The 57,671-nt window shown below is 54.2% G+C and carries 44 protein-coding genes; 34 read left to right on the top strand and 10 right to left on the bottom strand.

Going from position 1 to position 57,671, the window contains the following annotated elements:
• Positions 1-81: 81 nt before the first annotated feature.
• On the bottom strand, positions 82-1,308 hold the full coding sequence (locus tag SV7mr_RS16200) for a 3-hydroxyacyl-CoA dehydrogenase family protein (RefSeq protein WP_145274378.1): 1,227 nt from the start codon (positions 1,306-1,308) through the stop codon (positions 82-84).
• 336 nt (positions 1,309-1,644) lie between these two features.
• Between SV7mr_RS16200 and SV7mr_RS16195 the strand changes: the two genes are divergently transcribed.
• Complete coding sequence (locus SV7mr_RS16195; RefSeq protein WP_145274375.1) at positions 1,645-2,130, top strand: hypothetical protein; 486 nt, start codon at positions 1,645-1,647, stop codon at positions 2,128-2,130.
• 388 nt (positions 2,131-2,518) lie between these two features.
• Here SV7mr_RS16195 and zwf read toward each other — a convergent pair whose 3' ends face one another.
• Entirely contained in the window at positions 2,519-3,973 is a 1,455-nt protein-coding gene (gene zwf, locus SV7mr_RS16190) for a glucose-6-phosphate dehydrogenase (RefSeq protein ID WP_145274372.1), read from the bottom strand.
• A gap of 462 nt (positions 3,974-4,435) precedes the next feature.
• Positions 4,436-4,912: a thioredoxin-dependent thiol peroxidase gene (bcp, locus tag SV7mr_RS16185; protein ID WP_145274369.1), complete on the bottom strand. Its 477-nt coding sequence runs from the start codon at positions 4,910-4,912 to the stop codon at positions 4,436-4,438.
• A gap of 553 nt (positions 4,913-5,465) precedes the next feature.
• Between bcp and SV7mr_RS16180 the strand changes: the two genes are divergently transcribed.
• The 4 genes from SV7mr_RS16180 (at position 5,466) to SV7mr_RS16160 (ending at position 11,775) form a co-directional block, all read left to right on the top strand.
• On the top strand, positions 5,466-6,755 hold the full coding sequence (locus SV7mr_RS16180) for a hypothetical protein (RefSeq protein WP_145274366.1): 1,290 nt from the start codon (positions 5,466-5,468) through the stop codon (positions 6,753-6,755).
• A 1,457-nt stretch (positions 6,756-8,212) separates the two neighbouring features.
• A complete protein-coding gene (locus SV7mr_RS16170) occupies positions 8,213-9,163 on the top strand; it encodes a hypothetical protein (RefSeq protein ID WP_145274359.1) in 951 nt (316 codons plus the stop codon).
• Positions 9,156-10,685: an NAD(P)/FAD-dependent oxidoreductase gene (locus tag SV7mr_RS16165; RefSeq protein WP_145274356.1), complete on the top strand. Its 1,530-nt coding sequence runs from the start codon at positions 9,156-9,158 to the stop codon at positions 10,683-10,685. Before SV7mr_RS16170 ends, SV7mr_RS16165 begins: the two co-directional genes overlap by 8 nt.
• A 118-nt stretch (positions 10,686-10,803) precedes the next feature.
• Positions 10,804-11,775, top strand: coding sequence for a 2-hydroxyacid dehydrogenase (locus SV7mr_RS16160; protein WP_145274353.1), 972 nt, complete (start codon positions 10,804-10,806; stop codon positions 11,773-11,775).
• Between the two features lie 116 nt (positions 11,776-11,891).
• Here the strand turns inward: SV7mr_RS16160 and SV7mr_RS16155 are convergent, their stop codons facing one another.
• Positions 11,892-12,233: a hypothetical protein gene (locus SV7mr_RS16155; RefSeq protein WP_145274350.1), complete on the bottom strand. Its 342-nt coding sequence runs from the start codon at positions 12,231-12,233 to the stop codon at positions 11,892-11,894.
• On the opposite strand from SV7mr_RS16155, the gene SV7mr_RS16150 reads away from it, so the two are divergent.
• A complete protein-coding gene (locus SV7mr_RS16150; protein ID WP_145274347.1) occupies positions 12,232-15,327 on the top strand; it encodes a serine/threonine-protein kinase in 3,096 nt (1,031 codons plus the stop codon). The two genes, SV7mr_RS16155 and SV7mr_RS16150, sit on opposite strands and share 2 nt — an antisense overlap.
• Positions 15,328-15,342: 15 nt before the next feature.
• Here the strand turns inward: SV7mr_RS16150 and SV7mr_RS16145 are convergent, their stop codons facing one another.
• From SV7mr_RS16145 to SV7mr_RS16125, 5 genes are all read right to left on the bottom strand, one after another.
• Positions 15,343-16,494, bottom strand: a complete 1,152-nt coding sequence (locus SV7mr_RS16145; RefSeq protein WP_145274344.1) for an HlyD family secretion protein — start codon at positions 16,492-16,494, stop codon at positions 15,343-15,345.
• A complete protein-coding gene (locus SV7mr_RS16140) occupies positions 16,491-17,351 on the bottom strand; it encodes an ABC transporter ATP-binding protein (RefSeq protein ID WP_419187472.1) in 861 nt (286 codons plus the stop codon). The genes SV7mr_RS16145 and SV7mr_RS16140 overlap by 4 nt, the downstream gene beginning before the upstream one ends.
• Before the next feature lie 4 nt (positions 17,352-17,355).
• The gene (locus tag SV7mr_RS16135) at positions 17,356-18,483 is read right to left on the bottom strand and encodes an ABC transporter permease (RefSeq protein ID WP_145274340.1); all 1,128 of its coding nucleotides are present in this window, start codon (positions 18,481-18,483) and stop codon (positions 17,356-17,358) included.
• A gap of 197 nt (positions 18,484-18,680) precedes the next feature.
• Positions 18,681-19,199, bottom strand: coding sequence for a hypothetical protein (locus SV7mr_RS16130; RefSeq protein WP_145274337.1), 519 nt, complete (start codon positions 19,197-19,199; stop codon positions 18,681-18,683).
• Positions 19,200-19,349: 150 nt separating this feature from the next.
• Positions 19,350-20,414 carry a FemAB family XrtA/PEP-CTERM system-associated protein gene (locus tag SV7mr_RS16125; protein WP_419187471.1) on the bottom strand — a complete coding sequence of 355 codons (1,065 nt, stop codon included), beginning with the start codon at positions 20,412-20,414 and terminating at the stop codon, positions 19,350-19,352.
• Positions 20,415-21,041: 627 nt separating this feature from the next.
• Between SV7mr_RS16125 and SV7mr_RS16120 the strand changes: the two genes are divergently transcribed.
• Positions 21,042-21,788: an N-acyl amino acid synthase FeeM domain-containing protein gene (locus tag SV7mr_RS16120; RefSeq protein WP_419187470.1), complete on the top strand. Its 747-nt coding sequence runs from the start codon at positions 21,042-21,044 to the stop codon at positions 21,786-21,788.
• Positions 21,789-21,920: 132 nt separating this feature from the next.
• Here the strand turns inward: SV7mr_RS16120 and SV7mr_RS16115 are convergent, their stop codons facing one another.
• A complete protein-coding gene (locus tag SV7mr_RS16115) occupies positions 21,921-23,255 on the bottom strand; it encodes a hypothetical protein (RefSeq protein WP_145274334.1) in 1,335 nt (444 codons plus the stop codon).
• A gap of 667 nt (positions 23,256-23,922) precedes the next feature.
• Here SV7mr_RS16115 and SV7mr_RS16110 point away from each other — a divergent pair.
• The 27 genes from SV7mr_RS16110 to SV7mr_RS15980 all read left to right on the top strand — a co-directional run bounded on the left by SV7mr_RS16110 (position 23,923) and on the right by SV7mr_RS15980 (position 57,613).
• Positions 23,923-24,978 carry an exosortase/archaeosortase family protein gene (locus SV7mr_RS16110; RefSeq protein ID WP_145274331.1) on the top strand — a complete coding sequence of 352 codons (1,056 nt, stop codon included), beginning with the start codon at positions 23,923-23,925 and terminating at the stop codon, positions 24,976-24,978.
• 303 nt (positions 24,979-25,281) lie between these two features.
• Positions 25,282-27,630 (top strand): polysaccharide biosynthesis tyrosine autokinase, encoded by a 2,349-nt coding sequence (locus SV7mr_RS16105; RefSeq protein ID WP_419187469.1) that lies wholly within the window; start codon positions 25,282-25,284, stop codon positions 27,628-27,630.
• A gap of 214 nt (positions 27,631-27,844) precedes the next feature.
• Positions 27,845-32,818: a tetratricopeptide repeat protein gene (locus SV7mr_RS16100; protein ID WP_145274325.1), complete on the top strand. Its 4,974-nt coding sequence runs from the start codon at positions 27,845-27,847 to the stop codon at positions 32,816-32,818.
• 195 nt (positions 32,819-33,013) lie between these two features.
• Positions 33,014-33,709, top strand: coding sequence for an exosortase-associated EpsI family protein (locus tag SV7mr_RS16095; RefSeq protein ID WP_419187468.1), 696 nt, complete (start codon positions 33,014-33,016; stop codon positions 33,707-33,709).
• Between the two features lie 26 nt (positions 33,710-33,735).
• Positions 33,736-34,683 carry a sugar transferase gene (locus SV7mr_RS16090; RefSeq protein ID WP_419187467.1) on the top strand — a complete coding sequence of 316 codons (948 nt, stop codon included), beginning with the start codon at positions 33,736-33,738 and terminating at the stop codon, positions 34,681-34,683.
• A gap of 558 nt (positions 34,684-35,241) precedes the next feature.
• Positions 35,242-36,108, top strand: a complete 867-nt coding sequence (locus SV7mr_RS16085) for an XrtA system polysaccharide deacetylase (RefSeq protein WP_145274316.1) — start codon at positions 35,242-35,244, stop codon at positions 36,106-36,108.
• Between the two features lie 305 nt (positions 36,109-36,413).
• Positions 36,414-37,598 carry a TIGR03087 family PEP-CTERM/XrtA system glycosyltransferase gene (locus SV7mr_RS16080; protein WP_145274313.1) on the top strand — a complete coding sequence of 395 codons (1,185 nt, stop codon included), beginning with the start codon at positions 36,414-36,416 and terminating at the stop codon, positions 37,596-37,598.
• Between the two features lie 116 nt (positions 37,599-37,714).
• A complete protein-coding gene (locus SV7mr_RS16075) occupies positions 37,715-38,947 on the top strand; it encodes a glycosyltransferase (protein WP_145274310.1) in 1,233 nt (410 codons plus the stop codon).
• Positions 38,948-38,992: 45 nt separating this feature from the next.
• Positions 38,993-39,562 (top strand): acyltransferase, encoded by a 570-nt coding sequence (locus SV7mr_RS16070; RefSeq protein ID WP_145274307.1) that lies wholly within the window; start codon positions 38,993-38,995, stop codon positions 39,560-39,562.
• 150 nt (positions 39,563-39,712) lie between these two features.
• A complete protein-coding gene (locus tag SV7mr_RS16065; protein WP_145274304.1) occupies positions 39,713-40,588 on the top strand; it encodes an ABC transporter permease in 876 nt (291 codons plus the stop codon).
• A gap of 82 nt (positions 40,589-40,670) precedes the next feature.
• Complete coding sequence (locus SV7mr_RS16060; protein ID WP_145274301.1) at positions 40,671-41,018, top strand: four helix bundle protein; 348 nt, start codon at positions 40,671-40,673, stop codon at positions 41,016-41,018.
• A gap of 45 nt (positions 41,019-41,063) precedes the next feature.
• Positions 41,064-42,335, top strand: a complete 1,272-nt coding sequence (locus SV7mr_RS16055) for an ABC transporter ATP-binding protein (protein WP_145274297.1) — start codon at positions 41,064-41,066, stop codon at positions 42,333-42,335.
• A gap of 328 nt (positions 42,336-42,663) precedes the next feature.
• Positions 42,664-43,878 (top strand): polysaccharide pyruvyl transferase family protein, encoded by a 1,215-nt coding sequence (locus SV7mr_RS16050; RefSeq protein WP_145274294.1) that lies wholly within the window; start codon positions 42,664-42,666, stop codon positions 43,876-43,878.
• Between the two features lies 1 nt (position 43,879).
• Positions 43,880-44,839, top strand: coding sequence for a glycosyltransferase family 2 protein (locus SV7mr_RS16045; protein ID WP_145274291.1), 960 nt, complete (start codon positions 43,880-43,882; stop codon positions 44,837-44,839).
• 134 nt (positions 44,840-44,973) lie between these two features.
• Positions 44,974-45,288: a transposase gene (locus tag SV7mr_RS16040; protein ID WP_145271091.1), complete on the top strand. Its 315-nt coding sequence runs from the start codon at positions 44,974-44,976 to the stop codon at positions 45,286-45,288.
• Positions 45,289-45,385: 97 nt separating this feature from the next.
• Positions 45,386-46,255, top strand: coding sequence for an IS3 family transposase (locus SV7mr_RS16035; RefSeq protein ID WP_145274272.1), 870 nt, complete (start codon positions 45,386-45,388; stop codon positions 46,253-46,255).
• A 222-nt stretch (positions 46,256-46,477) separates the two neighbouring features.
• On the top strand, positions 46,478-46,867 hold the full coding sequence (locus SV7mr_RS16030) for a hypothetical protein (protein WP_419187466.1): 390 nt from the start codon (positions 46,478-46,480) through the stop codon (positions 46,865-46,867).
• A gap of 97 nt (positions 46,868-46,964) precedes the next feature.
• Positions 46,965-48,272, top strand: a complete 1,308-nt coding sequence (locus SV7mr_RS16025) for an O-antigen ligase family protein (protein WP_145274285.1) — start codon at positions 46,965-46,967, stop codon at positions 48,270-48,272.
• A gap of 4 nt (positions 48,273-48,276) precedes the next feature.
• On the top strand, positions 48,277-49,416 hold the full coding sequence (locus tag SV7mr_RS16020) for a glycosyltransferase family 4 protein (RefSeq protein ID WP_419187465.1): 1,140 nt from the start codon (positions 48,277-48,279) through the stop codon (positions 49,414-49,416).
• 77 nt (positions 49,417-49,493) lie between these two features.
• Positions 49,494-50,393 carry a glycosyltransferase family 2 protein gene (locus SV7mr_RS16015; RefSeq protein WP_145274279.1) on the top strand — a complete coding sequence of 300 codons (900 nt, stop codon included), beginning with the start codon at positions 49,494-49,496 and terminating at the stop codon, positions 50,391-50,393.
• Between the two features lie 266 nt (positions 50,394-50,659).
• Positions 50,660-51,163: a class I SAM-dependent methyltransferase gene (locus SV7mr_RS16010; RefSeq protein ID WP_145274275.1), complete on the top strand. Its 504-nt coding sequence runs from the start codon at positions 50,660-50,662 to the stop codon at positions 51,161-51,163.
• Positions 51,164-51,187: 24 nt separating this feature from the next.
• Positions 51,188-51,502 (top strand): transposase, encoded by a 315-nt coding sequence (locus tag SV7mr_RS16005; protein ID WP_145271091.1) that lies wholly within the window; start codon positions 51,188-51,190, stop codon positions 51,500-51,502.
• A gap of 97 nt (positions 51,503-51,599) precedes the next feature.
• Positions 51,600-52,469, top strand: coding sequence for an IS3 family transposase (locus SV7mr_RS16000; protein ID WP_145274272.1), 870 nt, complete (start codon positions 51,600-51,602; stop codon positions 52,467-52,469).
• Between the two features lie 294 nt (positions 52,470-52,763).
• Complete coding sequence (locus SV7mr_RS15995) at positions 52,764-53,141, top strand: hypothetical protein (protein ID WP_145274269.1); 378 nt, start codon at positions 52,764-52,766, stop codon at positions 53,139-53,141.
• A gap of 158 nt (positions 53,142-53,299) precedes the next feature.
• A complete protein-coding gene (locus SV7mr_RS15990; RefSeq protein WP_145274266.1) occupies positions 53,300-54,970 on the top strand; it encodes an MBOAT family O-acyltransferase in 1,671 nt (556 codons plus the stop codon).
• Between the two features lie 46 nt (positions 54,971-55,016).
• Entirely contained in the window at positions 55,017-55,994 is a 978-nt protein-coding gene (locus tag SV7mr_RS15985) for a hypothetical protein (protein WP_145274262.1), read from the top strand.
• A 182-nt stretch (positions 55,995-56,176) separates the two neighbouring features.
• Positions 56,177-57,613, top strand: coding sequence for a phenylacetate--CoA ligase family protein (locus tag SV7mr_RS15980; protein ID WP_145274258.1), 1,437 nt, complete (start codon positions 56,177-56,179; stop codon positions 57,611-57,613).
• The last annotated feature ends 58 nt before the right edge of the window (positions 57,614-57,671 follow it).

Here is a 57,671-nt window from a genome sequence, read left to right as displayed (position 1 = left end):
AGGAAGGGCGGTTGCGAAACGGTGTGGTCAGGCCACGGTGTGGGGACTGTTTGGGCCAATGCGACGCGATGATGTAGGCGACTATTGAGGCCAACGCATGGAAGCAAACGAGGATTGCCATTGCTCAATTGCCGCCGAAACGGTGTCGCTACCGAGTTCAGTGAAGAGCCCCGACCAGGGCAAGTCCGATTGGAAGCCCAAGCCGCCGACCATGGCATGATCGATGCTGTCCAGAGAATCAATCAGGCCTTCGGCCAGGATGCCCTGGGCTTCGATCCACATGGGAATGGCTAGCAGAAAGAGCACGTCGGCGTCGGTAAAGTCACGATTGTCGGTGCGATAGGTCTCGATCAGTTCAACGGCTTTGGGGGAAAGCTCTGCAGACCGTTTGCCTCTGTCATCGTACTGATAAAGGCCCTGGCCCGTTTGTCGGCCCAGTAAGCCGCGTTTCACCATCCCAGGGACAACGGGTGAAGCGTCCAGTCGTCCGGGGAACGCATTGGTGAACGCGCGGCCGGCTCGAAACATGGTGCGGGAACCAATCCAGTCGATCAGCTCTAACGGGGACAATGGCATGCCATAGGCAATGGAAACACGCTGGATCTGGTCGGCGTTGGATCCACGGCACAGCAGCAGTAACGCTTGATTCAAATAGGTGCACAGCATTCGATTGATCACAAACCCAGGGCCGTCACCGCATTCGATGGGCATTTTGCAAAGCCGGCGAACATGCGTGGAGGCTTGGGAACAGACCGAGTGAGCGCTGTCTTTCGCGCGGACCACTTCGACTCCCAAACGGTTGTAGACCGGCATGAAGAAGTGCATGCCACAGAGCAGCTCCGGATGCTCGGTTCCACTGGCGATCTCTCCGATACGCAACGTCGAGGTGTTGCTGCCAAGCACAATGTCGCGGCCATAGTGCTGAATGATCTGATTGAAGAGCGTTTGCTTGGCGGCCAAGTCTTCAACGATCGATTCGATGAACAGTGTCGGCTGCTGGCCCGCAGCTTGCTCGCTGGCAGCTTGCTCACTGGCAGCTTGCTCACCGCCGGGAGTGACTTGGATGGCGTGCAGTTCGCTCAGTGCAAACCGGTGAGTTTCGATTTGGTGCCCTGCTTGGCTCCAGTGCTGTGCCGCGCGGGCAATGCACTCCGCGGACTGGTCTGCGAGGATGAATCCCTGCTTGGCATTCAGGTGCGCATCGGCGATCGCCGAACCCACGACACCGGCACCGATCAGGACAACTTGTGAGCCATCGATCGGTGGTGGTGTCGACGCATGAGGGGGAGAGCTAGGAGCAGGAAACATCGAATCGTGGGTTTTGGAAACAGCGACTGGAAGCACAGCACACGAGGTTCTCTTGTCGAAGCCGGAGGACCCACTTTGCCATCGGGGTCTGGTTTTACAGCATTCTTGCGAACACGAAAACGCACGTTTGGGCGGGGGGGGCCCGCGTTCAGCCAGGTTTCCCCGCTGAGGGGAGAAACTGACCTTGCGACCAGGGGGAGAAGTTTGCCATAGAACCAGACCCAAGGCCCTCTCGAAGGGCTGGGTATCGAACAAACGAAGCGCTCCGCCTGACAGCTTTTACTGGCCGAGTCGCTTGGATCCGTGTAGAAAAGCGAACCAGCACAGAACGGTACAATGAACAAACTTGCTTACCGAATCATCACCTTAGCAACTCTCTGCCTGGCCTCGGCCTCAGGCGTCCAGGCCCAGGAAATGGGCAGCTCGACTCCTGCCCTGCCAGCAGCTCCACAGAACACCGTGGGAAACTTTTTCCAGAGCATGAACCCCATGAACTGGAAAATGCCCAAAGTCCCCATGCCAAAGTTTTCCAACATGCTTCCTTCCAAGCAAGAGAAGGAACGCGTGATTAAGAAAAAAGATGGCTTGGTTGCAGAGACCACTCAGACGGCCAAGAACACTTGGAATCGAACCAAGAATGCACTGAATCCCATGCAGTTCATGCCAGCAGGATTCAAGTCCAATCAAACCAAGCAGCCCGCTCCATCGACCAAGAAGAAGGAAGGTGGTTTCTTTAACGGCCTGTTCAGTCCTTTTCCGCCAGAGGACAAAGCGGCCAAGCCAACGGTGAACGAGTTTCTGAAGCAACCTCGCATTCAGTAACTCGCGGCTGATCGACCAGTGCTCGGCTGATCGACCAGTGCTCGGCTGAGTGACCAGTGCTCGGCTGAGTGACCAGTGCTCGGCTGAGTGACCAGTGCTCGGCTGAGTGACCAGTGCTCGGCTGAGTGACCAGTGCTCGGTTGACTGACTCGCTAGTCGAAGTCGGTTAGCGGGGAAAGCTTTCGCGACTCGCGGCTGATCAGTGGATTCGCCGCACTGGGTCAATGCGTCTTGAGTCAATGCGCACTGGTTCAATACGTCCTGATCGTTGAACTCCATGGCCTCGCACAGGCGTCACCGAATCGGCGGCGGGCTTGCGCTCCAGCCGCGTTCCACGCAGCATCATCAGCATGGCGTCATCAGCACGGCGTCTCCCTGCAACGTCTTGCTATTGCAAAACGGGACAGACATCGAACCACTCGCGTCCCTGCTGTTGCATCCACGGCGAGGCTTCCGATGGTCCCCAGAATCCTGTTTCATATTGATGCAGCGGCGGTGCGGCGGGACTTTTCCAAGCGGCAATGATGGGGTCAATGATTCCCCACGCCAATTCAACTTCGTCGCTACGTGCGAACAAGCTGGCGTCGCCTAGCATCGAGTCCAGCAGGAGACGTTGGTAGGCATCGGAGTGGCTTTTCCCGCCGGCCTCTCGGTTGAAGCTGAAGTCCAAGGTGCTGGTGCGAGTCTTCATTTCACTCTCAGGCACTTTGGTTTCAAAGTGCAGCTGAATGCCCTCTGCTGGTTGGACTTGGATCACCAGGCGATTGCCCACGGGTTCACGCGTTTTGTGGCCGAACAAGATATGCGGCACTTGGCGGAACTGGATCACGATTTGCGAGGTTCGGCAGGACATGCCCTTTCCACTGCGAAGGTAGAAGGGCACGTTTTTCCAACGCCAGTTATCACAATAAAGCTTCAGTCCGGCATAGGTTTCCGTCTGGCTGTCCGGTGGCACTCCCTCTTCGTTCAAGTAGCCCTTGTACTGGCCTCGCAGGGTGTTGGACGCAAAGTCGGCGCCAACCATTTTGCGAATGCTGTGCAGGACTTTCACCTTTTCGTCACGGACCATCGTCGAGTCATAGCGAGCAGGTGGCTCCATCGCCGTGATGGTTAGTAATTGCAAAATATGGTTCTGGAACATGTCTCGCAGGATGCCGGCATTGTCGTAGTAGCCTGCACGGCGGCCGACGACGACTTCTTCTGCCACGGTGATCTGCACGTGATCAACGTAATGGTGGTTCCAGATCGGTTCAAAGATCGAATTGGCAAACCGGAGTGCAAAGATGTTTTGAACGGTCTCTTTGCCTAAGTAATGATCGATGCGATAGATCTGGTCTTCGCGAAAGACTTGGTGAATGGATTCGTTCAGTGCCTGAGCGGTTTTCAAATCCGTGCCGAAGGGCTTTTCAATGATCACACGGCGGTAGCCATTGGTGTCATCTGCCAGGCCAGCGGCGCCGAGCTGCAGAATCGCCTTCTCGTACAGCTGGGGCATGGTGGAGAGATAATAGACGCGACCGGATGGTTCGCCGCCTTCGACTTCCTCAAGCATCTTCGATAAGGCCTGAAAGTCTTCGGCGTTGTTGATGTCGGCCGGTTGATAGTAGATGTTCCGGCTAAGCGCTTCCCATGTTTCGTTGTCAAACAGGTCGCCAACAAACTTCTTGGTTGATTCTCGAAGTGACTTTCGAAACTCTTCGTGTTCGAACTTGGAACGGGAGACACCCACGATTCGTGTTTCATCATCGCCTCGATCTTTGGTGTAGAGCGAATACAGGGCGGGGACAAGCTTGCGACTGGTTAGGTCGCCAGATGCACCAAAGATCACGATCGTATGAGACATAGCACTGTGTAGGTTAAGTAAGACTGTTGGTGAGTCAGTAGTGAGGTGGTTGGGCTGCCCCGCCAGCGCGGTGGTTGCTGCGTCGTTTGCAGTTGCCTCGCGAGCTCCATGCCAATTGGATGTGAGGGCCCTGTCGGATGTGAAGGCCCTGTCGGATGTGAAGGCCCTGTCGGATGTGAAGGCCCTGTCGGATGTGAAGGTTCCCGCTGAAAGCCGGCGTTTGCCCCGCAAGGGGATCGGCCGTCGATCATCTGTGCTCCGCCTAGCTGGAACCTTTCGCTGCAACCTCTCGCTGGCCGCGTTCTTTGGACATTCGGGAAGCCAAAGCGGTGCGTGCCGCGATTCACGCCGCCCGATCCACGGTCAATAAAGTTAGGCCCCCAGATGCTTTGTCGGTAGGGGCCTCTCTGGGATGGCGGACCGGGAACCGCCATGTCTGCGTTGCCGGTGCCCGGTCAGCGCCTAGCCCTGCAGTTCGATCAGGGCGTCAATCACTTGTTGGTCGTGGCCGTCGACGCGAACGCGCTTCCAAACCTTGACGACCTTGCCGTCGCCATCGATCAGGTAGGTGCTGCGTTGGATCCCCATGGACTTTTTGCCGTACATGTTTTTTTCTCGCCAAGCACCGTACTTTTCTAGCATTGCGTGCTTTTCATCGACCAGCAGCGGGAAGGGCAGGGAGTACTTTTCCTTGAACTTCACGTGGCTTTCGGCTGAATCGGCACTGACACCAAATAGTTGAGCGCTCAGTTCCTGCATCTCATCGTAGCGATCTCGGAAGGCGCAGGCCTCTTTTGTGCAACCGGGCGTGTCGTCGCGAGGATAGAAGAACAGCACGACCGGGTTGCCTTTTAAGTCGCTAAGTTTGACCTTGTTACCTTGATCGTCGCTAAGGGTAAATGCGGGGGCTTTCTTGCCAACTTCAATCCAATCCGCCATCAGTGATTCCTCGTTCAAGACAGTTAAAAAGCAATGGGGGCTGCATGCTCACCGACACGATTGAGCTTCGCGAAAACGGTTAGGATGCTTCCCCGATCATGTTTGCAGGGAAATGTACCACATCGAAAACCCGGGCAGAACCTACGGTGCCGCCGTCCTGGCGGGGGATCCCTGGGGAAGGCTGTTGATTGGAACCCTTGATTGAGGCAATCTTTGGCTGTGGTGAATGGGACTGTGGTGAACGGGACTGTGCCGTGCGGTGAGCGGAGAGACGGCCAAGCATGATCCTGGAGGTTGCGTCGGTGAGTTCGGTGGCTCATCTCTCGATCGCCGGGGAACCGGGGCACCACTGGATGCCCCCCACTGATTGAGAGGCTGCGGTCGATCTGATACGCTGTGTCACGTTAATGATCCGATCGGTTTGTGGCTGCGTTTAGCAACCCCGACGGATGTCTGCAGCGTGGTTTGCCCGCGCACCTGTCGTCGAGACTGCCTGGCTCGCTTACCGAGTCTCGATGGAACCCAATGCCTAGCGAAGGAATAGAACAGAGAAATGAGTCGATCTGCAGCTTGCTGTGTTTTGATTCGTGATGGTCAGCAACATTGTTACGTTGACGTTTGGGCTTGCCTGCGACGCGAATTGATTTGGGGGCCGGATGAGTTTGAGGCTTGGCTCGTCGCTGGAGGCGAAGCCGATGAGGAGCCCGAGGATCTCTGTGGCGTTGCGGTTGTTGATTTTGACACCAAGGTTCTGGCCTGGGGTGAAGTTGACTCCTTGCCGCGACGCCGAGCCTGGTTGTTATACAGTCAGTTGTTGCAGCATGCTTGGCCTGGTTTTTCGCTCAGCGAGATCGCTAGCAGTGATTTGCAGCGAGTCGTCTGCGATCTGCTTGATCTGCCCTTTGATCCAGAAGATGACGAGGAGTGGGATGATCGTCCGGAAGATGTTCAGGCCGCGGCAAGTGATTTTCTTCCCGGCATGTGGGAAGACGACGATGGCGACGAAGACGATGACGACGAAGAGGATGACCAGGATGAACCGCCCTTTAGCGAAGACAATCAGGGCGCGTGGGTGACAATCGTGGACGAGACAGGGGAGGTCAGCCAGCGAGGCATGGTCGAGCTTTCGGAAGATGTGTTGAGCGGAAAGGGATCCGTATTGGCAGAGCTGATCGCCTTGCAACCTGTTGACTTACCGGCGGAGAAATTCGTCACCGAAGGGCTCTTGTTCGACCAGCAACAGCGACGCATGGTGTACTGGGGACAGGGCGGTGAAAAGCTCGTTCGCAAGTTGCAAACTGGTTGGCCGGACTGGACGGTTGAAACGTTGCTTGATGGCTACCTGCAACAGTGTCAGGCAAGCGGTCAGGCGGGGGTGCCAATGAGTGATGCAGAGGTCTTGGGAGGATTCCTTCCAGGGCTGCTTTCGAACAAACGGTTGGACATGGCCAATCTGCTAGGAGCCATGGGCGGTTCGTTGAAGAAGTCAGCGATCAAGGCGACTGGTTGTTTAACCTTCGTGCTGGCCCTGCCAATTTTGTTGGTGGCGGTGTTTACTGGGCTTTGGGAAGAAGCCGGTTATGCCTTGTTGGGTTTGGTCGTCATCGTTGTCATTGGTTTCAAAGTCATCGAAGCCAAAGTGAAGTCCAAGATTCAGAACGTTTTGGGATCCTCCGACGATGCAATGCAAGAGCAGCGTCCACCGGTCGCTGGTCCGATGGACGAAGCGGAGCGTCGCAAGCGGATGGACCAGATGCTTAAGGCGTGTCAACTACCGACACTTGCTGAGGCCGAGCCGTACTTTGATGACGTCCAGCAGATGCTGCTTGGATTGGACGATTGACAGAGAGGTCAGAGATGGGTTTGGCAGCTCAAGATTAGCTTCAGTTGCCGCGAATCAGGTTTTGTGTGTGAACCTCAGCGCATAAAAAATGCTCGACGGTTCATCACCGCCGAGCGAGTGCGAGATTTTCTTAGCCGGAGAATGCTCGCATCATCCCGCGGCCGAAGCCGAGGGAGGATTTTCATTGTAAACTTGGTTGATAGTTGATTGCGGCTATCAGGGCCGCAATCAGGCTACCGAAACTGATTCTCTTATCGAGTGATTCAGTTCAATTCAACTCAGTGAATGCCACAGGTTGGCTCGCAACCGCAAGCTGGCTCGCAGCCACAGGCTGGTTCGCAGCAGCTGCTTTTCTTGCAGCTGAACAGCTTGCCGAACAGGCCACCGCCGAGCTTTTTGCCACAGCAGCTGTCGCAGCCAGCAGGCTCGCAACCGCAGGCTGGTTCGCAACCGCAAGCGGGCTCAGCAACTTCGCAGCCGCAAACTGGCTCAGCGCCACAAGCAGGCTCGCATCCGCATGCTGGTTCGCAGCAGCTGCGGTGCTTTTTGCTGAAGAACTTAGCGAACAATCCGCAGCCACGTTTCTTGCCACAGCAAGGGGCAGCTTCGCAGCCACAGGCTGGTTCGCAACCGCAGGCTGGCTCAGCGACTTCGCAGCCGCAAGCTGGCTCAAGGCCGCATGCTGGTTCTGCGTCACAGCAGGTGTCACAGCCTTTATTACAAAGGCCACTGAATAGACCAAACGCGCTTGCGTTTGCAGAGGTGCTTGCGACCATAACGACGGCCAACAGAGCAGGAACGATTACACGACGCATCGTGATTCTCCATGTGTAAAAATTGGAAGGGTCTTGCCAGCGCTTCCGCTGATGTTGAACCGGTTGTGGTGGTGACTCGTGCCAGTGAGCACTCGCCGGATTGTGTCTAGCAGTATCAATCCAATACTCACCGACACTACCGTCCAAAGCGTTAGCGTCACTCAAATGACAGGATGACGACCTGCATTCTTTGTGCAGAATTGGCTATCGTCCTTTCCTGATGCGTAACCACGACTTTACTGCAACATTTGGATTATTGCGCCCGGATTAACGCGCGAAGAATCTCGTTGTATCGATTGTGCAATCTGGGTAATGTTATTGGCAGGCCTGGAAAGCCCTGTGCATCGGTCAAAACAGCGAGTTTGCTGGTTGCGAAGAGTTTTGCATCCCCCATGCGCGTCTGTGCTTTCTTCGTCAAAACTCCGGTTGGCTCCTCGCTTTGCTTTGATAACTTGGGGCGATCCGACGCCGATTGGCCACTGGATTGCAGGTGGCGGGGCTGCCACCCGCTGGTTTGCAATTGCCAGCCGCTGGCTTGAAGCTGGCGTTGTGATTGCAATGAAGTGGCAGGCAGGAAATGGCTTGGACGAAGTTGCCAATGTGTCTCATGTTCAGCTGGCAGTGATGAAGTAAACTGATGGCATGACACGTATTGCTGATCGACCTGTTGCCGTCATTGAAGAACGCGAAGCCTGGCGGACGTTGTTGCCAGAGCGGTCGTTGTTGCCAGAGCGGAGTGGGGGATGGAAAACAACAAGCGTTGATGTGTTGACGGTGCTGATGACCGGCGCGACCTGTCCGATTGGTTGCAACATGTGCGACCTGCATCAGTACACGGTCCCCGGGCCGCTCCGTGCTGGGCAGACGATTCACCAAGTCAGGCACGCCCTGCAGCAGACCTCATTCGAGGCAAGCCCAGCGAGCAGCTCCCCACGCTGGATCAAGCTTTACAACAGTGGCAACTTCTTCGATCGCAATAGTGTGCCACCGGCTGACTACCAAGGCTTGGCTGAGTTGTGTCGCCCGTTTCAACGGATCGTGGTTGAAAACCATCCCCTGATCGGCGCGTCGTTGCATGATGACTTTTTGTCTGCGCTGAACCAGTCTGATCGGGGTTGCCAGTTAGAGGTCGCCGTGGGACTGGAGACGATTTATCCGGGAGCTTTGAAGCGAATTGGCAAGAAGATGGAACTCGCCGACTACGCTCGTTATGCACAGTCTTTGGCTCAACGGCAGATTGATTTGCGAACCTTTCTGATCGTTGGGTTCCCCGGAATGAGCTTGGCCGAGTCGATTCGCTGGGCCAGGCAGTCGGTTCAGTACGCATTAGAACAAGGATCGCGTCACGTCAGTTTGATTCCTGCGCGGCCGGGTGAAGGCTGGGCGGGCAGGGCAGGGGAGTTGCCCAAGCTGGAGGTCTCGGCCCTCACGGACTTGTTGGCCGACTCGTTCGCGATGGCGGCGGAAACCCATGCCTGTATCAGTTTCGATGTTTGGGACTTGGAAAAGGCCATGCAGGGCGAGGTTCAGGCGGGGCAATTGCAGCGTTTGCAGCAAGCCAATCTGTCTCAGAGAATGACGAGCGATGTCTGAAGCAGTGAACAAAGCAGCAAAGCCGGCCGGGAAGGGAAACCATCCGACGCGCTCGCAGGTCGCGATCATCGGTGGTTCCTTTAGTGCTTCGATCTTGGCACGCATTTTGTCCCTCAAAGGTTACTCCGTCGTTTTGATTGATGCCGGACAGCACCCACGGTTTGCGATCGGCGAATCTTCAACGCCGATCGCCGATCTGTTGTTGCGACGACTCGGTGAAGAATACGGATTACCAGACCTGGTCGCGATGTCCAGTTATGGCGCTTGGCAAACATCACATCAGCGGCTGGCCTGTGGTCTGAAACGCGGATTCAGTTACTTTGATCATCGTGGCACCGCTCAGGGGGACGCGATGGTCGAGTCAAAAAAGGGACAGCGCAGCCTGTTGGTTGCCGCCAGCCCAACCGATCAACGCTCTGACACACATTGGTTTCGCAGTGATGTGGATGCCTTTCTGTTTGATCAAGCCAAACGCTCGGGTGTGCGTTGTCTGCCTGGCAGCAGCGTCGTTGCAATCGACACTTCGCCAGCGGGCAGGCACATGTTGATGCTTCAAAACAAAGCCTCTGTGCAGGCTGATTTTGTGATCGATGCGAGCGGCCGATCAGCGGTCACGGCCCAATTGCTCGGGGGCCAGTCCTTGTTGCCTCGCTTGCAAACCAACAGTGTCAGTGCGTTCTCGCATTTCACTTCGGTCGCTTCATTTGGCGATCACTTCAATGACTTGCACCAAGATCAGCGCGCTTCGCATCCCTTTCACGCCGACGCCGCCGCCCAGCATCACTTGCTTGATCGCGGATGGGTGTGGATGTTACGTTTTAACAATGGAGTGACCAGTGTCGGAGTGACGGCTCCCTGTGATGATCAACCGGCCAGCCAAGTCGCTTTGGGCGAAATCCTAGCGGCTGAACTTCAGGGGCGATTCTCACGCTACCCGGCACTTCGACCATGCATGCGGCACGCCAAGCTTGCCGAGGTTCCGGGACAGGTGTTGGTCACGGGACGATTGCAGCGGTTGAACGATCCTGTGGTCAGTGACTCGATCGTGATGATGCCCACCACAGCGGTCACGATTGATCCTTTGCATAGCACCGGAATTGCTCACGCCTTGTCAGGGGTTCAGCGAATGGCGCATTTGTTGGACGCAGGCGTTTCCACGCAGTCGCTCGAGACCTATCGTCAGGCGGTTTTGGATGAAGCCGCATTGATTGACCAGATGGTTTCGCTGGCGTATCACTGCATGTCGGATTTTCCGCGTTTCTGCATGGCCAGCATGCTGTACTTTGCGGCCGCGATCCAGTGCGAAGAACAACTCTTGGCCGGCCAGTGGCCCAACGCCTATTGGATGGCCCAGGATCAGCCGTTTTTGGATGCCATGCAAATTTGTTATCAACTGCTTCGCTCGACCGAAGAACCAGCACGCATTCTCAGCCAGATGCAATCAGTGTTAGCACCGTGGAACCAAGCTGGCCTGCTGGATCCAGCCGCGCTGAACCGTTACGCTTATACAGCAACCAAGTGAGCCAGCAACCCATTGAGCCAGCAAACCCATTGAGACCAGTGAGTTTGAATGCTGGATTCCCATGATGAGTGCGCTTGATTGACGCTTGATTTTTGTTCGTTTTCCCAACAGTGGTGCAATGAGTTTGCCAAAAGTATTCCTGACGCGACGACTTCCCAATGCCGTGATGAAACGCTTAGACGTCGAATCCGAACTGCTGCTGCCGGCGGATCTCGATGCTGGAGCGACTCGCGAAGAATTGCTTGATGCGGTGACGAAAGTGGATGGTTTGATCTGCTTGCTAAGTGATCGAATCGACGAGGAAGTGTTTCGTGCCGGCAGTGGCTTGAAAGTGGTTTCAAATTACGCCGTCGGTTACAACAACATTGACGTCGCCCTGGCATCGAAACACGGGGTTGTTGTCACCAATACGCCTGACGTGTTGACCGCCTGCACTGCTGACATGGCGATGTCGCTATTGTTGGCCACCGCTCGTCGCGTAGTTGAAGGCGACGAATTGGTCCGTCAAGGTGATTGGCAGGGCTGGGGGCCGATGCAGTTGTTGGGAACCGAAGTGACCGGCGCCACGATTGGGTTTGTTGGCTTCGGTCGCATTGCTCAAGCCACCATGCGCCGCGCTGCAGCCTTCGACATGCGCTGTTTGTACTGGAATCGAACTCGACTGTCCGAATCTGACGAGCGGTCGCTGAATGTGACCTATGTCCCGCTTGATCAGCTCTTGCCGCAGTGTGACTTTGTCTCGGTGCACGTGGCGTTGTGTGATGAAACCAAGCACTTGATCAACCGCGAACGTTTACAAAGCATGAAGCCGTCAGCGATCTTGATCAACACGGCCCGGGGGGCGGTGGTTGATGAAGCTGCATTGGTCGAAGCATTGCAGGCCGGTTGGATCGGCGGCGCCGGGTTGGACGTTTATGAACAGGAGCCTGCGATTCATCCAGGATTGCCCGCGTTAAAGCAGACGGTGTTGGCGCCGCATTTAGGGAGCGCGACGATGCAGACGCGGACCAAAATGGGCGAACTGGCCGTTGAGAATTGTTTGGCCGTGTGCCGTGGGCAGCAGCCACCGAATCCAGTGAATGCATTGTGAGAGTCTGTTATCGCTGAGGCAGGGGCATTTCGCCCTGTTGCCAGCGGCAACTCGGGTCACGACGTGAGGCGGGGCTTCAGAGTCCGGTGGTGGGGCTGTGGCGGGCAGCAAACGCTTTAACCGGTATTTTCGGTTAGGTTCCGGGCCGCTCGTTGGCGTTCGCACGGCATTTCATTGACCCCGCTTTGGCTGACCGTTACTATTTTGCTAACTGGACGCGTTTCGCTTTGGCGGCGGAACGTCATGCCAGCAGGTGATTGACAGCCTGATCTTTTCTCAATGCTCTTTGTCTTTCCTTCAGATGGCTTTGTTCGCGGGTCACCGACCGGACCGATCGCGCCGAGTTGCGGCCGTTGGACCGTCAGCATCGCGTTGCCAGATGGATCGGGTTTGCCAAAGAAGACCCGGTGGGCGGCCTGTTGTGACGGCGGCTTGCTAGGAAGCAAATGCTGATTCATGACTCATCCCGAAGCGAACTCTCAGGACTCAACCGTCCGGCGGCAACGCGTGTCGCCGAGTGAGCCAGCGTTGCGCCAGCCAACACAGCCCAGCTCGGATTCGATGTCTTGGAATCAAGCCGTACCAGCCTCGGACCAGCCAGCACCGCAGGACGTTGACAGCCCTGATTCCGACGTTCGGATCGATCCGAATGCACCCAGCACGGTCACCGTGCATGCCCCCGGCGATGAAGCGATCACCGGTACAGCGTCGCCGGGAGATCCCGTTGGATTGGATGAAGCACCAACGGTGATTCGCCGAGTGTCATCTGGAAATTCGTCGAGCCCAAAAGCCGATCGACGTCTTGCACACGGTGGTTCGCCGGTTCAAGTCACCAAGGGTTTGGTTGGCAGACAACTCAATCAATACCACTTGCAAGCTTTGATTGGCGGTGGTGGCATGGGGGCTGTGTTTCGCGCTCATGATGAACAGCTTGATCGGATTGTTGCCATAAAGGTGATTCCCTTTGTTGGCAATGATCCAGAACTGCAACGGCGTTTTCGCAATGAAGCGCAAAACGCGGCCAAGCTGGATCATCCGCGAATCGCGCGCGTCTTTGATGCCGGCAACTACGACAGCTGGCACTACATTGTCTTTGAACATATCGAAGGCATTAACCTCCGCGATCTAGTGCTCACTCAGGGCGTGCTTTCGTTGGATGATGCGGTCGTTTATACCTCGCAGGTAGCCGAAGCTCTGGCACACGCCTCCCAGCGGGGAATTGTTCACCGCGACATCAAGCCATCGAACATTTTGGTGACTTCCGATGGCGCTGCCAAGCTGGTGGATATGGGGCTCGCTCGCAGTGCCAACCTGGAATTCAGTGAAGACAAGACCGCTAGCGGAATCACCTTAGGCACCTTCGATTACATCTCGCCTGAACAGGCCATGGATCCGCGCGAAGCCGACTTGCGCAGTGATCTCTATTCACTGGGTTGCACGTTCTATTTTTTGCTGACCGGTGAAGCCCCGTATAACGGTGGCACGATGTTGCAAAAACTGATCAGCCACGGCAATGCCCCGCCACCGGATCCTCGAGAGTTGCGTCCAGATCTGCCCGATGAAGCGGTGGAAATCATGCATCGCATGATGGCCAAGGAACCTAAATTCCGTTATCAAAACGCGGGCGATTTGCTCAGTGACCTGAACGAGCTGGCTTATCGGTTTCAATTGCGCCGCGCTCAGGCGATCACCGTTGCGGCGCCCAGTCAGGCGATCGAAGGTCTACAGCGTTTGCAAACGCATTTGCCGTGGATGATCGCGGTGCTGCTGATCTTGATCGTCGGTGGATTTCTGCGATTGCAGTCGATCATTCATGAAGAGCGTTTCGGCATCGAGGTGCCCGACGCATTGGCGGATCGGATTCGCAGTGCTGGCAATCCAGCGGATCCAGCACCTGGCGTGGGAACTGCTGCCGTGCAGCCTGGCGGTGGCACAAGCGGACAGCCAAACGCAGCCGTTGGCGATGGGCGTCCCGTCCCGGTGAATGGCGATCCGACCAATGGAACGGAAAACGGGACGGGGGGATCGCCGCAGGGGCGTGATGCGTCTGCTGGCGATCAAGCCACCGGCAGGATGGACTCTGGAACGAACCAGGATTCCAGCTCTCGATCTGCCGACGCCGCCAAACCTCCGCGACTGAACCTCGAACCGCCCAACTCGGAACGTTTGCTCGCCGGAGACGTTCTGTCGCTGCCAGGAATCGATTTGCAAACGGAGGCGACGAGTGCGTTTCCGCCAACGCCGTTGCAGACTGGCAATGCTGGCATGGCAGATCAGGCCGGTCCCGATCCCCGTGCCAATGGTGTTTCCTTACCCGATACTGGTCCTGGCGCTGATTCGCAAGGCGGACTACCGGCGCCGCAAGTTGTGCGTGTGGTTTCGTCGCCTCGATTTGCCGCAGCACTAAAAGTCAATGACATTGATCGAGATCAAGATGGCGCCGTGGTTGCCTCGGCTCTCGACACGGCGCTGCAACTGGCTGAACAACTGGGGGTGAACAAAATCGAACTTGCGGTGGAAGAAGTCGTCACTGGCCCCGTTGAAATTCCGCGTGACAATCTGGAAATCGTTTCGACCGTTGGCAGGACGGTGATCCAGCTGGACGCGGTTCAAGGCGTCGATGAAGAACGCTCGCAGATGGTCGATGTGGGATCGCACCCCACCAAGTTCGTAAATCTTGATTTCCGCTGGGAGTTGGGTGCAGAACAAGTCGAAGGCGGTGCAATGTTTGTGTTCAACGAAAATCGTTTGACCCAGTTCGAAAATTGCACGCTGACATTGATCAACCAACCCATTCATGACAATGTTCGTTTCATCGAAGTTGAAACCGCGACCGCGACCGCGGCGCGAGAGTCGCTTGCTGACCCAGCGCAAGACGGCCAGGGGCTTCCGCTGGTTGCGCTACAGATCAACAACGGAATTGTCCGCGGAGAAGGCTCGTTTATCTCGATGGATCAGGCCGCTGCTCTGCAGTTGGTTTGGAACAACGGCTTGTTGGCCATCAGCGGGCGGATGATCGATAGCGGTGGTGCGGTGACTGCGATTCCAGGCGGTGATCAACGGATTCAGCTTTCGCTCAGTGACGTGACCGCTGAAATTCCGCTGGGTTTCTTCCGCTTGCGAACTCAGCCGGGGCAGATGTATCCCGTGTTAGTGGAACGACAATGCCTGCGCTGCGTGTTTGTGGTCGATGATGGACAGCCATTGTTCCAGTTCATCGGGATTGATGAATTGGGTGAAGAAGAGATGTATCTGAATCTTCGTGGGGAAGACAATACTTACTTGGGAGCCTCTGACATCAGTTCGCCGCTGTTGGTCGTTTCCGATATGCCGGGCAACCAGGTGTTGGTGACTCTGGGCGCGTTCGATGAACCTGAGAACACTTGGATTCAGGAACGGCAGGTGCGTTGGACGGTGCGTTGGTCGGATTCACAGCGGCCGAATCGCCAAATCTACTATGACTTGACACCCGCCAATTATCGCCAGGACGGCGCGATCTTCTATGGCTTTCGCGAGCAAGATCTGCCGGTGGTGACCACGGAGTCCAACTGAGCCAACGGACGCCGATCAGTTGCCGACGACGTCGATCATCACTTCAACCGGCAGACCAATGGGCAGTTTGCGACGCGTTTGCAGTTTGATCCAGACGCGTCGGGTGAATGATTCGTATCGCTCACCCGCCCAGCCGCCAACAATGCGTTTGGGCTTCATGCGTGGAGCGACTTCAATGACCTTGCCTGGGCAGTCCCAGAGGGAATCCGCATCACAGGTCACCGTGACAGATTGACCGGGTTCGACTTTCAACGCATCGTGTTCGGCAACTTCTGCAAGGACCAGTGCATCCGTGAGATCGCAATAGTAGATCGGGGCCAAAGCCTGGTTGGGGCTGATCCAGTCGCCGGGATGAACGTCGATCCCAAGCACCGTCCCATCGCTGGGGGCTGTGATCGTGCAGTCATCGAGGTCAATCTTGGCGGTGTCCAGCTTTGCCTTGGCCGCTTTGACTTTTGCCGTCGCCATGTGAAGTTCAAAATCACGCGGTGGCGCGCTGATGGTTTCCAGTTTCTCTTGGGCGGCGATCAAGTTGGCTTGGGCGGCAAGCATTTGCTCGCGGACGTCGTCGTAATCTTGTTCGCTGATGGCACGCTGTTTCCAAAGCAATTCAGCGCGTTTCCAGCGGACTTGGCTGTTCTGCTGAGTGGCCTGGGCAGCCATCATTTGTTGTCGCGCGGCTTCGATCTCACTGTCCCGTGCGCCATGAATCAGTTCTTGCTCTGCGGCAAGTGCGACCTGGAATTCCGCCTCCGCCAGTTCAACCGCGGCTTGGTATCGAGCGGCTTCGATTTCCAGCAACGGTGTTCCTTGGCTGACCTCTTGGCCGCGTTTGACAAAGACCTCGCTGACCGCGCCGGGGAACATTGGGTACAAGGCGATGGTTTCCGTCACCCCTTGCACGTGTCCGGCGGCGTGAACCCGCGATTTGACGGATTGCCCAGAGTTGCGTTTGGATGCCTCAAACGGGGACGCGGGTGGTTCGGCGGTTTGGATGCTGCCCTCGGTTGTCGGTGCAATGTCCGCGGTCGCGGCGGATTTCAGAAAGCCCAGAATCATGTTCAGGTTCGTCTGTTGCAAGCTGTGCCGCTGAAAGTACTGATCAAAGGTGATCAAGAGACTGGTGCTAAGCAATGCCAGGACTACGGCGTGAGTGAACTGTTTCATTGGAATCTCCCATTGTCGAGCCGGCAGATTCGGTCGGCAAACTTTTCCATTCGGTGATCGTGAGTCACAACAACGGTGGACAAGCCACGTTCCTGTGTCAATTCACGAAGCAACTGCATCACTGCTTCTCCTGATTGACCGTCCAGTGCCGCGGTGGGTTCATCCGCGAGAACGAGCGGGGGGCGGTGGATCACTGCACGCGCCATTGCGACACGCTGGCATTGCCCGGGACTCATCGATCCCGGTAGTGCATTCAAGTGCGATTCAAGCCCGACACGGCAGAGCAGGTCAGCCGCTTGTGTTCGAGCTTCGCTTAGCGGTGTCCCCGATAACGTGACAGGGATCGCGACATTGTCCAAAGCATCTAAGGCATTGATCAGTTGCAATCGCTGAAACACAAAACCGATGCATTTGCGGCGGATCTCGGTGCGCTGTTCGGGGCTGATTTGATCGACTCTCAAGCCGCCAAAATACAGTTGACCTGAATTCGGAGAAAGCAACATGCCGAGGATCGACAGCAGGGTCGTTTTTCCGCTTCCCGAGGGCCCCATCAGGAACACACACTCCGCCGGACGCAGGCTAAAATCGACTTCGTCCAAGATTCGTCGCTCTTGGTTGCCAATCGAGTAAGACTTGACGATTTGCCGAGCCGCCAAGATGCATTCGCTGGGTGCGGGTTCCGCAGGAGCGTTGTCCTGCCAATGCAGCTTGGTCGCGTCTGACTGGGCCGATCGCTGAGGATCGCTGGGCGGTGTTGGTTGCTGCGCTGGTGTCGGCGCTGGTGTTTGCGAACGCGTGACGGGGGGCAGCGTAATGGGGCTGTTGAACGCGTCGTTTGGTTGGGATGAAATTGGCATCGAATTATCCCTGTAACGCTTGGTGGGGATCAATGTGCCGGACACGCAGGTACGGTAATCCTGATGCGATCAGGCAAATGCAAAAGATCAACGCACCACAGCCCAAGTACAGGAACCCGGGGATTTCAATCGCTGCTTGCGGTGTCGAGAAAATGCCCTGCAGCAGCATCGTGAGTGCCGTTCCCAGGCCGATCCCCATTAACGCGACCAACGCGGATTGAATGATCAAGATCGTTAGCAACTCATGCTCATTCATGCCGATCGCTCGCAGTGTTGCGTATTCGCTGATGTGATCTAACACCATGGCGTACAAGGTATGACCCACCATGACCACGCCGACCAATAGTCCCAGCAAGGTTGCCGCACCAAAGCTGATCCCGATGCCGGTGCGAGTCATCCAGAAACCGATGCTGACATCGGAGTACTGTTTGCTAGTCATTGCCGTCAGGTGCGGAAGACGTTCTTCGATCGCGTCACAGACCTCCCCGGCATCCACGCCGCTGTTGACTTTGGCCAATAAGTACGAGGTGTGATCGGGCCGCATGTCGGACAATTCAACCACACGGTCGTAATCCGTGAAGACATAGGGCGTGACCAGAAAGCTAAGCACACCGTGTGATTTTCCTGTCACACGCACGCGTCGTCGATTGATTTCACGCAACTCGCCCAATTGCGGGTCGGCAAGCTTTTTGTGGTCACAGTCATCAACCACGATCGCGTCGTGAACGTTCAAGGCGTCTGGCGGGCCTTCGACGATTTTAAACGGCTTGGCCAGTTTGGCATCCCGCGGCACACCGACGACCACAACGTTTTCAAAGCCACCGTCGGGGAGCGTGAATTCGCCAAAGGCAATCCGCAGTGGTTCCACCTCACTGACTCCGGGCACTCCGGCGACAACGTGTTCCCAGCGTTCAGGGATCGAGTGCGGAAAGTCAACGTTGTGCATCCCACGATGACCGATCCAAATGTCGGCCTCGCTGCGATCAATCAGCATGCTCGCTTTTTGGATCAATCCAAAGAACAGCCCGCCTTGAAGATTGACCAAGACGACCGAAAAGATCACGCCGACCAGTCCGGCGAACAATTTGCCGCGGTCGTGCATCAAGGTGCGATAAGCTAGATTCCAACGCATCGCACTTCGTTTGCCCAGGATGACTTTGAAAGAACATGACTTAACGGTTCTTTCGGCCATGGAAAGACAGTGGCTTTAGGCGATTTGCGTCATTTAGCTTGGCGGGTAAGAATTGGTGCGTTCCACTTGTCTTGCAACAGGGCGCGAACGCTGATGTCGGGCGAAAGCCGGAAAACCCAGCCGGAAAACCCAACAGCTCAGCGCCGAGCAGCTTCAAGCTCTGCGACGCGTTCTTCGAGTTGCTCCACGCGCTTCATCAAGGCGGCCATTTGGCGACGCAGTTGTTGCACGTCGCCCTCTTTCAAGTCACTGGCGTCAGCAGGGTCTGCGCTCTCCGGTGCTTCAACAGACGGATCGACCAGGGAACGTAGGCGTGATCGAAACGGGTTCGGCTCGCGTTGGCCGAGAGCGGGCTCAATGGCCAGCAGTTCCTGTTCCACTTTCAGCAGTTGGTCGGTCAGTGCAGCACGACTAGGGTGTTTGGGGCCCATTGTTTGCACGCTGGCGTTAAGCCGTCGCCACTGGAAAGCCAATTCACGTCCGCGTTCGGTCAGCAGTAACGACTCTGGCACCTTTTTCAGTTTGGGCTGCCTGGCCTGATCGGATGCATCCGCTTGTGTGGGCCGCTGAACATAAACACGATCATTGGCCGTCACACGCCAGCAGGGGAGGCAAGCGAGGGAGACCAAGACCGTCAGGATTGAGAGACGTTTCATAGCTGGACTTGATGAGTGGTTGGTCTGATTGCCCGATGCTTGCTTGCCAAGATCACAGCAGTGATCGCTTAACTAGGGCATCTGTGAATGCAACGAGGTTCGTAAACGGGGACGCGGCATTGCGCTGGCTGGGAAGACGTCGTTCAGTGATCAGGGAATGCCTCGGACAATCGAGGGTCCGATCCATTTAGTTAGCCAAACAGGCAGACGCTGCCAGATCTTGACCAAGCGTTGATTGCGATCGCTATCGGGACGCATCTCAGCTGGATCGCCTTTGCGGACATAGTACTGCCAGGTTGCTGGCTCGGCGACCGATCCCCATTGCAGTTTAAACTTGTAGGTTCCGCTTCCTTCGCTGCTGCGGCCAAAGTCAAAGACCTTGCTTCCTCGCTCGATCGCCCGTTGCAGTGCATGCCAATACATCCACATGTTGGCACCTTGGCGATTGAATTCACGCAGGCTGCTGGCGCTAGGAATTTCGGTCAGCCCACGACGATGAATCAAGAGTCCAGCGGCAGAGCAAACCTGTTCATGTTTGACGATGCAGAATTCCGCGTCACCTTGAAAGCTGTTGATGATGGATCTGAACAGGTCTTTGGAGTACACCGGTGTGCCCAGGTCGCGCATGTTGCGAGCAAAGACGTGGTGAAAATCGTCCAGCTTTTCCAAGCCACCGAAGCTGACGGTGGCGTCGTATTGACCCGACTTTTTCACTTGGCTGCGAAGCTTGCTTTTGAAAGACTGGTTCAGTGCTTCGGCTGTCTCTGGTAGCGAGAGCCGCAGATGGACTTTGTCGCAGCGCTGAAAGTTGAACTGTTCATGTTCGATCGGTTGTTCGTGACGCAGTTCCAGGTGCCGGACGTCCAGCTCGTCGGCTAACTCGCAGGCTCTATCAATCAATTGCTTGGCGATGGCCGGATCGGACGACCAAACGCCGCCAGTGTTCAAATAAGGCAGGCTGGTCAGGAAGCTGCCAAAGAGAGGGCCACGGACATGCATCAATGGCAGCATCCCCAGGCAGAGACCATCCAGATCGGCGTGCAGGACGACAAGACGATGCTTGAGTCCTTGGACCAGCGATTGCAACCAAGCCGCGTCATGGGCATTCAGGCGGGGTGCGGTCGCCTCTGCGTTGAAGGGATCGCGTTGATCCAATCCTTGTTGGGGGGCGATCCAGTCACTGAGTTGACGGAACTCATGCGCTTGAATCTGCACCTTCGTATTCGGTTTTGCTAACGCGTTCAATCGACGAAATACCAAATGGTCGGGGGCTCAATCCGGTGGATTCAATCCGGCGATGCAGAACGAACCCTTGGACGGGACAGCTGAGTCGTTGCCTGCAAGAGATTGTCCGCAAGACACAGCGACGCTTGATCGCCACCGACTTACCTCCGCAGAGAGGTTGGCAGCGGTCCGCGCGTCGCTGGCAAGATAGCTAGAAGTCACCCCTGATTCAATTGAATCTTCGTGCCAGGAGCGAATTCGGAGCAGTCTTCATCACGGTCTCTCGTTGGCCGCATCGATGAACGGTCGCCATGATCTGGATAACCGCTACGATCCATCACATTGGAATCACCGGTACGAATCATGCTGTTTGAACTTGGCTGAGGGTTTCGTGGGAACAGTTTGGCTGTGGCAGGGATGTTGTCACGCCTTTTGTTAGGGCGTTCTATAGTTCCGAGGGAAACGCGTCGTCCCAAAGGGTGGCGACCAAGGCAGCACTTTTCTGGACTGATTCCTGTCTGTTGCGTTTTCCAGGACCGGCATCCAGGCAGTTTCGAGCGGATCGATAATCTTGTCTTGTTGCCAGTGACTTATCGCTTATCAGCAGAGACTCTTCCCATGATGCGCACCATGTTATCGACCATGCCGGCGGCGATTCGCAAGGAAGCTGCCGACGACGAACGCATCGCCAAGCCTCGGATTTCGTACAGCATCGCGCACGAACAGGAGGACTTGCGAGCGGCATTTGAACTGACCTATCTCGCTTACCGCCGCTCTGATCTCGCGAAACCTAATCCCCTGGAAATTCGGTTCACGAAATATCATCTGCTGCCAACGACAGAAGTGTTTGTCACGAAGTTCGAGCATTCGGTTGTTTCGACTCTGTCGCTGATCGGAGATGGGCAACAGGGGTTGCCGATGGATTCAATTTACCCTGATCAGCTCGATCAGTTCCGTCAGCGTGGGCTGCGAGTTGCTGAAATCGGTTGTCTCGCCGATCGCCGAAAATCACCTGCTCGGTTCATTGAAACCTTCATTGCGATGGCTAGTTTGGCCGCTAAGTCAGCCATGCAACGCCAGTACCATGGACTGGTGGTTGCGGTTCATCCGCGGCACGCCAAGTTCTATCTGCGGATGATGCCATTTCAGCAGATCGGTGGCTTGGAGGCCTGTGACTATGCCAACGGGCACCCAGCCGTGATGCTGGGATTGATCTTTGACGAGCACCGTGGCTCTGAAGTCTATCGCAGATTCTTGGGCGAGCTTGGCTCGCCGGCGGATGTTTCGCCGCGGCCGTGGACGGATGAAACACGCGAGTACTTCAGTCAGCTCTTGCAGGTGTGCCAGGGCGTCGCCTGCGTGTGAGCGGAGTGAAGCCCGTTCGCTGTTTTTCGACCGCACGCATTTGACGTCGGGTCATGACAACAGTTGTTGAATCCCGTCGCCTTGAATCAGCGACCGGTTTCAATCTGTGTGACTGCAGGCTGTCTTGGGCGTTCAGCCCGAGATGTTTTGAAAGGTCGGAATGACCCAGCCAAAGAGAATGACGACCGAGACCGTCACTGCGAGCACAGCCAAGGCGATCAACGCTGCGATTCGCAACCGCTTTGCTTTCGCGTCGCGCTGAATCATGCGATCGATGGTTCGATCGGAAAGTGGATCGCCTTCGTCGTCCAGTGGTGTTGTCACCTTTTCCTGGTTGATTGCCTGTTCAGGACGGTTGCGCCAGCTGTTGGCTGCGGGTTGACGAGAGATCGCTGGCTGGGCTTGAGCCTCCGCCGCTGCGGGGGCGCGGTAGACACTCATGGGTTTGGCGATCGATGCCGGTGAGGTGACTTCTTGTTTCGTGGTCGCAGCTTGCTCGCTGGCAGGATTGGTTTTGTTTGCCGTCGGTTGGCTGTGCGTGATTTCTGCCGCGTCCGTCGATTTTGCAGCACTGCTTGTTCCAGCCTCCATCGCATCAGGCTTGGACTCTCCCGCCAGTTTTCCAGCGGTTACGTGATCGTTATGTGGTGCTCGGCCCAGTCGCAGCGTTGGGCTTTGGTTCCAAGGCGTGCCTTGTTGATTGAGCCACACATCAACCATCCCAACTCGGATGGCCTCTTTTCCGACACCTAAGCGGTAGGCCAGTGGGCTCTGGCAGCTGCGGCCGGACAGGTCCAGATCGATCACCCAGACTTCTCGGTTCTGTTCCACAACCGCCATGTGGCAGGTCTGCAGTCCGTAGCCGTGTAGACGGAGCGTGCTGGGATGGGATTCTCCAATGATGGTCACGCTGCGGCGAATGCCTTTGGCGACAAAGCCTTCCCCCCAATCGAAAATCAGGTTCTGTCGATTTTTGGCGGTTCGCGGCGTTTCTTTTAAGTGTTTCTCTGGGCGTGATGCCGTTTGTGCCCCGCCTGGAAACTCTGAGTGTTCAGCTCCCAGAAACCGGATCCGCGTCTTGCCAACGAAGAGTGTCTTGCCGGGTTGGATGGTGCCCCACTCGCTGAATGCCAAGGCACACAGCGGCCAGACTTGGATGGAATCATCAACACGCGCGCAAAAGTAGACCACGTCGGGCAGTCGGTCATCTTCCAGCCGGATGTCGCAGTCTGGATGCGGGCCGATCAACGCATAAGGACGTTGCAATTCAATCCACTGTTCGTTTGGATCATCGGACGACGATTCGTCTGGGCTGCGTGCTCGACCGGTGCGAAGATGGACTCCCCAAGGGGCATGCTGCCAGAGATCGTTCGATGACAGGCTGTTGGCAGTGTTTATCGTGGCGTCTTTGGCGATAGAGTCTAGAGTTGCCGGCCCTGGGGCAGCCAAGTCTGCATTACTAGCCAAGTTTGCGTTGCGGGCAGATTGGTCAGTAGGACGGGAGTTCGTGACGTCCGCAAGCTGAGCACTGTAGGAGAAGATCGAATCTTTGTTGGGCAGCAGGGCGGACGCAGATTTGGAGCGCGTTGAACCCATTGGCTTGGCGACAATCGAACTGGGCCCTGGCGGCTGAGCCAAGGCACTCTTCGCGCCTGGTGCCGTGCGTTGCTTACGCTCTCGCTTCCTTCGACGACTCAATTGCCCCCCCGCCTGCTAGATGGATCGTACCTAATCATTCTTGTTTTGCCTGTGGACAATGTATCCGTTTTCCATCGACACGCAACCGAGTGGCCGTCGACGGCGGAGCGTCAGCTTAGTTACCGAAATTGGACGTTCACGTTTGCAGCGAATGGGATGGATCGAAATTTCCTGGTATCCTCTGCAGAGGGGAATGATTCCGTCTGTGCCGGTAATGCAGAATGTCGGGGGGGGTGGTTTCCATTCCCTGTGATTTCGTGGGTTACAGTGGACCGTTATCCCTAAACGATTAGACTGAGGTGCACGCAGGTCAGTAGAATTCGTTGAAGTCATGTGATGAGTAAAAGTTTCCAATTTGCGGAAATCTCTCCAGCATTTATGAGTTCTGACGGGGTTGTTCCCAGTTACTCCTGCAGGGCAGTATTGAAATTTGAGTATGAATTCACCGAAAAAGCGTAAACCACCGAAAAAGCAGGGGCCTCGCAAGTCGTCTAAGACGCGTGAGGTGGCTGCTAACGCGACATTAAATCGCCCCGGTTTGAAACAATCCGGTGCGGTTCCAGAGCAACGTGTTGCGAAAGCGTCGGAGCAATTGGTTCCCGTTCCCGGCCCAGCGACTTGGTCTGCTGGATTCTGGGTGGCCATTGCCTTGGCCGTTGTGGCTGTCGTCGTGAGCTACTGGAACACGTTTCAGTGGATCGTTGATGCTTGGATCCGCGAAACGGATTATGGGCATGGCTGGCTCGTCATTCCGATGGCGATTGCGATGTGCTATGTCCGCCGTGATCGGTTTCCCGGTGTCTCGACCCAAGTCGCTTGGGGAGGGCTTGGCCTGGTGGGTGTGGCTGTGGCGATGCGAATCTTTGGCCGGTTCGCTTACTTTGATTTTGTCGATGGCTATTCGGTGATCGTCTTGCTGGCCGGCACAGTCTGGTGTTTGCTCGGTTTCCGAGCGTTCCTTTGGGCGTTGCCAGCATTGGGCTTTTTATTCTTCGCGATTCCGTTGCCGTTCCGTGCGGAGAGCATGCTGAGCTGGCAGCTGCAAGGTGTCGCGACTGAGCTGAGCACTTTTTTCCTGCGTGCGTTTGGAATGCCTGCGGTGGCTGAGGGCCACATCGTTTGGATCGGCGACGAGAAACTGTCCATCGAAGCGGCTTGTTCCGGATTGCGAATTTTTGTGGGAATGGCTGCCTTTGGTTACTTCTGGGCGGCCATTAATCATCGATCTGTAACCGATCGCATCGTGATCTTGGCATCGGTGATCCCGGCGGCTGTGTTGGTCAATTCTCTGCGAATTGTGCTGACAGGCCTGGGGTATGCCGTATTTGGGTCAGAATCGATGCGGCACTTGATTCATGACTTCTTGGGCATCGCCATGATCGTTGGGTCGTTTCTCTTACTCGGTGGGGTCGAAGCCTTCTGGCGACGCCTTTACCGCCCGGTTTCGATTTTTACAGCAAAGGGCATGCTGCGGGAGTCAAAGTCACATTAGATGACCGATCGTTTCGCGGCTGTGAGAGGCGGCGACAAAATGTGTATACTTGAGCGCATGTTTGACCAGAACGACTCTGGCGACATTCTTCCATCTGCATGATGCAATCGAGCAACTCGGCACAGACAGCTTCGTTTTACCAACTTTGAACCGTCTGATTTGCAGCATTGCCAAGCCAACATCCTCGTTCGCGTAACGCGACGATCGGTGTCGGTCTAGGACTGCAGCGAAACCCCGACACGCATCCGCTGTTTTGAGCCGATGCCATCGGAACGGTTTTGGACCCCCCTTCAAATTGTTCTCATGACGACAGAATCAACTAGCAACATTGCTTCACGGCAGTCATCGCACTCAAATGCTTCGACCGGTGAAGGCGCTTCGATTGATCCCTGGATCATTTGGGTCACCTTCCGTCGCTGTTGGGTTTGGGCCGTGCCAATCGGATTGGTAATCGGAACCATCGGCGCTGTGATGGTGTTGAAGTCATTCCAGCCGGAGTACACCGCTCGCTATATCGTCGCTGCGAATCAGAACTGGGTGCTTTATAAAGGCATCAATGAGGCGCCCCGCGACTTGGCTGCCAGCGAGAAGACCTGGGTGATCGATCACCCAGGTGTGATCCAGGCCGTGATGGGGGACCAGACCGTTTGCAAGGCTCCCAGCTTGGCAGACCCCACCACCAGAGAAACCAACCTGCGAAAGAACTTGTCGGTGGCCGGGGCCGGTACCAAAGACAAGATGATGATTAAATACACGGACACCGATCGCGATGCGGCGGCAGCAGTGTGTAACGCGGTGGTCGCCGAATACTTGCAAAGACGTGCCGAATTTGATGGCACTCAATCACGTCGTCTGATCTCTGTGATTGAAAAACAAATTGATGAACTCGATGTTGAAATCAGTGCCAAAGAAGCCGAAGTCAGACAGTACGAAGTCGAAGCTCAGGGGTTCTCATCGAACAATCAAGTCTCCGTCATCGAGGATCAATCCCAAACCAGTCGCTTGAGAGAGTTGATCGATCAGAGGTTCGAACTGGAACAACAGATCTCGTTGATTGAACAAGATCTCGAATCGATCGAGGCCGGTGAAAATCCGCTGGCGGTGATCAGTGGTGATTTGCTGGAAGAGATGGATGAACAGGATTTCACTCCGCCTCGATCCATGGTCAAAAAACGATTGGTGACGCGGCCCGTTCTCGATCAGGCGATTGGTCAGCACCGAAAAGTCGTCACGCAAAAAGGTGTTGTTGACCGACATCAAGCAGCGCTCATTGCGATCAAAGCGGATCGACGCTTCGGGCCGGGATACGTCGGCATTCAGGAAACCGAAGATCTGTTGGTGACTGCCCAGTCTGAACTCGATCGATTGATGGACTCCGTGAAAGATGAAGTCCGTCAGGAGCTTGAGCAGCAGTTCGAAGCTCAGTATCAGCAGGACCTGGAAGACGAGGGGAAAGAGCTCGAGCGACTCGAAGATGCCTGGGCAAAGAATCGCGATCTGCAAATCAAGAACGCGTCCAAGTCTTCAGCCGGACAGCGCGAGCTGGTTGTCAAGCGATTGCAATTCGACCTTGGTCGCCGCAAACGGCAACTGGAAATGGTCAACAATGAGTATCAAATCGAAGGTGACAAACGCAGCAAGCGAGTCAATGATTCCTGGGATGTCGACAAGCACGTCAATCACTTGGCAATGCTTCGAGAACGTTATGCGGCCGCTGAACAGCGACTGGATGCCATTAAGACTGAATCGGAAAACATGAGCCGTGTTCAGCCGATTGCTGCCGCCACTCCGCCAACGAAGCCCAACGAGGAAGTGCCGACAAAGAAGCTTGCAATGGTTGCCTTGGCCGGTTTTTGCGTGCCCTTCGGTTTAGGGTTGTTGTGGGAACTGCACACCAAACGTATCACCGATTCGCATCACATCGAAGCCTTGGCCGTGGCTCCAGTGATCGGTGAACTGGCACGTGCACCTCGCGCTTCCGGTGCCCGGCAGTCTCGCGGCAGGCGTGTCTTCGAAGAGAGCGTCGATTCGCTCCGAGCAAACCTGGCGCTTTCCCAAGACACACGAACGGCGCGGACGTTCTGTATCGCGAGTTCAATGTCTGGCGAAGGCAAAAGCACAGCCGCGTCACAGCTTGCGATTTCGCTCGCGAAGTCATCCGGTAAAACGGTGCTGATCATTGACGCCGACCTGCGCTGTCCTGATCAGCACGATATCTTCGGTCTTGCACTTGAGCCCGGCCTCAGTGACGTCGTCGGAGAGAAGTCGACACTGGATGATGCGATCAATCGAGAGCTGGGGGATCTGATCCACATTCTTCCTGCTGGCCGACTGAAGTCCAGCCCGCATCGCATTCTGACCACTGAGGCGGTTCAAGATTTGATCGCTCAGTGCATGGAGGAATACGAGTACGTGATTTTTGACTCGGCTCCCATCTTGGCCGCCGGTGAAACGCTAGCCATCGCGGCAGTGGTTGATTCAACCCTGATGTGCGTCATGCGAGACGTCACGCGGACCGATTCGGTGCTGCGATCAACAAGACGTTTAGAAGCTGCGGGCGCCAATATCGTTGGGACAATCTTTAGTGGAGTGACCCCCAGCAAATACGTTTACCGCTACGGTGATTACAAGTATTCGAACTTGGTTTCCTAAACCATCGTTCCTTTCGCTTGCGGTTGATTTCTGTTCTCTGCCCAAACTTGGGGCGAGAGCAGTGTGTGAAGACAATCGAGGCCATGAGTTTGTTTTTCGGTGCATTCGCGTAGACGCTTGTTCCCAGCCATTCACGATGGCTCAAAAATGCGTTGATGTGTAACCACCCTTTGCACTGCATTTCATTTTCATTGAACTTCCAGATACAAAAAACATGACAGACGATTCTTCTTTCCGGCAAGGCAATCCGGAAAACGCTCAGAGCCAGGCTGCTGCAGACGATGCTGCGTCCAGCGAAGCGACTGATGCGACGCCTCAAGGGTTGACGGACGATGAAAAACGTCAAGCTCTAGGAAGCACGGTTCAGGAAACCCCCGCTCCAGACGACTCGGGGCATCTTTCCGAATTTCACGCAAAGAAGCTCCAGTCTCGTCGCACGGAATGGCATTTTGATACACCGCTGTTTCTAAAGGTCGCCGCAATCGTTGCCGCGGTTTTGCTGTTGCTAGGCGGTTCGTATCTTTGGCAAAGTGTTCGGTCTTCGTCGACCTTTGTGGTCCGGGCTGATGCAGCCGCGGAAGCCGGTGATTCGGTTGAAGAATCAAAGTGGCTGAAACGCTATCTGATGCTGAACCCCAATGATGACCCGTTCATCACGCGTCTTGGTTTCGTCGCTGATCGCGCCGTCGATGAAGTGGCATTTGAAAAACGCGCTGGTGCAATTAGGGACGCGAGAGTCCGGCTCACAAGTGCCAAAGTTGCTGCCACCGGTGATGAAGCCACCGAGGTGCGCTGGCGACTGATGGAACGCTTGTTGCAACATGGCGGCTATTACTGTCGCGAAGTAGAACGCAATCTCTTCGAGCTTAACCCGCCAGAAGACAGCGCAGAGGCGCATCGTCTGTTGGCGTTGTCGCTGTATGGATTGATCCGTGATTCTCTCTTCAAAATCAGACGTCCACACCCTGAAGAACAAGAGGTGAATTACTGGGAACAGCTTTCTCGTCAGCCGGTGGGTGTTGTGCTGCGGACCGCTGTGAAGTTCAATCCTGACGATCTTGCTGTGGTCGAAAGTTACCTGAACCTCGCCAAGTTTGGTCCAGAGTATTTTGTTCCCAAAGGTGAACTCCCCAAGTCGGTGGACTTGGCCAACGATGACGTGTTGCAGAATGCAATTCAGAAAATCAAACAGCAAGGCACTTCAAGTGCAGTCGTGGTCGCTGCCGTGTATCAGCAGAGCATCGGCCAGCCAGAAGAAGCCTATCGATTGATCTTCGAACAAGCGCCGAAGGCGATTCAACAGCTAGACCCTTATCTTTCATCTAAGCCCGCTCTGGATGCTTCCGACGAAGGCCTGCAGGCACTGACGTTCGAGCAACTCGAAGCACTTCAGGATGACTACCGCTTGGTCGTTCAGTTGGGCCGACTGACCACGGTGCAAATTCAAAGTGCCACGCCACCGGATGATCTGCAGATCAGTGATGTTCAGCGCTGGTTAGACACCGTCCAAGAACTGGATCTTCGCCGACTGAGGATCACGAAATTTGAACATCGCATGCCGTTCTTGTACTCGGGTTTACTTGCGGTGCAAACCAATGATCCCGCCAAAGCACTTGAATACTGGCGGCGCGGCCTGAAGGAAACGATCAAGGATGACTTATTGCTCTATGAGCAGGTCGTGACGCAGGTGGTTTACGGTCGACCGGACAACGGGATCAGTCAGGAAGAGGCCAAGAAAACACTGCAAGATTATGACGAAGCGATCGATTCAAGCCATCGCCGGATTCTGGCACTGACGACCGAACGAGTGAGTACGCAACAGCGACAGCAGCAGCTCGATGGTGTTGAAACGGCTCGCTGGGTCGCAAGCGTCGCCCGAGCCAAATTGCTCTCCGACGATGAACCCGGCGTTGCGGATCAGCAAGCGATCATCGATTTGCTTGAACCCCTGCTGACCGCGAATGTCAAACTCGCCGATCGCACGCGTCGCACCGGCTATTTGCTGCTCGCTGCGGCCTATCGTGCATTGGATGAAATGGACCAAGTCGCCTCGGTGATGAACTTTGCCTTAAAGGATTTTCCAGGGGATGAAGCGATCATCGCAGAGTCCGGGGACGCATGGGCGGCCGCTGGCAACCTGTTTCGTGCCTACCAACAATGGAACCGAGCCAAATTTTCTGATCAGTTTGAACTGAGACTGCGCGCCTTGCAGGCCAATATCAATTACCAACGGCGGCTTGAGCCGCAGCTTCGTGATTTGGGGACGCTTCGTAGCACCATTCGTGATCTGCAAGCTGAGATCAAATCCGACCCCACTAAGTATCAAACGCTCGGCTTGCGATTGAAGATCATTGCGGCCCAGATCCCCACCGAAGGGAACGCCATCGAGGAACACCTCGTTTCTAAAGCAATGGTCGAAAACCTTCGTGAACTGTCGGAACAGTATGTTCAAGATTCGGTGGTGCAAGCCTTCGTGGCACAACGCTTCGCCGCTGCCAATGAGCCCGAACTTGCTCAAAAAGCTCTTGAACAATATTCGGATCTTGAAGCCGTCACGGACCTGCAAAAGGAACTGTTGAAAGCACAGATAACGCTTGCCGGTGGCCAGATCGAAGACGCGGTCTCGATCCTCACCAAATACGCCGAGGAAAATCCCGAAGACGGCGGTGTGGCGTTACTAAGAGCCGCCGAAGTTGCCAAGCAAACCAAAGATCGCAAGTTTGCCTATGACACGCTGGAAAAGATTCCAGCCGATATGAGATCTCCTTCGATCGTCTATCAAGCTTATCAACTTGCCTTGGCCAACGAAGACCAGCCAGCGGCCGATCGGAAGCTTGCTGAATTGCATCAGTTGGAGTCACACACCGACGCCAATCCCGGGGTTTACTCGCTGTACGTCGAGACTCGAAACATTATCAATGAATTGCTGTCGCGTCCCGGTGAGATCGAGCGAAACGATCCTGCTTTGGTGAAAGCCAAAGCGAACGTGAATAAACTCCTTGACCTGCGTCCCTATTGGGGGAACGTGATCGCGCTCAAAGGCTGGATTGCCTATGCCAGGCCTCGGTATGATGACGCAATCGAATTGCTGCAACGCGGAATTGCCGCCGGTGACTCGCAAATGCGCACTCGAATGCTGTTGTTGCGTGCGTTGGCCATGACGCGACAAGGAGCCAAAGCCGAAGCGGAACTGAAAAAGTTGAGCTTCATCACGGGCGTCGATTTGGATCCCTACGATAACGTCTCCATTCAGGTCGCCTTTCAAGACGGACGTTTTGACGAAGCTCTGAAAATGGCCGAAGATCTGATCGCCGAAACACCCAATGATGTGACCGCTTACTTGGTTTACGCCAACGCGTTGACGGTGCAGTGGAAACAGTTCAAAGCAGATCAGCAAAAACCTGGCGACGCAGCAGCCAAGGAAAAGATCGATCAGGCGTTGCTTCAGATTCGCTCGGTGCTCGACAAAGCGCTCAAACTAGCCGGTACCTCCGAAAAGCGGGCCGCCGTGGTCGATGTCGAATTGCGCTTGGCCATTGAGGCGGGCGATATCGAACTGGTCGAAGAAATCTCAAGCCGGATTCAGTCCGGCAAACTAAGCGAAGCAGACAAACTGATTCTTAAGGGCAAAGCTCTGTTGGCAAAAGGTGACCGCGATGAAGCGCTCACAACACTGTTGTTGGCCAACCAAAAACGTCCGTCTCCCGAACTCGCCATCACGTTGTCCGAACTGTTGCTTGACCGTGAGGATGCCGACCAACGAGTCGCTGTTTTGAAAGCCGCTGTCAAACGTTTTCCTAGCAACAACCGGTTACGCAACCAATTGGCTCGGGTTTTGATCGAAACCGCGCAATCTGAAATCGATTGGGAACAGATTTCTGAGCTACTCGTCGAGGGCGATATTCCCAACTTGGAAAATCAATTCTCGTACGCCGTCATGCTGGCCTCCCGCGGAAGTTCCTTGCAACGTCGTCAAGCGGTTGACATGCTGCGTGAACTTGGCAACGGGAATGTGAGCTTCAGCGTGCTGGCCAAGCGGACTCAGGCCGCCTTGATGTCCGAATTATCCTTGCGCGATGAATCGTTGGATGATGAAAGCCGGACGGCTTATCAGGGCGAAGCCCAGCAACTGTACATCGAGTTGTGCGGGATGCCCAAACCCAGCAAAGCGGATTACGTTCAGTACTGCAAGTTTCTGATTGCACTCAAGGGCGATGACTCGCTGCGGGAAGTCGATCGACTTGTGACACGTCTGGAACAGCTGCCTAACTCAGCCATCGACGTCTATCAGATCCAACTCGCACGCGCTTACGCATCCGGTGAAGCAAGCCGGTTCGGTGCCATCACAAAAGACTGGACCAAAAGCAGAGGGGCCAATGATCAGATCAAGGACCCCAGTGCAATCTCTGTGATTGCCGGGGCGGCACTGATGCAGAATGGCGAGATCGAAGAAGGGTTGAAGTACTACAAAAAAGCATACGAGTTGTCCTCCGAACGGCTCACCGATTACGTTCTCGCCCTCTCACGCGATAGTCGACATGGTGAGACGGCTGAACTCTGCCTGCGGCACTATCAGAAACACGGCGACGTCGTGTCCGCCACTCTGATGACCGAAGCACTATTGGCTCTGGATGCCGACTTCATGAAACGCGAGCATTCGGAAGTGCTCTCCCAAGCGGTAAAGGACTACCCAGAGAACGTGGTTTTGCTCGAAGCGATCGGCACCCTGTCCATGCAACGCAATGATCATCAACAAGCCATCGGGATCTATCAACAAGTCGTTGAATTGGAACCCCGACGCGTGCGAGCGTTGAACAATCTGGCGATCGCGTTGGCTGAAACGCCCGGCCGCGAACGAGATGGTTTGCAATATGTGGATCAGGCCATCAAGTTAGTTGGCGGCAATCCAGAACTTTTGGATACCCGTGGGACGGTGCTCTTGCGAGCCAAGGACTACGACTTGGCGATCGAAGCGTTTTCCCAAGCGATGGAGTTAAGCAAAGATCCACGCTTTCAATTTCACAAGATTCAAGCGCTGGTCGGCAAAGGTGATCACAACGCTGCGGCAAAGTTATGGAAATCGCTTGACCGCGAAAACTTGAATCCGCGCGGTTTGACCGCCAATGAACGAGAATCGCTCGAGGAATTAGCGAAACGATATGATGGCTCAGCTGCGGTTCTGCAGTAGAGCAATGCGAACCGCCGTTGAGTCCCTTAGAGGCCATTAACGGGGGCTTGTTTCACATCGAAATGGGCTGCGAAAAGAAACTTTAGAAGATGGTTAAAAAACACCTTTCTAGGGTGATTTTCACTCGCAAATCAACGCAGGTTGATGAAGATGTTACCTACCCCTGGAAGACCAGTACCCAAGCCTACCTTGCAGATGAGCACAGAGCAAAAAACTAAACCAGTTTCTAGCGAGAAAGTTCGTTCGGACAGTGCCGCCAGTGTGCGTGGTAAGTCTCGAATCGTGGCGGTTTCGTTGCTGTTAGTGATCACTTTAGTATCGGGTTCGGTACACGCTTACTTGGATGGACGCTTCGTCGATCAAGAGCTTGCCGGTCGCCGTGCAGAAGCCATCACCGCTTTGCCAACAAGCTTTGGCGATTGGACGATGATCAGCGAAGAGCAGCTTGACGGGGCGGCTTCTGAATTGCTTCGTCCACACGGTTCGATTGTGCGGAACTATCGCAATTCAGAGTCAGGGGCAACAGTGAAATTCGCGATGATCCTTGGCCCACGTGGTCCGGTCGCCGTTCATACACCTGAGATTTGTTACCGCTCAACCGGTAATGCACCCAGTGGCGCACGACGCGCGACAGAGATTAAAACGGAACAGCACACGCATCAGGCGTGGACGCTGGAATTTAAAGATAAGCAATCGGGGGAAGCCTCGCTTCACGTGCTTTACGCATGGAGTGATGGAGGCGCTTTTGCAGCTGCCGAGCAACCGAGATTTTGGATGGTCGAAAACCTCTACAAAATCCAGCTCGCCAGCCCCAGTCTTGGAGACGGCACCAACCATGGTTTGCAGTTTCTAACCGATTTTATGCCTCTCCTCGAGAAATGCATTCTTTAAGGGCATCAATCTTGATTGAGTCAATAATGGATGATCAACACAGCGAAAAGGATCGTACTTCAGTGAGCACACTCACCATTCCACAGCAGAACACTCAACAGACCAGTGAGTTGTTCCCCAACGACAAATTGAAGGCTGATGCGAAGTCTCAGGCGTTATCTCGTGCCCGTTACTTCCGCCACAAGAACCTTGCCGAACGCATCATCGGTGCCGTTCTGTTTGTAATGACAGCGCCCGTGATGATTGTCGTGGCGGTCTTGGTCAAACTGACTTCTCACGGTCCAGCGATCTACCGCCAGGAGCGACTGGGAAAGCACGGTGAAGTGTTCGAGGTTTTGAAGTTTCGCTCCATGTACAGCGATGCCGAAAAGGATGGCAAGCCCGTCTGGTCCTCCAAACGCGATAGTCGCATCACTCCGCTCGGTCGATTCTTGCGTGCGTCCCACCTCGATGAGCTTCCCCAGCTTTGGAACGTCGTGATGGGAGACATGGTCTTGACCGGTCCTCGCCCAGAACGTCCCAAGATCTGCGACGTCTTAGCCGGTCAGATCGATGGTTACTATCGCCGCAATGCCGTGAAACCAGGCATCACCGGCTTGGCACAAATCAACCTGCCACCAGATGAAACCTTGGCTGACGTCAAGCGAAAGCAGTTTCTCGATTTGCATTACATCGAGCACGCCGGTTGGTTATTGGATTTTCGAATGATCATGGCGACCGTCCTTCGCATCTTTTTCATCAAGGGTGAAAAAGCCATGGGGATGATGGGGCTTTGCCGCCGATCGTTGGTTCGGGCAAGTGTTGTCACCACAGAAGACGACAACCGGCATCCCTTTGATGATCCGCGCGTCAAACGTATCGATGGTGAATCCACTGGCGATCAGGTCGTTCATGTTTGCGATCAACAGCACGCCACCAGTGAACTGGCTTCCCATCTAGAGAACGCCGGTCGTCCGCCCGCTTCTCCCAGATAAGGTTTTCAAAGCATTTGGCTGGAATGCAAGCGAGATCCATTGGCCAGGAAGACTCTCTTCAGCAGCTCCCTGACCCGCCATAAAGCCATCACACCAGCGCCGCACCGTAGGGTGCGTGCTTGCACCCACCAGTTCCGCACCAACGCCGCACCCCACAAAAGCACCAGCGCACGTGCCAATCCATACAAAGCGTCGTTCAAACGTTATGACACATGGTTTCTTTGTGTGGAAATCACCCGGCAGGGTTAATTTTGAAATCTGCATCTATAATCCCCTCCGCCAGGCGGTCAGATTGACAACTTGCTGACGAGATGCCCCATCGGCATGAGACGGCGCGACGACACGTTCCAGGCAAGCGATTGCTTCTGCTGAACAAGTTCGACGGGTTTTCGATTGCTGACTGAGATTGTTGCAACGAGACAGAGCGTCCAAGGAGGAGCGCCAAGACGATCGCAGGATGCGTTCATCCGACTTGTTCGTTGATTGTAGCGAATTCAACGACGCGACATTGAAAACTGTTCCAAAGTGCCTGCCCCAGCGTCCAAAATAATCCACGCGATGACCATCGACGTCGAAGACTATTTCCAAGTCTCCGCGATGGAGGATTGCGTGCAGCGCGATCAGTGGGACAGCATGGAAAGTCGGGTGCAACAAAGCACTGATCGGATGCTGGCGTTACTGGAACGCTGTGACGTGCAAGGGACGTTTTACATTTTGGGTTGGGTTGCTGAGCGGTTTCCGCAGCTTGTCCAGCGGATTGCAAATGCGGGCCACGAAATCGCTTCGCATGGGTACTGGCATCGGTTGGTTTACACGCAGACGCCGGAACAGTTTGCTAAGGATCTGCAAGACAGTTGCAGCGCGATTGAATCGGCTTGCGGAGTGCGTCCGACTGCTTACCGGGCACCCAGTTTCTCGATCACTGAAAAGTCACTGTGGGCGTTGGATGTCTTGGTCGAACAAGGCTTTACTGACGACAGCAGTGTCTTTCCGATCACAGGGCATGATCGCTACGGAATCCCGAATGCGAAGAAAGAGATTCACAACTTAGAAACCAAATCAGGCTGCTTGCAAGAGTTTCCGCCGTCGGTTGGCAAAGCGATGGGATGTCCCGTACCAGTAGGCGGTGGCTACTTCCGACTGTTGCCGTCGAATGTAACGTGCAAGGCGATCCAAGCGATTGAGCGTCGCCAGCATCCAGCCATGTTTTATATCCATCCTTGGGAAGTTGATCCGGGTCAGCCCAAAGTGAATGGCTTGTCGCGCAAAGCAGCATTCCGGCATTACGTCGGCCTAAAGAACACTGAAGACAAATTGCAGCGACTGATGCAGCGAGTGAAGTTTGGAACGATGAGTCAAGCCATTGCTTGTCACCGTCAGTCTGAAGCAGAAAACAGCGAACAGGAAATGAATCAGACCGCCTAGGTCACCGGTTCAATTTCCGTCGCAATCAAACAAACCCCAAGGTTGGCAAAAACAAAACTGTCACCCAAAGGGACGAAGTCCGCGCCACCAGAACCACTCACCCACAAACATCACCCTCCTGCTCGCAGGAGTGCCCCGTGTCCACCCCGCACTAGCAACTCTCCCCAGGGAGAGTTCAGTCAACACACCCAACATAAAACCCTCCCGCTTGCGGGAAGTTCGAGCCTAAGCGAGGGGAGGGTTCCCGTTCCCTCTCCGCCCTCGCAACTCGCCCCTCGCAACTCGCAACTTTTCCCTCATTCCCCTTGCCCCCACTTCTTCTCCTCACCCACCGATACCCCTATCCGCCGAACCGTGGCGATAGAATTCGCTCCTACAACCTGCTGCGCGTCCTGGCGCAGCATTATTCGGTGACGCTTGCTTGTCCGCATGACGAACCCGTCACCGACCAGCAGTTAAACCACGTCAAGCAATTGACTGATCGGGTCATTACCTTTCCGCAGACGAAAGCGAAGTGGTTAAACGCTGGAACGCGGTTTGTTTCTGGGCGAAGCATCACCGAAGGGGTGTTCTTCAATCGGAAGGTTGCCAATCAAATCATCCAGCAGCACCAGTCGAGGCCGTTTGAGGCTGCCGTCGTGTTTTGCTCCAGCATGTATCCCTACGTCGAGAATAAACCGTTCGATAACTTGACCAAGGTTGTCGACTTGGTGGACGTCGATAGTAAGAAATGGCAGCAGTTGTCGGACGAAGCTTCGGGTGCAAAGCGAGCGATCTATCGTCGTGAATACAAAACAGTACGCAAGTTAGAGCAGCAGATCGCGGATCAAGCAGACGCTGTGGTTTTGGTCAGTGAAGACGAAGCGAAAGTGTTTCGGCAGGAAGTGCCTGGTCGAGCACCGGTTTACGGGATCAGCAACGGAGTGGACACGGAGTTCTTTCAGCCCCCGAAAGCGGCGAGGTCAGATCGAACGGCAGCGTGCAAGTTGGTGTTCACCGGTGTGATGGATTACACGCCCAATGTGGAAGGCATGCTGTGGTTTTGCAAAGAGATCTTTCCTGGCGTCCATGCCCAAACCAATGCGACCTTAACGATTGTTGGCCGACGACCCGTTGCAGCGATTGAGCAGTTGAGTGAACAGCCGGGAGTCGAAGTGACGGGCGAAGTCCCAGACGTGCGGCCGTTTTTAGAGGAAGCGGACATTGGAGTGTCCCCGTTAAAACTGGCCAGGGGAATTCAAAACAAAGTCCTGGAAGCCATGGCCAGCGGATTGCCAGTGATCACCACTCAAGAAGCCGCCGAAGGCATCGATGGCAAGCACGGCAGCGAGTTTTTGATCGCCGACACAGTGTCTCAATGGCAAGAGAGTTTACAAGCCTTGTCAGCAGACCCGAAACAGCGTTCCCAGATCGGTCAAACCGCACGCAACAAAGTCCAAGCCCACTACGGCTGGCACGCCAAGCTAAGCCCCATCCTAGACCTCCTCTAGCATCCCCGCTTTCAACCCACCCCGCCACCATCGAGCCTCGTCCAGGGGAACGTTCCCATTTCCACTCCCCTAGCAACTCACCCTCGCAACTCGCAACTAGCCCCTCGCAACTCCCAATGCCCTCACCCATCAAAGTCGGATTCGTCATGCACGTGATGCAAGTCGCGGGCGCCGAGGTCTTGGTGCGACAGATCATTGAGCAACTTGGCGACAAGATTTCGCCAACGATTCTGTGCTTGGATGCGGTGGGAACGATCGGTGAGCAATTGATGCAATCCGGTGTGCCGCTCACGGTTTTAGATCGCAAGCCGGGGATGGACTGGGGCGTTGCCAAGCGGATGTCGGATGTCGTCAAGGCGCAGCAGATTCAGGTCTTGCACGCCCACCAGTACACTCCGTTCTTTTACGCCGCCTTGGGGCGATTGCGGCACCGCATGCCGGCCAAGATTCTGTTCACCGAGCACGGTCGACACTATCCGGATATCGTTTCATGGAAGCGTCGTTGGGCCAACAAAGTTTTGTTGCAGCGTTATGCAGACAAAGTGACCGCGTGCTGTGATTTTAGCACCCAAGCCTTGCACAAGATCGAAGGGTTTCCAAAGGCGTTTACGCTGGCCAATGGAGTCGACATGGCCGAACTGCCCGCGCGTGGTGATGAACAGCAGACGCGGGAACTGCGCAGCCGTCTTGGGCTGGATTTGGATCGCCCCTACGCAGCCTGCATCGCGCGGTTTCATGCAGTCAAAGATCATGCCACGTTGATTCGCGGTTGGCAGCGAGTTCATCAGCAGTTGCCCGAGGCACGTTTGTTGCTGGTCGGTGGCGGGGAAGAAGAGAGCCAGTTGCGAGAGCAAGTCACTGGCATTGAAAAGAGCCAGGCGGGATTTCAGGATTCGGTTCAGTTCCTGGGTATCCGCCACGACGTCCCGGACATTCTGCGAGCCATTGACGTCTTCACCCTGACCAGTGTCAGTGAAGCCGCTTCGCTGACCTTGCTAGAGGCCATGGCCAGCCAGTGCGCCAGCGTCGTCACGGCGGTGGGCGGCAACGGAGAGCACCTGCGACAAGGAACCGACGGATACTTGGTTCCCCGAGCGGACGACCAAGCCCTCGCCAGCAAGCTCGTCGAGCTCTTAACCAACAAGCAAAAAGCAAAAAGCACAAAAAATGGGCCACAGCGCCCGAGAGCAAGTCCAAACCCAGTTCAACCTCAACACCGCCGTCGACCACTACTATCAGCTCTACGAAAGTTTAGTAGCGAGTACCCCACATTAAACCCTCCCGCTCGCACGAGGCGCGAGCCTGTGCCAGGGAAAGGTTCCCGTTTCCTGTCCGCAACTAGCCCCTAGCAACTAGCCCCTAGCAACTAGAAACTTTTTCCTACCAACTCCTCCATGCCTAAATCGCTTTTCCGTCTATTAGCGATCCTTTGCATCAGCCCTTTGTTGGTCAGCTATTTTGTTTTGGGAGTGGTGGCAAACCGGGATGGCTTGCTGGAGTCCCATTCGCAGTTGCTTTCGATGCTGCCTGGCAAACTGGGCAGTTACCTTCGCGTGGCGTTTTATCGATTCACCATCGCGCACTGCGACCCCACTGCGACGATCAGCTTTGGCACACTGTTTTCCAAGACGAACGCTCAGTTACACCGTCACTGCTACATCGGTCCACGCTGCATGCTTGGAGACGTCATCATCAGCGAAGACGTTTTGTTGGGACCGGCGGTTCAGGTTCCTAGCGGGCCGCACACACATGGTATCGACGACTTAGACACGCCCATCCGTTTGCAACCGGGCAGACGTCAAACGATCACGATCAACCGAGACACCTGGGTGGGAGCCGGATCAATCATCCTGGCAGACGTCGCCGAGCAAAACGTCATCGCCGCCGGCAGCATCGTCACCAAGCCCACCGAACCAAGAACCATCAACGCCGGCATCCCCGCCAAAAAAATCAAAGACCGCTAGCCCCTAGCAACCAGCCCCCTCGAAACTAGCCCCCTCGCCCCTAGCAACTCGCCCCCTAGCTCCTAGCAACTCGCCCCCTAGCTCCTAGCAACTCGCCCCTCGAAACTAGCAACTCGAAACTAGCCCCTCGAAAACTCGCCCCTAAAACCCATGTCAACCATCGACGCCCAAACAGACTCTGACGCCACCGACGTTGCGTCTCGGTCGAACTACGAGTTAATCATTGAGCCGCGCAAGGGGCTCCAATTGTTCGATTGGAAAGAGCTCGTGGCCTACCGTGATCTGTTCCGTTTCCTGATCTGGAGGCAGATCAAGGTGCGTTATGCGCAGAGTGCGATTGGGATTGGCTGGGCCATCATCCAGCCCTTGTTCTCGATGTTGGTGTTCACGATCATTTTCGGCAATTTGGCCAAAGTGGATTCCGATGGGGCTCCCTATGCGTTGTTCAGCTTGGCGGCCTTGTTGCCGTGGACGTATTTCAGCAACGCGATCACCGACGGCGTGCAGAGTTTGGTCAGTGAAGCGAACATGTTGCGGAAGATTTACTTTCCCAGGCTGATGCTTCCGTTGTCTGCGGTGGCGGCCAAGTTGGTGGACTTTGGCATTGCGGCGGTGATGATGGTTGTGATGATGATTGTGTTTCAGTATCCACCGTCGATTCAAATCGTTGCCTTGCCGTTGGCGATCATCGTGATGTTGATCACGGCCAGTGGAGTCAGCGTGTGGCTGACCGCGTTGGCGGTTCAGTACCGAGACATCAAGCACGGGATGAACTTTCTGGTGCAGTTACTGATGTACGCCAGTCCGGTCGTGTACGCTGCTTCGATCATTCCAGAGAAGTATCGCCTGCTTTACGCGATCAACCCGATGGTGGGCGTGATCGAATCCTTCCGCGCCGCCATTTTGGGCACCACCTCCATCCCTTGGGACCTCCTAGGCGTCGGCTTCCTCTCCGGCACCATTCTCCTGATCACCGGCCTCGCCTTCTTCCGCAGCAAAGAAAAGATCTTCGCAGACGTAGCTTAGGAGTTGCTAGTTCTCGAGTTGCTAGTGGCTAGTTTTCGAGTGGCGAGTGATTCGATGTGGCGAGTGGACACGTTGAGGGAAGATGAAGCACGAAACGCTTGATGTTTGGAAACGCGCTTGTCAGTTGAGTGTGGCGTTGTACTTGCATACTCAATCGGTCAGGGATTTTGGATTTCGTGATCAGCTCACGCGGAGCGGCCTATCGGTTCCCTCAAATATCGCCGAAGGGTATGAGCGTGATAGCGACAAAGAGATTGCTCGGTTTTTGACGATCGCGAAAGGCTCTGCAGCGGAACTGCGAACACAATTATTCATTGGGGTTAAGGCAAAGATATTGCCAGAAGAAATCGGATTGGAGTGGGCGGAGGAAGCCGAGCAGTTAGCAAGAATGTTGGCAGCACTGATCCGGCGGCATCGTTCACGAAATTAGGCCGGTTTTTACCCCTAGCAACTAGACACTAGCAACTAAATCCCTATGTCCCCCATCATCTCTGTCGAAAACCTTTCCAAGGCCTATCGGATCGGCGCAAAAGAAGAGGTCCCAGACACCCTTGTTGGTGCAGCGAAGGGCATTCTGAAAGCGCCGTTTAAGAATCTCTCGCGGTTACGTGGATTGGATACCTCTGCATCGAGCGATGAGGGTTCTGGTTCTGAATCCGACATTCTTTGGGCATTAAAAGACGTCTCGTTTGAAGTCAACGAGGGAGATGTGGTTGGGATCATCGGCCGCAACGGAGCTGGCAAGAGCACGCTGTTAAAGGTACTCAGCCGGATCACCGAACCGACCAGCGGGCGCGCCGTGATCCGTGGTCGAGTGAGCAGTCTGTTGGAGGTCGGCACAGGTTTTCACCCCGAGTTAACGGGCCGAGAGAACGTCTACATGAACGGCACCATTCTGGGCATGACCAAGAAGGAGATCGATCGCAAGTTCGACGAGATCGTCGACTTCAGTGAGATTGAAAAGTTTCTTGACACTCCTGCAAAACGCTACTCCAGTGGAATGCAGGTTAGACTCGCTTTCGCGGTGGCCGCACATCTGGACCCAGAGATTCTTATCGTTGATGAAGTGCTTGCTGTCGGCGATTTGGAGTTTCAAAAAAAATGTCTGGGCAAAATGAAACGCGTTTCTAGATCAGGACGAACCGTTCTTTTTGTAAGCCACAACATTCCAATGATCGAACAACTATGCACTCGCGGGATTGCGTTGAAAAATGGGGGCATAAGTGCAGTCGGCACTGTCCCTGAGGCGTTGGCAGATTATTGCGTGTCTTCCGTTTCAAGCCGCTACAGCACTGAAAGTTTTAACGAAACCTCTGATCAAATTCGGGGAATTGATCTTCGTGACGCATTGGGGAACTCCGTATCCAGTATCCAATGTGGAGACAGTCTAAAGATCATCGTTGACTATCGACTCAATTCTATCGTTGAGAAGCACCAATGTTGTATTGAAGTCAATGACAGCCTCGATAGGAAGCTGTTCACGATAGGGTCGTTCCTTTCAGGCGAGGTTAATCGGGGTGAGAGTTGTTCCAAGGTCGTTGGGACGCTTCCGTCGGTAGATCTCGCACCCGGTACTTATACGATGAAAGTGCGGATTGGTACGTTAGCAAGGAATGTAGGTGAGTGTACGGTAGCAGACCATATTTCATTTGAGGTCAAGACTGCTGACTACTACGGTGGACTGAGAGCACCTGATAGCTTTCGTGGCCCAATGTTGGCGCGCTCTTCCTGGGTGTTCTCGGAATAAGACACAAACACCGCAGTATAAAATCACCGGCTCACGGTGAATCCAATTGTTCTCTTTCAGTTTGCGACATGCGGTTGTCCGCCTCATAAATCGACGGGACTAGAATCGCCTTTTGAAAAGTCGCGTCAGCCGTTTACAGATGATCAGAACGAAATCTTGTGACAGGGTAACTTCCGCCGATGTGTATCACGCTCTGTGACATTGGGTCACCCCGGAATGTGTCACGTGACGAGATGATGATGCCTTCGGTATAGGCAAAGAAACTTTTTCAGGCAAACGCATTGAATTCATGTCAAATTCACTTTCTTAAACATTGTTCCCGAAAGATATGTTCATCAAAAAATCACTAGTCGCGGCATCGTCCATGATTGCGCGACGTCCCAGGAAGCGTAACGGAGTTGTTGTCTGCTCAGCACCCGTTCCTGAGCGCAATCGAGGTGACCAGGCGTTGTTAAACGTGGTTGTGAATGAGCTTCGGGATCGAGACGTAGGTCCGATCCTTCTGTTGAGCACGAGTAACCAGCCGATTGATTCTATTGCTGAAGACCAAGATGTGACGATTCGCGAAGATTTGTTCTCGCTATTTTTGACAGATCGGTGTTTCTCAGAGTCCCTGTTGTTTCCGCATCTAGTTTCCAGATACCGCCACTTTCTTGTCATTGGTGCTGACGTTCTCGATGAGGGATACAGCGTCATGCGCAGCAAAGCAACAATGGACGCTATCCAAGTTGCCAGCCGCCTGAAGTTGCAGACACGAATCTTAGGGTTCAGCATCAATGGACCTCCGTCTCCTGGGCTAAAGGATCGCCTCGACAGTCTAGGCCGTACAACAAGACTTTTTGCACGAGACCCTATGTCGTATAAACGCATGGAAGAGGCAGGAGTGTCTGGCGTCGAGCAAAGTGGAGATTTAGCATTCCTACTAAAACCTGCAGACGAATCAGCAATTGATCCTGTAGTCATGCGTTTTGTCTCTGATCATCGAGATAAATTGATCGGGCTCAATTTGACTGAAGTCGTGTTCGGCATGTATGGGAAAACAGAGGAAAAACTGTCGATCGTTGCCGAGGCATGTAAGACGCTAGCGGAGAAGGATGGCTTGCGATTTCTGCTGCTTCCGCACGATGAACCGGAGGGCGTTGAATTCATGCGGCAGTTCCTTGTCCGGCTTGGCGCGGACGCCGACGAATGGGCTCGTCTCGTTGCTCCGCTGCCGCACTGCAGTCATTTAAAGTTTCTCGCAGGACAATGTAAGCATGTCTTTACTGCACGGCTTCACCTAGGGATTGCGACGTTAGGTATGAATCGCCCGGTTACAGGGTTCCCGTATCAAGGTAAGTTTGAAGGCCAGTTTGGGCTGCTCGGTCTGTCTTGTGATGGCCTGATCGGGCCGGAGAGATTCCCCACAAACGTCGAACAGATGGCTGACTTGATGCGAAAACGCATTGAGAAGAGTGAAGAGTTGGCGCAGACCATTGCAGAAAATCTTCCCAACGTGAAGCGTCTTTCTCGGTTCAACTTCGACGGAATTGGAGGCACTTGAAATGACTCGTCCTGCTATCAGTGTTATCATTCCGTGCTACAACCGCGAAGAAATTTTGCCCAGGGCAATCGCTAGCGTCCTTAATCAGAGCGTTGCGGCGTGTGAAATCATAGTGGTTGATGATGGTAGTTCGGACCGATCCGCTCAAGTGGCGGCTGAACTTCATTCGTCGGTTCAAGTAATCACACAAAAAAACGGCGGCGCAGCATCTGCCCGAAACGCGGGAATCGAGATTGCTCAAGGTGACTGGATTGCTTTCCTTGATAGTGACGACGAATGGCATCGCTCCAAGCTTGAAAAACAGCTGGCTGCGGCGGAGCGATACGAACAAGCCGACTTGATCTTTTGTGACACCGAGACGATTGATGATCAAGGTGTTGCAATGCCATCAAGATTCGCTCTTGGTGGAGTTCATCAAAACACAGAAGTAGTTGATGGGCACTATGCGTTAATGTGTGAGGACCTCTTTCCGCATCTGCTCACAAATTCACGGGTGATCACTTCGGCGGTTCTCGTTCGAAATGGTCTGCGTGATCTTCACTTTGCGGCGGATATCTGGGGAGCGGAAGACTGGTATCTCTGGATGGTTCTCTCAAAAAACGTAAGGTTTGCTGTGGTCGACGAAGTCTTGGTCACAATGTATCAGCAGGGTGACAATATTAGCGGGAAGAAAGGGCGTCTCTATCGCAACTGCCTAGAAGTTTTGCGAAGGTTGGAGCAAGTGGAACCAGATGGTTCTGAGTTGCAGCGCAAGATTCAGTTTCTTTGTCGCGAAACCTGTTCCGGAGCGATTTATTTTTCAATTCTTGCTGGCGAGACACAAGCGGCGCGTGAGCTAATCCGATCGGAGCCGAACAATCTTTCGGCCACTAAAAAGAAGATGTACTCCACTTTGCTTACCATCTGCCCATCAATGCTGCGGCAAGCGATGCGGACGCGCAAATCTGAAGCCCGCTGGTAAGCGATGATCGAACCCGGTTATCAACACGTCCGACAATTCACCTGGCAACGCTGCGCGGAACAGACTGTCTTGCCTCTCATGGAATTGGAATTTTGCCTCCGGTGAATTAATCTCACCCCCCGAGGAGAATTCTGATGACAAAAAAACGACGATCTTTCACCGCGTCACAGAAGGCTGATGCGGTTCGCAGGCATCTTAAAGACCAAATTCCTGTCTCGCAGATCGCTGACGAGATGCACGTCCAGCCAACGATGATCCACAACTGGATCAATTCCGTGCTTCAACAGGCTGAACGCTCTTTTGAGTCGCCGCGATCGACGAAGGCTGAAACGTCCAAGCACGATGCCAAGCTCCAGAAGATGCGTGAGAAACTCGACGCTAAGAACGAAGTCATCTCTGAGCTGATGGAGGAGAACATCCGCTCAAAAAAAGAAAATGGGGAGCTCTAACCGGTCGCTGGGTTCCTCACGATACACGAGACCAAATCGTCGATTACATCAACCATTGGACGAAACAAACTGAGCTGCCTGCAAAGCAACTGCTGCTGTGGCTTGGCTTGGCTTGGCGGCCAACAAGTTCCACACCTGGAAGAAACGCTACGGAATGGTCAATGACCACAACGGAAAGATCCCTCGCGACTGGTGGCTCGCGGATTGGGAGCGGCAAGCCATTGTCGCGTTCCATGACAAGAATCCACTGGAGGGTTATCGCCGATTGACTTTCATGATGCTTGACGATGCCATCGTTGCGGTGAGCCCTTCGACGGTTTATCGCGTTCTCAAAGCAGCGGGGCGTTTGGACCGCAAATCCGCGACCAAGTCGCTCAAAGGAACAGGCTTCAAACAGCCTAAAAAGCCGCATAGCCATTGGCATACCGATGTTTCTTACATCAACGTTGGTGGAACGTTTTTTTACTTGATCACGGTACTCGATGGCTTCAGTCGTTACATCGTGCACCATGAACTTCGCGAGTCGATGACGGAAGTGGATATTGAGATTGTGATTCAAGCAGCGCTGGAAAAACATCCCGGTGTGAAGCCCCGAATCATCAGCGACAATGGTCCGCAGTACATCGCGAAAGACTTTAAAGCATTCGTTCGCTTCAACGGTTTGACGCATGTGACGACGAGTCCTTACTACCCGCAAAGCAACGGAAAGCAGGAGCGATTTTACGGGACGTTGAAGACGGAGTGCATTCGTCCCAATCCGCCGCGAGATCGTGACGAAGCGGTCAAGCAAATAGCTGCTTATGTGTGTCATTACAACGAGACGCGTTTGCACAGCGGGATCGGTTACATCACGCCAGCGGACTGCTTGAATGGCCTGTCCGGCGAGATCCATGCAGAGCGTGATCGCAAGCTTGAAGAAGCTCGTTCACGCCGTCGCGAGCAAGCATCACTTGCAATCGCGAGCTGATGTGAGAGACTGAGAGAACTTGGTCGGAGGATAGGGCACTGGTGAGGACCAACCCGAGCGCCGTGCCAAGTGAAACGTCGAAGGGCAGCGGTGTCAGACGATGCCGCTACTCTTCCCTTCGATGTTTCCACAATGCGAAAAACCTTCGGGCAGGATGCCTGATCTTCACGGCAGGAAGCCGCCATCCTGTACTACTCGCCGGTTAGCAAATTCCAATTCCCGTTGAACCAAGACAATCGAGCCTGCCAAGACTGGCCAGTCTGGCTACGCCTTGCTTTAGAGACGCAGTTTTGCGCTGTCGACAGAGCATTGGTTCAGATGCATGAGGGGCAAGATCAGATCACAAAGAAACGGTATCAATTGTCCAAGTACCGCCTCGATGCGATTGATTCACTAGTCAACGAAGGTATGGTTCCCGAGTCGTACAAAACAGCGTTGTTAGCGGAACAGTCTAGGGAACTGGTGAGTTACGTGTATCAGGCATTGCACACTTGGCGATTTAACGAAATCGGGCACGCTCTAAAGCGGATTCCTGTGGAACATCTCGGAGCGGTGCGATATCTGATTTATAAGTTGGCTGCTTCTTTTCCGAAAGCGTGTTCACGTTCATAACCAATTGTCGTTCGGTCACTCGCTATCAGCGGCTTGCTATTGTTCTCGGCGCTTGGTCTAACATCAAGGCCGCTAAGGCCGTAGTCTCTATTGCAAAATGCTTGGTCAGTTAATTGTCTACCCGCTTTTCTGCCTCTTGTGCGTGGCGGGAGTCGTGCGCCCCTGGATCGGCCTGGTCGGATTTTACGGTTGGGTCATCCTAGAGCCCCAATGGAATTGGCGTTGGAGTATTTCGCAGGATTTTCAGTTCCAGAAATACATCGCAATCGCAACGCTTGCGGGCTGGTTACTGAGTGGAGCAAAGGTCCCTCATTTGAGTCGTGGTGCGCTCGTCGGGATCTATTGCCTTGTCGCATTTTTGATCCTCGGATTTATCAGCCAAGCACAGTCAATTGATCCAGAATTGAGCAGTTTCTACATGTCCAACATGTGGAAAATTGTGATGATGGCCGTCCTTGCGATTCTTCTGATCGATCGCCCTGAAAAGGTATGGATAGCGTTAATCGTGTGCTCCGTCGCGCAGGGCTACTCGGCGTTTCGAATCAACGAGCAGTACTTCCAGGACGGCTATTGCTTGTATGCGTATCGTCCGTGGGGGACGAAGGGAGATAATAACCTCTATTCCAATCTGACGGTTCCCTTGATTGCGTGTTCGATCGCGGTGGCAATCTATTCAAAGAAAAACTTGATCCGCTACGGTTGCGGTTTTATCGCCATTTTGCAGATCCACCAGATCATGTTGCTTCAGTCCCGCGGAGCCATGTTAGCATCCATGATGATGGCGTTGATCATTGTTTGGGCCATGCCCAAGAATCGTTTTACGATTCGCTCGACGATCTTTTGTATCATCGCCACGATCTTTTTAGCTGGCCCATCAGTGGTCAAAGAGTTCTCGTCAAGTTTTGAATCAGATGGAAACCGTGACGCTTCTGCGGATAGTCGCTTTTACCTCTGGAAGGCTGGTGCTGCAATCACTCAGGATTATCCGCTCTTGGGTGTTGGTCCTTATGCTGGGCAGCGTTTGGTTCCAAGCTACTACGAGGGCGAGTTAGACACAACACGAAAGGGATTGCACAATCTTGCCTTTGAAATTTCCACGGGATTTGGGATTCCGGCTACCGTTCTGTATTTTGCGTTTTTCATGATCCCATGGTTCTCTGTTTGGTCGCTGAGATCGAAATTGGGAAATATGAACAATGCTCAAGATTGGTCTGGGGCGGCCTGTGTCGCGGTGCTTGCCGGGATTCCTGGATATTTGGTTGGTAGTATGTTCTCCAGTGGTGCGTTGTCTGAGTCTTCGTATTGTCTCGCGGCAATTGGTTTGGCAACCGTTTCGGTTGCAAAAAAACGGCCATCGACCGTTGCTCCTTTATCAAATCCGGGACAGAGCGTTGACGTGCAATAACAAGTTGCTGTTGTTATCGGAGATTTTCCCGCCGGCCGTTGGCGGTAGTGGCCGTTGGCTGTCTCAGCTTTACGAACGACTTCCAGGGGAAAAGCTTGTCTTTACTGACATGGTGGAGTCGTGCAATGATCCCGAGTATGTCAACCGGATTCCCTTTGATTTGCTTGAAACGGGCGGGTTTAGCCCGAAAGGGATTGGAAACTATTTTCGGATCCTTCGTCTGCTGAGGCGTGCAACCCGTGATGTAAATCCATCCCATTGCCAGGCAGCGCGAGTCGTTCCCGAGGGTTGGGTTTTGTACCTGTGGAATCGATTTTTCGGTGGACCTTCCTATGATGTGTTTGCTCACGGTGAAGAGGTCAACCTAGAGGCGGTGTCCGAAGGCGGCGTGATGAGTAGCCGCCAGCACCGAATGATGGCGAGGCGGGTGTTTAAAAACGCGGAACGAGTGATTGCGAATTCAACGAATACTGCGTCGATACTCAGGCAGCAGTGGCGCGTTCCAGGGGAAAAGGTGGTCGTGCTTAATCCCGCGATTGATACATCCATGTACCGTCCCGCTGACGATCTGGCGGCAGTGAGGCGTCGGCTGGGATGGGAGAATCGGTTTGTGCTACTGACCGTCGGTCGTCTTCAGCGACGCAAAGGGCAGGATCATGTCATCGAGGCTGTTGATGAGTTGGCCAGCCAAATTCCAAACCTCTTATACGTCGTTGCTGGGGGAGGTGAGGAGTATGGACGATTGCAAACGCTCGTCGCTAACCGTGGGCTGGGTAAGTTTGTGCATTTTGCACAAGGTTTGAGCGATGAATCGTTAATCGAATACTACCAAGGCAGTGACGTCTTTGTGTTGGCGAATCGAAATGTCGGTGCTGATATAGAAGGTTTTGGAATCGTTTTGCTGGAGGCGGCGGGCTGTGCAAAACCGACGATCACTGGATGCACCGGTGGAACCAAGGAAGCGATTGAAGAGGGGGTCACAGGGATGATTGTTGATGGCGCGAGACCAACCGAAATTGCCAAGGCAGTTGTGAAGTTATACGAGACGCCAGATTTGCGAGCTCGCATGGGGCTTAAAGGTCGTAGACGAGTGCTGGACAGCTTTGATTGGTCCACGGTGGTGGCAAGCTTGGACTTTGATTAGTATCGGGACCGGACGTGTGTTGAGTCGAGGTAGCCGGCGAGTCTATTATTTGAAGTGTCACGATTATCGGATCTACGATGAACCTCTCCTATTCAGTCGTCATTTTTGCCTATAATGAGCAGGCCAACATCGAACGCTGTATTGAGAGTATTATGCAGCAGTCCGCTGAAAAACTCCAGGCTGTCTTTGTACTTGCGAACGGTTGCACTGATGCTACCGTTGACCTTGTCAAACGCTGCCAGTCTCGATACGCCCGTTTGCGATTGGTTGAGATCAAGCTTGGAGATAAATGCAATGCTTGGAACACCTATGTCCATTCGATCGCAGACTTGAGCACTGATGTGCATTTCTTTGTCGATGGGGACTGCTGGTTTGAAGTTGACACATTTCCGACTTTAGCTCGCAAGCTAACAGCGACGCCAGGTGCCACCGCTGCGGCCGGGTTTCCGCTGAGCGGTCGCGGTTCAAAGCAGTACTCTGATTGGATCAGAACACGCGAGCATTTGTACGGGAATTGCTATGCACTGTCGAGCGGTTTTCTATCGCATATTCGCGAGTCCACATTCGTATTGCCAGTTGGGTTGATGTGGATTGATTCGGCACTGACGACGATCGTTCATCGAAACTTGGACCGTGATTCGGAATTTGGTCCACCTCATACCGTTCACGTCGAGGGTTACGGTTATCGATTCCGAAATCTAAGCCCGTTTAGACTTTCCGACGTTAGGATGTACCTTTCCAGAATTGTCCGTTATGAGACGGGTAAAATGCAGGAGAAATTCTTCAAGAGCTTGCCTGTCCACGAATGGCCCAGAGATTGTGAGCAAATTAACCGTTCATTGTTGGAGGACGTCTTGGGTGGAAGCGTTACACTGCCTTGGTATGTCAGGAGAAGCGTGATGAGGCGACTTCGGCGTGAAATCAAAAAAGCGTCTCGGTTGGGGCAGGGATATTCTTTGGACGGCGTTTTGCAGTAGTCTCCCATCCGGATCGCCTTTCAGCAATAACTGGGACATTTCCCATTGGTCTGCTTGAGTCTGTTATCGAAATAGACTTCTCCAGTTGGCGATAGGAATCTGAGTCCTGAGACGTGAAGCTTTGCGGTGTGACGTAAGCTAAAGATCGGTGTGTCTGTTTCGAAAGTTCCGAACTAGCTCTTACATCAAACCAATGGCTTGTTGTCACGTAACGGTGTTATAAGCTTGGATGACTACTCGGTAACGCTCTTAATAAAAGTACTTGTATGATCCGTTTTGAAAGCTGGAAAGATATCGCGGCATATCCATTCTTTATTCTTTGCGCTATTCGTCCGTTTCATTGGATACCGAAGCTACTTTTCGTTTTATCAACAAAGGCTTGGGGCGTCTCGAACGCTTATATGGATTCATGTGGCATAACGGTTTCCGAGGTGCGGATGCTAAAGTGCTTACTTCCCAAAATGGGGGTTGCTCCAGTTGTATTTGATGTTGGGTTTAACAAGGGTGATTATTCAAAAACCGTATTAGATATTGTGCCAAATGCTAAAGTTTTTGGCTTTGAACCCAATCCTCTCATCGCAGAAATGATCCGTCAAGATTCCGATAATCTCGAATTGATAAACTGTGGGTTGAGTGACGAAGTTGGACATGCGGACTTGCACGATGCTCCAAGCTCACACGGGACAACGATCGGTTCCCTTCATAAAGAGCATGTCGCAAACTGGTGTCTTGCCTCTCATGGAATTGGAATTTTGCCTCCGGTGAATTAATCTCACCCCCCGAGGAGAATTCTGATGACAAAAAAACGACGATCTTTCACCGCGTCACAGAAGGCTGATGCGGTTCGCAGGCATCTTAAAGACCAAATTCCTGTCTCGCAGATCGCTGACGAGATGCACGTCCAGCCAACGATGATCCACAACTGGATCAATTCCGTGCTTCAACAGGCTGAACGCTCTTTTGAGTCGCCGCGATCGACGAAGGCTGAAACGTCCAAGCACGATGCCAAGCTCCAGAAGATGCGTGAGAAACTCGACGCTAAGAACGAAGTCATCTCTGAGCTGATGGAGGAGAACATCCGCTCAAAAAAAGAAAATGGGGAGCTCTAACCGGTCGCTGGGTTCCTCACGATACACGAGACCAAATCGTCGATTACATCAACCATTGGACGAAACAAACTGAGCTGCCTGCAAAGCAACTGCTGCTGTGGCTTGGCTTGGCTTGGCGGCCAACAAGTTCCACACCTGGAAGAAACGCTACGGAATGGTCAATGACCACAACGGAAAGATCCCTCGCGACTGGTGGCTCGCGGATTGGGAGCGGCAAGCCATTGTCGCGTTCCATGACAAGAATCCACTGGAGGGTTATCGCCGATTGACTTTCATGATGCTTGACGATGCCATCGTTGCGGTGAGCCCTTCGACGGTTTATCGCGTTCTCAAAGCAGCGGGGCGTTTGGACCGCAAATCCGCGACCAAGTCGCTCAAAGGAACAGGCTTCAAACAGCCTAAAAAGCCGCATAGCCATTGGCATACCGATGTTTCTTACATCAACGTTGGTGGAACGTTTTTTTACTTGATCACGGTACTCGATGGCTTCAGTCGTTACATCGTGCACCATGAACTTCGCGAGTCGATGACGGAAGTGGATATTGAGATTGTGATTCAAGCAGCGCTGGAAAAACATCCCGGTGTGAAGCCCCGAATCATCAGCGACAATGGTCCGCAGTACATCGCGAAAGACTTTAAAGCATTCGTTCGCTTCAACGGTTTGACGCATGTGACGACGAGTCCTTACTACCCGCAAAGCAACGGAAAGCAGGAGCGATTTTACGGGACGTTGAAGACGGAGTGCATTCGTCCCAATCCGCCGCGAGATCGTGACGAAGCGGTCAAGCAAATAGCTGCTTATGTGTGTCATTACAACGAGACGCGTTTGCACAGCGGGATCGGTTACATCACGCCAGCGGACTGCTTGAATGGCCTGTCCGGCGAGATCCATGCAGAGCGTGATCGCAAGCTTGAAGAAGCTCGTTCACGCCGTCGCGAGCAAGCATCACTTGCAATCGCGAGCTGATGTGAGAGACTGAGAGAACTTGGTCGGAGGATAGGGCACTGGTGAGGACCAACCCGAGCGCCGTGCCAAGTGAAACGTCGAAGGGCAGCGGTGTCAGACGATGCCGCTACTCTTCCCTTCGATGTTTCCACAATGCGAAAAACCTTCGGGCAGGATGCCTGATCTTCACGGCAGGAAGCCGCCATCCTGTACTACTCGCCGGTTAGCAAATTCCAATTCCCGTTGAACCAAGACACTTACGGGTTCTATGCGAGGCAGTTAAATTACCTTTACTCCAGGGTGTCAAGCGACAGGGTGTTTGTCTTGTTGTATGAGGATATTAAAACTGACCCGGTTGCTGTTTCCAAGCAACTCTTCGAATGGGTAGGAGTGTCACCGATTGTAGTAGAAGGCTTGAGTCGAAAAGCCAATAAGAGCGTTCCGACTGTCTTGCAACGCGTTTATGAGCGTTCCAGACTATTGCAGTTCGTGAGGGCGACAAATTTGGGAAGGCGTGGTTCAGACTATCTGCTGGGTTTGCTACCAAAGCGGGGCGGCAGATCGCTCAGCCAAGCGGATTCGCAGGCGCTCACTAGTCTGCGGCAGACGTATCGTGAAGATACTCTAGAGTTACAAGAAATTTTACAACGTTCTTTATTACATTGGAAACCCTTGCGCGGCATTGATGAATAAAGCATGGAATGTTGTGTGCCGGGAAGTTCGTTTAACTTAGTCGCGCGCAGTCGGTGTGATGCAATCGCTAAGCTTCGGAATTGTCCCGCTGATTGTTAAAAGTTGCATGAAATTGGAACACTTTCCCGCTATGTTTGGCCTGTTGAGTTACTGAACGGATGAATTTCAACTCAACCGGATTTGTCTTGCTGGCCGGCTTGACGATTTGCATCTATTGGCTGCTCGGTGCGCGAAACCGGACGCGGGCTCAAAACTGGTTGCTGATCTTCACCAGTTACACGTTCTACGCGACCTGGGATCATCGGTTCTTGTTCCTGCTGATCCTGTCCACGGGCATTGATTTCGCATGCGGCCTGGGGTTGGCAGGAGTTCCTCTTCGTCGAGGAAAATTGCTGACGCTTTCAGTTGCCGGAGTCGTCGCCTCTCTCTTCTTATGTGGTCCATGGAACTGGCCTGCACTGGTTCAGTCAGCGATTCCAGAGACGTTGATTTCTGCAAGCGGCGTCTCAGTGCAGTCAGGTTTCCTCCATCAGGATGCGGATTGGAATGTCGCAATTCTGGCGGCCGCGACGGTGCTGGTTGCCGCCTGTTTGCTTGCCATTGGAACACTGGTGAGGTCACGGCGGTACTTCCTCTGCGTTAGTGTCGTTGGCAACCTGAGCATCCTGGGATTCTTCAAGTACTTTGATTTCTTTATCGAGACGATATCAGAATCACTCCATGCGATTGGGTTTGACATTGGGGCGTCAACGCTCGGGCTGATCGTTCCCGTTGGAATTTCTTTCTATACGTTCCAGACATTAAGCTATTCGATCGACATCTACCGACGACAACTGGCACCAACCGGCAGCCTGTTAGACTTTGCGGTATTCGTCGCGTTTTTCCCTCAGCTTGTCGCAGGTCCGATCGAGAGAGCGTCCGTGCTGCTGCCCCAGATCCGAAAGAGTCGGATATTCTCGTGGCCTCAGATGCAGGCGGGCATGTTCTTGATTGCCTTCGGCCTGTTTAAGAAAATCTTTATTGCCGACAATCTGGCTCCCCTTGCCAACGCGGTTTACGAGTCTGACCGTGTCCATTCTGGACCGGAGATTCTGTTGGCGACCTATGCGTTCGCCTTTCAGATCTATTGTGACTTCAGTGCCTACAGCGACATTGCACGCGGCGTCAGTCGCTTCCTGGGCATTGAGTTGATGGTGAATTTTAACTCGCCGTACGTCGCACGTAATCCGCAGGATTTTTGGCGGCGATGGCATATTAGCCTCAGCACCTGGTTGCGCGACTATCTGTATATCCCGCTTGGCGGAAGCAAAGCGGGCACAGGACGAACGTCTCGGAATTTGGCACTGACAATGCTTTTGGGCGGGTTGTGGCATGGAGCCGCAGCAAATTTCGTTTTATGGGGTGCTTACCAGGGCGGACTTTTAGGCGGTCATCGCAGTATTCGAAAACCGCTGGAAAAGTGGTCTTCGAGACAGTCAGTCGTTGCGCGAAGCATCTTTGCTGCCATAAGTTGGACACTGTTCTTTCATTTGATGTGCTACGGTTGGCTTCTGTTTCGAGCCAAATCGATGAGCCAGATAAGCGTTCTGACAGGAAGTTTGTTTTCTGGATGGGCGTCTCTGCCCGCAGAGATGAATACGGGCGCGAAGTTGGCATTCTACATTGCTCCGTTGCTGCTATTTGAGTGGGCCCAAGTGAGAACAGGTAATCTCTTGGCGCCGTTGCATTGGCACTGGTCTGTCCGTGTCGCGCTCTATGTGTGCTGTTTCTATCTGACCATCATTTTTGGTGCCTTCGGTGAATCGGAATTCATTTATTTTCAATTCTAACGAATCACTCGCTGCAGATTCGCCAGCCGTTCGAATCCCAGTTGCAGTGATTGTCGCGATCGTCGCCGTCGTCGTTATCGAGTTTTTCTTGTGGCACAACGTCGATTGGTATTCCGATCAAGCAGCGAAGTATTGGCTGGAGAAAGATGGAACGCAAAACAGCACCGCGGATGTGATGTTCTTGGGGTCAAGCGTTACGCTTCATTCAGTCAACCCGTTGCAAGTGGACAGTCGAGAGGTCTCAACTTCAAACCTTGCGCTAAATGGATGCCGCACAAATCAGCAGTATTTTCTACTGAAACGGCAATTGATGCATCTAGAAACGCCACCGAGTCACGTGGTGATTGAGCTTCGCGCCGTTGATCCAAATCATCAGTCGTGGCTTTACGGGCCGTCGTTTCGATTTTGGATGCATTATGGAGAGTTTAATCAGGGTGGGAACATGATCTGGGCCCCTGATCGCTATGTGGATTTTACTGGTAACCGGCTGTTTGCTTCGTACAGTTTTCGACAAGCGATCGATAACTGGATGACCCAGTGCGCAAAGGAGAAAACGCTCGCCGATACGACTCGAAAACGCAACTTGAAGATTCGCGATGAGTTTGCGCGGACCAAGGGCTTTGCCAAGGGTGGGTTCTCCCAGGGGGCCGAAGAGTCGGATCTGAAAATAAAGCCAGATGAGATTGAGTGGCGAGTTTCTCCGATGGGAGAATATTGGCTTGATAAACTGTTGACGCTTTTGCGCGAAAAGAGGATTCAACCGATCTTTTTTGTTCCGCCAGTTCCGAGTGCGGTTCAAGAGAAACGCGATGCGTCAGGTTATGATGCGGAATTACTGGCGTTTGTGAAGGAAAAAGAAATTCAACTTGGGACACGCCTGCCGTTGATTCAGCCTCCTCACGAGGCGTTCAAGCTTTCTGACTTCGCTGATACTCACCATTTCAGCTGGCAGGGTAGTGTTACGTTGTCTAATTATCTCCATGATAAACTCCCGTTTTTCGTCCGTGAACACACCGCGCCTTAACCCTGCATCTGAAGCACAGTCATCACGCGGGCAGCTTCCGTTTGCCGGCGCGTTGCTTTAACGCTCTGGTATGAGGGGCACGGGTGAGGTCTATGGCGGCGGTTGGTTCGTTGGGGGCAGTTTTCTGATAAGATGTTTGACTCAATCCTTCACCGCCCTCTTCTGAACGAGCGGCTTGCGCCATGATTCGATCCTTTCGCCCGTTTCGACGCTCTCTTGCTGCGGTCGCGATGCGGGCCGGGTGCTGGTCGGCGGGGGGACGGTTTGTCGCTCTGGCTCGTTGGCCGGATGACCCGCTGGCCGTCGGGCAACAGCGATTGGCCGAACTGCTGCAACACGCGCGCGATAACGTGCCCTTTTATGCTGATCGCATACCGGCTGTTGATCGCAGACAAAGTGCCGATCCCGCTTCTGTGCTGGAACAAATCCCCGTCACCACCAAGGATGACGTTGAGGCTCATTTTCCAGACCAAATCACCGACGGTAGCGATCCGGCTGACTGGAGGTTGATGTCCACTCGTGGCACCGCTCAACGTTTGATCACCATCCATGGTTTCGCCAAACGTGATGCCGTTCGGGCCGCGAACCTACGCATGCTGTGCGACTCGGGTCGCTACCGACCCGGATTGCCTTCTGTCGAAATCCCTCCCGAGGTCTGTGAGACCGTCTGCGGGGATCTCGGTGAGACACAAACCGGCGTCGTGTCCCACGTGATGGGCATGCTGCGGCAGCGGCAATGGCGCGACACCCAACCGTTTCGTGATCTGCGCGGCCTGATCGAAACCCATTGGGTGTTTCATCGTCAAACGTACCCCGGCTTCGGACTCCATGGCTCGCATCCCGATCCCGACACGTTAAACCAGTATGTCGCGCGGCTGCGCACCGATCGGCCTTACCTGGTCAAAGCCCTGGCCACTTATCTGACCACGCTGGCACGGCATCTTCAACGCAATGACTTGCCGCCCCTGAACATCCCCGTGATCAAAACCATGGGCAGCCGCGTGACTCCCGGGCAACGCAGTCTGATCGAATCATCTTTCGGTGGCAAATACTGGGACGATTATGGGAGCGCGGAGTTCGGCACGATCGCCAACGAATGCGTGGAGCATGCGGGACTGCACGTCTACAGTGACTGGTTTCACGTCGAAGTCGTGGATGACGCTGGCAATCCCGTTCCCGATGGCAAGGTCGGGCATGTCCTGATCACCGACTTGGTCAACCACACCATGCCGCTGATTCGATACAAGATCGGCGACCTCGGCCGGATCGATCGTTCGCCCTGTCCCTGCGGCAACAAGACGCCTCGCTTGACGGTCCATGGCAGGGCCCAGGATATTGTGACCCTGTCCCAAGGCCGCATCCAAACCACGGACGATGTGTTGGATTTCCTGGAAGCCTTGCCGGGGGTCGATTCCGCACAACTGGTGGATTGTGGCGACCATTCGTATCAGGTTTCGGTGGTGCCAGCACCGAATCGCCCTCTGTCGTTGGATGAGACCAAACAGGCCATTGTGAATTGGCTGTCCAATCCTCAGGATTCGTCTCCGCCCGCCGTGGATGTGCAAACCGTCGCAACCATTCGCCCCGAATCCGGCGGCAAGTTTCGGTATGTTAAGTAGTGGCGAGTTGCGAGTTGCGAGTTGCGAGTTGCGAGTTGCGAGGGGCTAAAACGGCTGG

It is taken from the genome of Stieleria bergensis, from assembly GCA_007745635.1.
Classification (GTDB): Bacteria; Planctomycetota; Planctomycetia; order Pirellulales; family Pirellulaceae; genus Stieleria; species Stieleria bergensis.
Note: the sequence above shows the minus strand (reverse complement) of the source record. Positions and strands in the feature narration are given on the sequence as shown.

What these genes read in the sequence shown, in the direction of transcription:
- SV7mr_RS16200 (WP_145274378.1), bottom strand. Translation starts at nt 1,308, where the DNA reads ATGTTTCCTGCTCCTAGCTCTCCCCCTCATGCGTCGACACCACCACCG.
- SV7mr_RS16195 (WP_145274375.1), top strand. Translation starts at nt 1,645, where the DNA reads ATGAACAAACTTGCTTACCGAATCATCACCTTAGCAACTCTCTGCCTG.
- zwf (WP_145274372.1), bottom strand. Translation starts at nt 3,973, where the DNA reads ATGTCTCATACGATCGTGATCTTTGGTGCATCTGGCGACCTAACCAGT.
- bcp (WP_145274369.1), bottom strand. Translation starts at nt 4,912, where the DNA reads ATGGCGGATTGGATTGAAGTTGGCAAGAAAGCCCCCGCATTTACCCTT.
- SV7mr_RS16180 (WP_145274366.1), top strand. Translation starts at nt 5,466, where the DNA reads ATGAGTCGATCTGCAGCTTGCTGTGTTTTGATTCGTGATGGTCAGCAA.
- SV7mr_RS16170 (WP_145274359.1), top strand. Translation starts at nt 8,213, where the DNA reads ATGACACGTATTGCTGATCGACCTGTTGCCGTCATTGAAGAACGCGAA.
- SV7mr_RS16165 (WP_145274356.1), top strand. Translation starts at nt 9,156, where the DNA reads ATGTCTGAAGCAGTGAACAAAGCAGCAAAGCCGGCCGGGAAGGGAAAC.
- SV7mr_RS16160 (WP_145274353.1), top strand. Translation starts at nt 10,804, where the DNA reads ATGAGTTTGCCAAAAGTATTCCTGACGCGACGACTTCCCAATGCCGTG.
- SV7mr_RS16150 (WP_145274347.1), top strand. Translation starts at nt 12,232, where the DNA reads ATGACTCATCCCGAAGCGAACTCTCAGGACTCAACCGTCCGGCGGCAA.
- SV7mr_RS16155 (WP_145274350.1), bottom strand. Translation starts at nt 12,233, where the DNA reads ATGAATCAGCATTTGCTTCCTAGCAAGCCGCCGTCACAACAGGCCGCC.
- SV7mr_RS16145 (WP_145274344.1), bottom strand. Translation starts at nt 16,494, where the DNA reads ATGAAACAGTTCACTCACGCCGTAGTCCTGGCATTGCTTAGCACCAGT.
- SV7mr_RS16140 (WP_419187472.1), bottom strand. Translation starts at nt 17,351, where the DNA reads ATGCCAATTTCATCCCAACCAAACGACGCGTTCAACAGCCCCATTACG.
- SV7mr_RS16135 (WP_145274340.1), bottom strand. Translation starts at nt 18,483, where the DNA reads ATGCGTTGGAATCTAGCTTATCGCACCTTGATGCACGACCGCGGCAAA.
- SV7mr_RS16130 (WP_145274337.1), bottom strand. Translation starts at nt 19,199, where the DNA reads ATGAAACGTCTCTCAATCCTGACGGTCTTGGTCTCCCTCGCTTGCCTC.
- SV7mr_RS16120 (WP_419187470.1), top strand. Translation starts at nt 21,042, where the DNA reads ATGATGCGCACCATGTTATCGACCATGCCGGCGGCGATTCGCAAGGAA.
- SV7mr_RS16110 (WP_145274331.1), top strand. Translation starts at nt 23,923, where the DNA reads ATGAATTCACCGAAAAAGCGTAAACCACCGAAAAAGCAGGGGCCTCGC.
- SV7mr_RS16105 (WP_419187469.1), top strand. Translation starts at nt 25,282, where the DNA reads ATGACGACAGAATCAACTAGCAACATTGCTTCACGGCAGTCATCGCAC.
- SV7mr_RS16100 (WP_145274325.1), top strand. Translation starts at nt 27,845, where the DNA reads ATGACAGACGATTCTTCTTTCCGGCAAGGCAATCCGGAAAACGCTCAG.
- SV7mr_RS16095 (WP_419187468.1), top strand. Translation starts at nt 33,014, where the DNA reads ATGAGCACAGAGCAAAAAACTAAACCAGTTTCTAGCGAGAAAGTTCGT.
- SV7mr_RS16090 (WP_419187467.1), top strand. Translation starts at nt 33,736, where the DNA reads ATGGATGATCAACACAGCGAAAAGGATCGTACTTCAGTGAGCACACTC.
- SV7mr_RS16085 (WP_145274316.1), top strand. Translation starts at nt 35,242, where the DNA reads ATGACCATCGACGTCGAAGACTATTTCCAAGTCTCCGCGATGGAGGAT.
- SV7mr_RS16075 (WP_145274310.1), top strand. Translation starts at nt 37,715, where the DNA reads ATGCCCTCACCCATCAAAGTCGGATTCGTCATGCACGTGATGCAAGTC.
- SV7mr_RS16070 (WP_145274307.1), top strand. Translation starts at nt 38,993, where the DNA reads ATGCCTAAATCGCTTTTCCGTCTATTAGCGATCCTTTGCATCAGCCCT.
- SV7mr_RS16065 (WP_145274304.1), top strand. Translation starts at nt 39,713, where the DNA reads ATGTCAACCATCGACGCCCAAACAGACTCTGACGCCACCGACGTTGCG.
- SV7mr_RS16060 (WP_145274301.1), top strand. Translation starts at nt 40,671, where the DNA reads ATGAAGCACGAAACGCTTGATGTTTGGAAACGCGCTTGTCAGTTGAGT.
- SV7mr_RS16055 (WP_145274297.1), top strand. Translation starts at nt 41,064, where the DNA reads ATGTCCCCCATCATCTCTGTCGAAAACCTTTCCAAGGCCTATCGGATC.
- SV7mr_RS16050 (WP_145274294.1), top strand. Translation starts at nt 42,664, where the DNA reads ATGTTCATCAAAAAATCACTAGTCGCGGCATCGTCCATGATTGCGCGA.
- SV7mr_RS16045 (WP_145274291.1), top strand. Translation starts at nt 43,880, where the DNA reads ATGACTCGTCCTGCTATCAGTGTTATCATTCCGTGCTACAACCGCGAA.
- SV7mr_RS16040 (WP_145271091.1), top strand. Translation starts at nt 44,974, where the DNA reads ATGACAAAAAAACGACGATCTTTCACCGCGTCACAGAAGGCTGATGCG.
- SV7mr_RS16025 (WP_145274285.1), top strand. Translation starts at nt 46,965, where the DNA reads ATGCTTGGTCAGTTAATTGTCTACCCGCTTTTCTGCCTCTTGTGCGTG.
- SV7mr_RS16015 (WP_145274279.1), top strand. Translation starts at nt 49,494, where the DNA reads ATGAACCTCTCCTATTCAGTCGTCATTTTTGCCTATAATGAGCAGGCC.
- SV7mr_RS16010 (WP_145274275.1), top strand. Translation starts at nt 50,660, where the DNA reads ATGATCCGTTTTGAAAGCTGGAAAGATATCGCGGCATATCCATTCTTT.
- SV7mr_RS16005 (WP_145271091.1), top strand. Translation starts at nt 51,188, where the DNA reads ATGACAAAAAAACGACGATCTTTCACCGCGTCACAGAAGGCTGATGCG.
- SV7mr_RS15990 (WP_145274266.1), top strand. Translation starts at nt 53,300, where the DNA reads ATGAATTTCAACTCAACCGGATTTGTCTTGCTGGCCGGCTTGACGATT.
- SV7mr_RS15980 (WP_145274258.1), top strand. Translation starts at nt 56,177, where the DNA reads ATGATTCGATCCTTTCGCCCGTTTCGACGCTCTCTTGCTGCGGTCGCG.